This window comes from Streptomyces sp. NPDC048521, assembly GCF_043199855.1.
In the GTDB taxonomy this organism is placed as follows: Bacteria; Actinomycetota; Actinomycetes; order Streptomycetales; family Streptomycetaceae; genus Streptomyces.
On sequence record NZ_JBICWR010000003.1, the window covers coordinates 228,964 to 271,473 of the forward strand.

The 42,510-nt window shown below is 65.6% G+C and carries 38 protein-coding genes and 5 pseudogenes; 14 read left to right on the forward strand and 29 right to left on the reverse strand.

The window, feature by feature from the left end; translation table 11 throughout:
• Nucleotides 1-19: 19 nt before the first annotated feature.
• The 4 genes from ACGFRF_RS08550 to ACGFRF_RS08565 are packed head-to-tail and all read right to left on the reverse strand — an operon-like array spanning nt 20 to nt 2,218.
• The gene (locus ACGFRF_RS08550) at nt 20-310 is read right to left on the reverse strand and encodes a hypothetical protein (protein ID WP_393737870.1); all 291 of its coding nucleotides are present in this window, start codon (nt 308-310) and stop codon (nt 20-22) included.
• 31 nt (nt 311-341) lie between these two features.
• Entirely contained in the window at nt 342-536 is a 195-nt protein-coding gene (locus tag ACGFRF_RS08555; protein WP_393737871.1) for a hypothetical protein, read from the reverse strand.
• A 12-nt stretch (nt 537-548) separates the two neighbouring features.
• Complete coding sequence (locus tag ACGFRF_RS08560) at nt 549-1,871, reverse strand: FtsK/SpoIIIE domain-containing protein (RefSeq protein WP_393737872.1); 1,323 nt, start codon at nt 1,869-1,871, stop codon at nt 549-551.
• On the reverse strand, nt 1,871-2,218 hold the full coding sequence (locus tag ACGFRF_RS08565; protein WP_086697859.1) for a hypothetical protein: 348 nt from the start codon (nt 2,216-2,218) through the stop codon (nt 1,871-1,873). The genes ACGFRF_RS08560 and ACGFRF_RS08565 overlap by 1 nt, the downstream gene beginning before the upstream one ends.
• Before the next feature lie 200 nt (nt 2,219-2,418).
• Here ACGFRF_RS08565 and ACGFRF_RS08570 point away from each other — a divergent pair, with 200 nt between their 5' ends.
• Nucleotides 2,419-3,159, forward strand: a complete 741-nt coding sequence (locus tag ACGFRF_RS08570) for a GntR family transcriptional regulator (protein WP_393737873.1) — start codon at nt 2,419-2,421, stop codon at nt 3,157-3,159.
• Between the two features lie 952 nt (nt 3,160-4,111).
• Here ACGFRF_RS08570 and ACGFRF_RS08575 read toward each other — a convergent pair.
• A pseudogene (locus tag ACGFRF_RS08575) lies at nt 4,112-5,044 on the reverse strand (IS481 family transposase); the annotation flags it as partial.
• Between the two features lie 399 nt (nt 5,045-5,443).
• On the opposite strand from ACGFRF_RS08575, the gene ACGFRF_RS08580 reads away from it, so the two are divergent.
• The 4 genes from ACGFRF_RS08580 (at nt 5,444) to ACGFRF_RS08595 (ending at nt 10,132) form a co-directional block, all read left to right on the forward strand.
• On the forward strand, nt 5,444-6,850 hold the full coding sequence (locus tag ACGFRF_RS08580; protein WP_393737874.1) for an AAA family ATPase: 1,407 nt from the start codon (nt 5,444-5,446) through the stop codon (nt 6,848-6,850).
• A gap of 3 nt (nt 6,851-6,853) precedes the next feature.
• Nucleotides 6,854-7,807 (forward strand): hypothetical protein, encoded by a 954-nt coding sequence (locus ACGFRF_RS08585; RefSeq protein WP_393737875.1) that lies wholly within the window; start codon nt 6,854-6,856, stop codon nt 7,805-7,807.
• Between the two features lie 1,073 nt (nt 7,808-8,880).
• Nucleotides 8,881-9,615 carry an SLATT domain-containing protein gene (locus ACGFRF_RS08590; RefSeq protein ID WP_393737876.1) on the forward strand — a complete coding sequence of 245 codons (735 nt, stop codon included), beginning with the start codon at nt 8,881-8,883 and terminating at the stop codon, nt 9,613-9,615.
• A 187-nt stretch (nt 9,616-9,802) separates the two neighbouring features.
• Nucleotides 9,803-10,132, forward strand: coding sequence for a hypothetical protein (locus ACGFRF_RS08595; RefSeq protein ID WP_393737877.1), 330 nt, complete (start codon nt 9,803-9,805; stop codon nt 10,130-10,132).
• 119 nt (nt 10,133-10,251) lie between these two features.
• Here the strand turns inward: ACGFRF_RS08595 and ACGFRF_RS08600 are convergent, their stop codons facing one another.
• The 5 genes from ACGFRF_RS08600 to ACGFRF_RS08620 form a co-directional block, all read right to left on the reverse strand.
• Nucleotides 10,252-10,644, reverse strand: a complete 393-nt coding sequence (locus ACGFRF_RS08600) for a hypothetical protein (protein WP_393737878.1) — start codon at nt 10,642-10,644, stop codon at nt 10,252-10,254.
• Nucleotides 10,645-11,374: 730 nt separating this feature from the next.
• A complete protein-coding gene (locus ACGFRF_RS08605) occupies nt 11,375-11,785 on the reverse strand; it encodes a hypothetical protein (protein WP_393737879.1) in 411 nt (136 codons plus the stop codon).
• 482 nt (nt 11,786-12,267) lie between these two features.
• Complete coding sequence (locus ACGFRF_RS08610) at nt 12,268-12,591, reverse strand: hypothetical protein (RefSeq protein ID WP_393737880.1); 324 nt, start codon at nt 12,589-12,591, stop codon at nt 12,268-12,270.
• A gap of 4 nt (nt 12,592-12,595) precedes the next feature.
• A complete protein-coding gene (locus tag ACGFRF_RS08615; RefSeq protein ID WP_393737881.1) occupies nt 12,596-12,922 on the reverse strand; it encodes a hypothetical protein in 327 nt (108 codons plus the stop codon).
• Nucleotides 12,922-13,470, reverse strand: coding sequence for a bifunctional DNA primase/polymerase (locus ACGFRF_RS08620; RefSeq protein ID WP_393737882.1), 549 nt, complete (start codon nt 13,468-13,470; stop codon nt 12,922-12,924). The genes ACGFRF_RS08615 and ACGFRF_RS08620 overlap by 1 nt, the downstream gene beginning before the upstream one ends.
• A gap of 391 nt (nt 13,471-13,861) precedes the next feature.
• Here ACGFRF_RS08620 and ACGFRF_RS08625 point away from each other — a divergent pair, with 391 nt between their 5' ends.
• Nucleotides 13,862-15,109 (forward strand): hypothetical protein, encoded by a 1,248-nt coding sequence (locus ACGFRF_RS08625; RefSeq protein ID WP_393737883.1) that lies wholly within the window; start codon nt 13,862-13,864, stop codon nt 15,107-15,109.
• Between the two features lie 18 nt (nt 15,110-15,127).
• Here the strand turns inward: ACGFRF_RS08625 and ACGFRF_RS08630 are convergent, their stop codons facing one another.
• Entirely contained in the window at nt 15,128-16,057 is a 930-nt protein-coding gene (locus ACGFRF_RS08630) for a phosphotransferase enzyme family protein (RefSeq protein WP_393737884.1), read from the reverse strand.
• A gap of 603 nt (nt 16,058-16,660) precedes the next feature.
• Here ACGFRF_RS08630 and ACGFRF_RS08635 point away from each other — a divergent pair.
• Nucleotides 16,661-17,080, forward strand: a complete 420-nt coding sequence (locus ACGFRF_RS08635; RefSeq protein WP_393737885.1) for a hypothetical protein — start codon at nt 16,661-16,663, stop codon at nt 17,078-17,080.
• Nucleotides 17,081-17,353: 273 nt separating this feature from the next.
• On the opposite strand, the gene ACGFRF_RS08640 is transcribed toward ACGFRF_RS08635, so the two are convergent.
• The 13 genes and pseudogenes from ACGFRF_RS08640 to ACGFRF_RS08700 all read right to left on the reverse strand — a co-directional run bounded on the left by ACGFRF_RS08640 (nt 17,354) and on the right by ACGFRF_RS08700 (nt 26,268).
• A complete protein-coding gene (locus tag ACGFRF_RS08640) occupies nt 17,354-18,727 on the reverse strand; it encodes a tyrosine-type recombinase/integrase (RefSeq protein WP_393737886.1) in 1,374 nt (457 codons plus the stop codon).
• Nucleotides 18,724-18,918, reverse strand: a complete 195-nt coding sequence (locus ACGFRF_RS08645; protein ID WP_285563476.1) for an AlpA family transcriptional regulator — start codon at nt 18,916-18,918, stop codon at nt 18,724-18,726. The genes ACGFRF_RS08640 and ACGFRF_RS08645 overlap by 4 nt, the downstream gene beginning before the upstream one ends.
• Nucleotides 18,894-20,213 carry a replication initiator gene (locus tag ACGFRF_RS08650; RefSeq protein WP_393737887.1) on the reverse strand — a complete coding sequence of 440 codons (1,320 nt, stop codon included), beginning with the start codon at nt 20,211-20,213 and terminating at the stop codon, nt 18,894-18,896. The genes ACGFRF_RS08645 and ACGFRF_RS08650 overlap by 25 nt, the downstream gene beginning before the upstream one ends.
• 131 nt (nt 20,214-20,344) lie before the next feature.
• Nucleotides 20,345-20,596 (reverse strand): SpdD protein, encoded by a 252-nt coding sequence (locus ACGFRF_RS08655; RefSeq protein WP_393737888.1) that lies wholly within the window; start codon nt 20,594-20,596, stop codon nt 20,345-20,347.
• A gap of 14 nt (nt 20,597-20,610) precedes the next feature.
• Nucleotides 20,611-20,805 (reverse strand): hypothetical protein, encoded by a 195-nt coding sequence (locus ACGFRF_RS08660; RefSeq protein ID WP_058081262.1) that lies wholly within the window; start codon nt 20,803-20,805, stop codon nt 20,611-20,613.
• A 12-nt stretch (nt 20,806-20,817) separates the two neighbouring features.
• Nucleotides 20,818-21,009 carry a mobile element transfer protein gene (locus tag ACGFRF_RS08665; protein WP_058081261.1) on the reverse strand — a complete coding sequence of 64 codons (192 nt, stop codon included), beginning with the start codon at nt 21,007-21,009 and terminating at the stop codon, nt 20,818-20,820.
• Nucleotides 21,009-21,209, reverse strand: coding sequence for a hypothetical protein (locus ACGFRF_RS08670; RefSeq protein WP_393737889.1), 201 nt, complete (start codon nt 21,207-21,209; stop codon nt 21,009-21,011). The genes ACGFRF_RS08665 and ACGFRF_RS08670 overlap by 1 nt, the downstream gene beginning before the upstream one ends.
• Nucleotides 21,210-21,227: 18 nt before the next feature.
• Nucleotides 21,228-21,851 carry a DUF2637 domain-containing protein gene (locus ACGFRF_RS08675; RefSeq protein WP_393738300.1) on the reverse strand — a complete coding sequence of 208 codons (624 nt, stop codon included), beginning with the start codon at nt 21,849-21,851 and terminating at the stop codon, nt 21,228-21,230.
• Between the two features lie 288 nt (nt 21,852-22,139).
• Nucleotides 22,140-23,514: pseudogene (locus ACGFRF_RS08680) on the reverse strand (FtsK/SpoIIIE domain-containing protein); the annotation flags it as partial.
• Between the two features lie 5 nt (nt 23,515-23,519).
• Complete coding sequence (locus ACGFRF_RS08685) at nt 23,520-23,870, reverse strand: hypothetical protein (RefSeq protein WP_058081256.1); 351 nt, start codon at nt 23,868-23,870, stop codon at nt 23,520-23,522.
• Nucleotides 23,871-23,996: 126 nt separating this feature from the next.
• Nucleotides 23,997-24,725 (reverse strand): GntR family transcriptional regulator, encoded by a 729-nt coding sequence (locus ACGFRF_RS08690; RefSeq protein WP_393737890.1) that lies wholly within the window; start codon nt 24,723-24,725, stop codon nt 23,997-23,999.
• An 89-nt stretch (nt 24,726-24,814) separates the two neighbouring features.
• Complete coding sequence (locus tag ACGFRF_RS08695) at nt 24,815-25,252, reverse strand: ATP-binding protein (RefSeq protein WP_393737891.1); 438 nt, start codon at nt 25,250-25,252, stop codon at nt 24,815-24,817.
• Nucleotides 25,253-25,527: 275 nt separating this feature from the next.
• The gene (locus ACGFRF_RS08700; RefSeq protein ID WP_393737892.1) at nt 25,528-26,268 is read right to left on the reverse strand and encodes a GntR family transcriptional regulator; all 741 of its coding nucleotides are present in this window, start codon (nt 26,266-26,268) and stop codon (nt 25,528-25,530) included.
• Between the two features lie 81 nt (nt 26,269-26,349).
• Here ACGFRF_RS08700 and ACGFRF_RS08705 point away from each other — a divergent pair, with 81 nt between their 5' ends.
• Nucleotides 26,350-27,456 (forward strand): DUF1152 domain-containing protein, encoded by a 1,107-nt coding sequence (locus ACGFRF_RS08705; RefSeq protein WP_393737893.1) that lies wholly within the window; start codon nt 26,350-26,352, stop codon nt 27,454-27,456.
• A gap of 100 nt (nt 27,457-27,556) precedes the next feature.
• On the opposite strand, the pseudogene ACGFRF_RS08710 reads toward ACGFRF_RS08705, so the two are convergent.
• A pseudogene (locus ACGFRF_RS08710) lies at nt 27,557-28,105 on the reverse strand (helix-turn-helix domain-containing protein); the annotation flags it as partial.
• Between the two features lie 626 nt (nt 28,106-28,731).
• Nucleotides 28,732-28,881, reverse strand: a pseudogene (locus ACGFRF_RS08715) (IS5/IS1182 family transposase); the annotation flags it as partial.
• Between the two features lie 246 nt (nt 28,882-29,127).
• Between ACGFRF_RS08715 and ACGFRF_RS08720 the strand changes: the two are divergent.
• The 4 genes from ACGFRF_RS08720 to ACGFRF_RS08735 are packed head-to-tail and all read left to right on the forward strand — an operon-like array spanning nt 29,128 to nt 35,858.
• The gene (locus ACGFRF_RS08720) at nt 29,128-30,708 is read left to right on the forward strand and encodes a type I restriction-modification system subunit M (RefSeq protein ID WP_393737894.1); all 1,581 of its coding nucleotides are present in this window, start codon (nt 29,128-29,130) and stop codon (nt 30,706-30,708) included.
• 37 nt (nt 30,709-30,745) lie between these two features.
• Nucleotides 30,746-31,504: a hypothetical protein gene (locus ACGFRF_RS08725; protein WP_393737895.1), complete on the forward strand. Its 759-nt coding sequence runs from the start codon at nt 30,746-30,748 to the stop codon at nt 31,502-31,504.
• On the forward strand, nt 31,501-32,745 hold the full coding sequence (locus ACGFRF_RS08730) for a restriction endonuclease subunit S (RefSeq protein WP_393737896.1): 1,245 nt from the start codon (nt 31,501-31,503) through the stop codon (nt 32,743-32,745). The genes ACGFRF_RS08725 and ACGFRF_RS08730 overlap by 4 nt, the downstream gene beginning before the upstream one ends.
• Nucleotides 32,742-35,858 (forward strand): type I restriction endonuclease subunit R, encoded by a 3,117-nt coding sequence (locus tag ACGFRF_RS08735; RefSeq protein ID WP_393737897.1) that lies wholly within the window; start codon nt 32,742-32,744, stop codon nt 35,856-35,858. The genes ACGFRF_RS08730 and ACGFRF_RS08735 overlap by 4 nt, the downstream gene beginning before the upstream one ends.
• Nucleotides 35,859-36,362: 504 nt before the next feature.
• On the opposite strand, the gene ACGFRF_RS08740 is transcribed toward ACGFRF_RS08735, so the two are convergent.
• Both ACGFRF_RS08740 and ACGFRF_RS08745 read right to left on the reverse strand, forming a co-directional pair.
• Nucleotides 36,363-36,746: a DUF6083 domain-containing protein gene (locus tag ACGFRF_RS08740; protein ID WP_393737898.1), complete on the reverse strand. Its 384-nt coding sequence runs from the start codon at nt 36,744-36,746 to the stop codon at nt 36,363-36,365.
• A gap of 1,420 nt (nt 36,747-38,166) precedes the next feature.
• The gene (locus tag ACGFRF_RS08745) at nt 38,167-38,562 is read right to left on the reverse strand and encodes an ArsR/SmtB family transcription factor (protein WP_393737899.1); all 396 of its coding nucleotides are present in this window, start codon (nt 38,560-38,562) and stop codon (nt 38,167-38,169) included.
• A gap of 269 nt (nt 38,563-38,831) precedes the next feature.
• Here ACGFRF_RS08745 and ACGFRF_RS08750 point away from each other — a divergent pair.
• Nucleotides 38,832-39,859, forward strand: a pseudogene (locus ACGFRF_RS08750) (MFS transporter); the annotation flags it as partial.
• 384 nt (nt 39,860-40,243) lie between these two features.
• Here the strand turns inward: ACGFRF_RS08750 and ACGFRF_RS08755 are convergent.
• On the reverse strand, nt 40,244-41,323 hold the full coding sequence (locus ACGFRF_RS08755; protein ID WP_393737900.1) for a Ku protein: 1,080 nt from the start codon (nt 41,321-41,323) through the stop codon (nt 40,244-40,246).
• A gap of 53 nt (nt 41,324-41,376) precedes the next feature.
• Here ACGFRF_RS08755 and ligD point away from each other — a divergent pair, with 53 nt between their 5' ends.
• Nucleotides 41,377-42,264: a non-homologous end-joining DNA ligase gene (gene ligD, locus ACGFRF_RS08760; protein ID WP_393737901.1), complete on the forward strand. Its 888-nt coding sequence runs from the start codon at nt 41,377-41,379 to the stop codon at nt 42,262-42,264.
• The last annotated feature ends 246 nt before the right edge of the window (nt 42,265-42,510 follow it).

Below are 42,510 nucleotides of genomic sequence, written 5' to 3' on the forward strand. Positions count from 1 at the left end.
GAGCCCGTCGTACGGGCGATCACTGCCGGTCCTCGGGCGGGACACCGACGACACCGAACGAGACCGGGCCAAAGTCGCGGCGTGCGTCGAAGTAACCCAGGCCGATGTCCTCCGTCGGCACGCCGAGCGGAGCGGCGACGGTCTCCACCCCAGCTCGGCGGGCAGCAGGGTCAGCAGCGTCGACCAGGACGATGACGGACGCGTGACGCGGTACGGCGACGGCCGGGTGGGCGGTCAGGAAGTCAACCAGCGCCCGCAGACCGGCCAGGAAGGCGGTGCGGTCACCGGAGCGGATGACGTAGTTGGACACAGGGAGTTCCCTTCTCAGGCGAGCGGTGTGCTCAGAAGCGGAGCTGGCCGAGGAGGCCGTTCACGCCGTCGAGGAAGGCTTGAACGAGCGGCGCGGCCACGGTCCGGGAGAGCAGGAAGCCGAAGGCTCCGCAGATCAGCGCGTCTGCCCACCTCAGGTAGCGGATGCGCAGGAGGAACCAGATCAGCAGCCCGAGCAGCAGTACGGCGGACATGGACACCAACACGGCAGTCCCCTTTCACGGCGCTTCGACGTGCAGTTCGGACAGGACCGGAGTCAGGTGCGCGTACTCGGCGGCCACGGCTTCCGCCTCTGACTCCGTGATCAGGTGGGACCGGGCGCGTTCCCAGCCGTCACCGGAGGCGAGGACGGCCGTACCGGCCTGCTCCGGGGTGATGGCCTGCGCCGCCTTCAGCGCATCGGGGTTCAGATCTCCGAGCGCCATTTCCGCCGTGCCGGGATCGGCAACCCGGTGGCACACCCGGCCGCCGAGCTGTGCCCGCAGCGCCGTGACGCCGGGCCCCAGGTCGGAGCCGACGCGTTGGCCGGCGACGACGAGGAAGACCCCGAGAGCCGCTCCCAGTTGGGCCAGCCGGATCAGCGCGGTTCCGGCAGCCTGCGCTTCGTCCTTCTCGTTCCGGCTCGCGACGAGGAACAATTCCGCGATCTCGTCGACGATCACGACGACGGGTACCGGGCGTTCCTTGTCCGGCAGACCCCATATGTTCCGGACCCGAGCCGTCCGACAGATGGTCATGCGGTCGAGGGTGAGGTCCACGAGGGCCGCCAGCAGCCGAACAGCTTGCTCCCGGTTGGTCGCGAGGGCGGACAATCGCGGTTCGTAGAGCGACAGTTCCATGCCGCCCTTGCAGTCGATGCCAACCAGGGCGACGGGTTGCGGAGCGAGGCCCGCAACGAGTGCGTTGATGAGTGTGGACTTGCCTGACCGGGTGGCCCCGACGATGAGCCAGTGCGGTACGCGCCGCAGGTCAAGCACCCACCCGGCGCCGGTCTCCAGCACGCCCACGGTCACGCGGAGCAGATGACCGGGACCCCGCTGCTTCGGTACGCGAGGAGTGGCCAGCGGATCAGCCGCTGAGGCGACGACCCGTACGATTCCCGGCTTCCAGGAGGTCACGCGCACCGCGTGCACCTGCCAGCCCTCCGCCATCGCCGGCGCGGCCTTGACGAAGTCCTCCGGCACCTGTCCGGGCAACAGCCGCACGAGGAGGACGAAGCCGCTGGAGGTCGGCCGTATGAGGCCACAACGCGGTACACGCGGCTGTGGTGGAGGTGCCCCCTTGCCGACAAGCCCGGACACGACCGTCAGCGCCGGTCGACGACTCACGGCGAGCCCGCACCCGGCCATAAGGGGCCGCCAGGCGTGGATGACCCGGAAGGCCACGGCCGGGAAGCCGAGTAACAGCCACCAGGCCACGGGGTAGCGACGGCGCAGGGCCGGGCCCGCCAAGAGCAGGCCCGACACCAGCGCTGCGGCCATCACCAGAGCCCAACTCGGCCCGATCACACTGGCCGAAGTGGCGGAGGAGGCCGCAGTCATCACTGCCCGGCCCCCTTGCCCGCCGAGGCGGGAGCGCTGAGGGGTCGGATCTCCGCCGCCCGGAACGCGATGCCGTGCCGCCCCTCGTTCTCCCACGGAGTGGCGACCAGGTCCCGCACGGCCACCGGCATGCCGAGCTGCACCCCGGCCGGCTCACCGGCCACGCTCACGGTCACGACGTCGGCCGACGCACCGGCCATCAGACAGAGACCGACCTGGTAGACGGTCTTGCCGGTTTCACGGTCCACGCGGAGCTGACCGGTCTCACGGTTGGCGACCCGCGGAGCCGGGGGCACGGCGCAGATGATCCCCGTGAACTTCGCGGTGTCGATCGGAAGGCTTGCCACTGATCGGATCTCCTCATCTCTGTCACCCGAAGGCCACCCTTCAGGCTGCTAGACCACCCGTAGTACGGGTGTCGAGACAAGAGTGACCACCCGTAGTACGGGTTGTCAACCGACTCGCGATAGGAGAAGCTGTCCACGAACGTGGGCACGTCGTCTACGAGGACGAACAGCCGCAGAGACCACGGCCATGGAGGGCCCGCATGCCGCCGAAGGGCACGCAGCCGAAGTACCGGCAGATCGCCGACTACCTGCGCGATGGCATCTTGGACGGCACGTTCCCGGCCGGCCAACCACTGCCATCAGAGGAGGCATTGGCCAAGCAGTTCGGTGTGACGCGCCCCACGGTCCGCCAGGGCCTCAGCGAACTAAGGGCGTCCGGCCTCGTCGAAGCCATCATGGGCCGCGGCACCTTCGCCCGCTCTCCGCACAGCCGCCCCAGCCACACGCGCCCACGCGGCGTACGCCGGACCGCGGAGGGACGCTACGTCGAGGCAGACGGCATCACCTGGACGGACGCCGAGCCGCCGGTAGCCACCCGAACCGACGCCCCGCTCGCCCTCGCCGACCTGCTCCGCATCCCGCCAGGCGAGCCGATGTTCACGTACGACGCCCTGCAGACCGCAGACCACGGCCGCCTACGCCAACTCCACCGGACGTACATCCCGTTTTCGGTACTGATCGACACGAAGTACGAGGAAGAGGCCCCACCGCCGGCGCCTGAGCTCTACACCGCACTCACCGACCTGGGTCACGAGCTCCACTTCACGGAGTACGTCCGCACCCGCATGCCCCTGCCCGACCAGGCTCAGGCGCTACGGCTGGCCGACGGAGTCCCACTGTTGTACATCATCCGCGTGATGCACACTGAGTCAGGCAAGCCCCTCGCCCTGGAGGAGTTCCACCTCCCGGGCGACGAGTTGGAGCTGTCGTTCCGGCTGTAGCTCAGGCCTGTCGGATCCCAGCTGATGCCTGACGTTCTGGTCCCACGTGATGCTTGACGGTGGGCCTAGACAACATAGGGAGCCCCGTGGGGCTTGTTCGCTTTCACGTTACGGACCGGGACGTCGGTCGTACGGCGGATCACCCGGACCTGGCCGTCCAGGTCGACGGTGATCGTGGAGTCCGACACATGCCGGTCACGGTCTGCCCTGCGTACGGACGGCCGAGGGACACGACCTGCCGACAGACCATGACGGTGCCCACCGCGCTGACCCGCCGCTGCACACGCACGGGCTCGATGCCTGGACGCGGCGGCGGTCCCGCCGGACGCAAGCCCCGCAGCCTGCGCACTTCCTCACTGGTCAACGGGTTCGGCCGCACCCGCAGCAGCTGTCGCGAGGATGGATCGAAGAACGACAGCGTCTCGTCGTCGATGCGGATGCCCACCTGGCGGCCGCCGAGGATCTCCGCAGCCAGCACCTGGTGCCCGCCCAGGCCCACCAGTCCGCTGTTGTTCACGACCCGGTCCACCTCGAACGCCGCCCCGTCGCCGGCAGGCAGCGGGGCCGGCCCGGCCGCACGTCCGCCCCGAGCGGCCAGTCGTCCCAGATCCGCCGCCGACAAGTGAGACCGCACAGTCTTGATCCGCGTCCCCGCGATCAGCAGATGGATCACCGAGGTGTCGGCCCAGAACGTCACCGTCAGGCCTGACCGGGACGGGCCGAGCCAGAACTGCTTGCCCGCGACCTGCAGATTCCCACTCGCAGGCACCACCCGCTCGAACTCCACCGGACCACCGTGCTCCACCGCCGCCGATGGTGGGACCTCCTCAGACGGGCCGAGGGGAACAGGCATTGCCTCAGCCGGATCTGGCTCCGCAGGGGCAGTCCGCTGCTGCGGCACCAGCGCCAGCACCCCGGGAATCTTCAGGCCCAGTACGTCCCGCTCCTGTTCGGGAACCGGGGTGAACCGGTCGCCCGGGGACTGCATGTCCAGCGCCTGATGCGGACGCATCGAGTTGTACTCCTCCACCCACCCATCCAACGCCGCCTGAGCTGCCTCGATGCTCTCGAACGCACCGCAGTCTTCGAGGAGTTCGCGCCGCAGGGTCTGGTGGAACCGTTCGACTTTGCCCGTCGTGGTCGGCGACGCCGGCTGGGTGAGACGGTGCGCGATGCCGTTCTCCCGGCAGATCCGGTCGAACAGCACCTCACCGCCCTGTCCGAACCGGTCGGTGAACTGCTTGCCGTTGTCGGTGAGCACCTCCTCCGGCACCCCGAACCTCTGCAAGGCCCGAGCGAACGCCGCGCAGACCGCCCTCCCGGTCGCCCGCTCGACCACCGACGCGATCACGCAGTACCGGGAATGGTCATCCACCCCGGTCACGACCTTCGCCTCAGTCAGCTCCCCGGTGACCGGGTTGACCAGCATCACGCCGCCGACGATGTCCATCTGCCACAACTGCATCGGCCGGTCCCGCTGCCAGCGCTTGTAATCCGACCGCTTCCGGCGCCGCACCCCCGGCTCCACCAGCCCATGGCGAACCAGGATCCGGTACACGGTCATCCGCGACGGCACCGGCGCCACCGTCCCGGACTGCTCCAGCACATGAGCGATCCGCCGCGGACCCCACTTCGGATGCTTGCGCCGCAGCTCGCACACGGCCGTCTCCGCCTCGGCAGACGCCTGATGCGGACACGACGCCGGCCTACGCGACCTATCCGCCAGACCCGCCAAACCTGAGGCAGCATACCGGGACTTCCACCCGCTCACCGTCTGCCGCGACACCCCCAGCGACGCGGCGACCTCCGTCACCGTCGCACCCGCCAGCACCGCAAGCACAGCCCGGTATCTCTGCTCGACAACCGACAACTCCACCAGCGCCAATCCCGGCCTCCTGCCACACGCCGCAACGACGCGCACAGAAAAGCCGATCACGGCCACTGTCAACCATCAGCTGGGACCGAAGTGTCAAGCATCTCCCGGGACCGGACAGCTGTAGCTCAGGCCGGTTGGCTCAGACTTTCTCTACGTCATCAAGGCGGCTCGCTCCGCTCCCCGCGCGCGGCCCGGCCCCCGGCCGGGCCTGCGCTCCTGTCTCCGCCCCGCTCCAGCCCGGCCGGCGCCCGTGCCGCGCACTGACCAAGCTGCCGCCTGCCCTCTGAGACGAGGGGCGTCGTAGCCGGGCAGGCGCTCACACGACTTGGGCTTCTTGTAGCGAACGCATGGCGCAGTGTGACCAAGAATCGATATCTTGCCGTAGGCAACCGACTCGGGGAGGAAAGCGTGACGGACAGCCTCACGGAGGACGCTTCGGACCACAAGCTAGTGCGAGTTGAGGTTTCACAGCTCCTGGGACGCTTCGACCACCAGATCCCATTCTCACCCGAGAAAGATTTCGTCATCCTTCACGGGCCTAACGGGATTGGCAAGACCAAACTCCTAGAGCTGATCGATGCAACTCTTTCCATGAACCTCCAATTGATCTCCGAGATTCCGTTTCGGTCTGCCGAGTTCACTTTCAGTGACGATAGCGCGATCACAATCGAACGCTCGGGGCAAGAGGCCCTTCCGGGAATGGGGGAGGAAGAAAGTCTCAGCGAGGATCTGCGATTTCAACTTAAGCAGCCTGGCGGAAGAAAGATCCCCTGGAACGCATCAAAAGCTCTTAGGCGGGGTGAATTTACACCAGGGTTCCTCCGCTTGATGGAGAGCGAGCTACCTGTTCGGCGGATCAGCTCCACCAAGTGGAGGGATCTCAGTTACGGCGATGCCGTATCGGCTCGGGAGCTTTATCAGAGGTATAGCGAGTTGCTGCCGCGCGCCGGGCTGGTGCCGCAATTAGATGAAATGCCAGCCGAGATTTCGGAGGCGCTCTCCTCGACCACAGTACATCTCATCGAGACTCAACGCCTAATTAACCTGCAAGCCGTGAAGCCTAGCCGTTCACAGCGCGACCCGGAGAACCTCCGCCAGCCAACTGTAGTGAGGTTTTCAGAGGATTTCTCCCGTCGGCTCGGCGAGGCGATGGCTCAAAACTCGCGAGTTTCGCAGGGGCTGGATCGCTCCTTTCCTCGAAGGCTCCTCTCCGAGACCCATCTGCATCCTGAGATTACCGAAGACGCAATTCGTGCGCGTTACTCTGAGCAAAATGAGATCAGGCGCAGGCTTACGCAAATTTCAGTGCTGGATGCTTCTGGTGAACTGCCATTGCCAGATCGGGCCCTTGAAGATTGGGAGCGAAGGGTTCTTTGGACCTACCTCGATGATACCGAGGATAAGCTGAACACCTTTAAAGACTTGCTTAATCGTGTCGACCTTCTCCGGGAGATCGTCAAGTCACGCTTCCTCTACAAGGAACTAGTCCTCGATCGAGACGGGTTTCACGTCGTCACGGCTGGGGGGAAAGAAATCCCTGCAAGCAAGCTCAGTTCGGGAGAACAGCATGAGCTCGTACTTGCTTACGATCTACTGTTTAACGTAAAGCCGAACAGTCTTGTTCTAATTGACGAACCGGAAATCTCACTACATGTCGCATGGCAGAAGGAATTCTTGAACGACATCGTGCGTATCGCAGCAATCAATTCGGCGCGGTTCATGGTTGCCACCCACTCTCCCCAGATCATTCATAAATACTGGTCAGAGACCGTCGGACTCGAACCAGGTTATGCGAATGAGGAGATGTGGAGCTGAGGGATGCTGCAAAATCTCACCGGAGATGACCTGTTCTCCTACCTACTCCTCTTGGGCGCGGGGTCGAGCGACCGAAAGTACCTGCTATGTGAGGGCGATTCTGATTGTGCGGTTCTCGATCCTCATCTAATTGAGAACGCATGCGAGACGGTTCCGGGTTACGGGAAGGACTCTGTTGTTATAGCGATCAACCTGGTAGACCAGCAAGGTCTTCGCAACGTGGGTGCACTAGTCGATCGAGATTGGCGCAAGTCGCGTCATTCAATAAGTGCCCTGGCGACACAGACTGACCACTACGACATAGACGCTACAGTTTTCTTCACGGGAAATGTATGTCAGCGCTTGGTTTCGGCGTTCTGCGACCGTCAAAAGGTGCGTGATTTTCTCACTGCACGGCGGCTCACATCACCAGTGGAGGCAGCAACTAAACTTGCGCTCCCTCTCGGCATACTCCGCAAGCTCTCTTTTGACAACGGATGGGGCCTGCGTGTAGCAGGCACGCCAATTAAGGAAGTAGTCAGCGAAGAGGGTGACACTGTCGACACCGGCAGCCTGTTCGACCTGTGCCTCAAGCGCTCAAAGGCAGCGCGTATCGGACCCAGCGACAAAAATAGTGTTGCGGCAGCTCTCGAAACGGAAATATCGTCCGTTGCCGACGCTTCCGAATATTGCTGCGGTCATGATCTGAATTCTGCTTTGGCTTACCTGATGCAAGCGTACTGGGGTGGGCGAGTGAGCAAAGATACTCTGGAGCGCTCGATGCGAGGCGCTTTCTCCTGTTCCGATTTGGCCTCAACGCGTCTCCACGGAGGGATCCAATCGGTGCTCAATTCTTCTGCCGACGTATTGTTCAATTGTGACGCAGCACGAAAAGCTCAAATGGGAGTGCCATCAGCACGCGAGGCGGTGGAGGAATCAACTACCTTTGAAAGCTTGACGAGTTCGCTTGATCCCTGATCGCTGCCTACTCTTGCTATCGCGGCTTGCTCTAGCAGAAGCCACCGAGCAGCGTGGCTGATGCAGGTGGGGGTGCAGCGTGACACACGCGCGCCTGATCGGTCGGCGCACCCGCCGTCGTGGCTGACTGTCGTCGGCTGAGGTTCGTACCACAACCGTGCCAGATGCAGGGGTCAGCCACGGTCAACACCGGTGCCCCGCGGTCGAGTAGACGCTCACTCCCTAGGCCGGCGAGGACGCAGCTCAGCTCACAGATCGCCCAGCCTCTCTCCTAAAGCGGTGATTCCTTGGCACCCAGCTGCCAGCCGGCGCGGGCCATCAGTGCGCTGCCGCCCTCGTGAAGGAAGAGCAGGAAGGTCCCTGTCCGATCGGCAGAATCGATCAGTCCTACGCGCACTGGCCGTCGCGGAGGAACTGCACTGCTCGTTCCAGGCCCCAGAGGTTCGACTCCGTGCATCCGCATGCGCTACCCGAAGAACCGGCATGCCGCTCTGCGGGATGCGTACTGTCTCCCACGTTGTGGGTGGCGCCGCCATGCAGGGCGGCAAGAGCAGCCGCGGACGCCTCGTCGTCACCGGCCATGTATCGGTTGAGAACCTGCAAGGTTCTACAGCAAAGGCTCGATGACGTGCTGCAGGTCACCGAGGGGCTGCAGCGTGTCGACGAAAGTCACCTTCACGACTGTGGATGTACCGTCCTGTCACTTCTGCGTACAATCGCCCGCGGTCTCGACATGGTGAGCTACTCAGGGGTGGGAGCTACGAATGCAAGGTGACGTGGCGGCCGAAGGGGAGAGTGTCTTCGGCGCCGTTATGGCAGCGGCCGGGGTTGGACTCGGCCTGTGGGCTTCTAAGCGGGGGGCCGAGCGCGAGCAGCGCGAGACAGCAAGACGTCTGGCGGGCTCAGGACCTGGTGGCGGCCTCGCGTGGGGCGTTGAATCGTGTAGGAGGGCTTGAGATCCCATGCCTAGCTCAATGGCGTCAACCGGCCACGGAAGCACTACCGACGAGTTAATTCAGCACCGCCGGGACGTAGCCGACCTGCAGCGTCGAATCAGGAACCGCCGCTTTCAGATGGCCGGACTATACGGGGCGCCATCGCTCCTCGCGCTCTCCATCTTCGCATGGATTGCCACAAAGAACACGGTCTGGCTTAACAAGGATATGCCCGGGTCTGCCCATGGTGCATTCCTGATACCCTCGCTGATATTTGCCGCCACATCCGCTCTACAGCTCGCGATCGAGTTCACCGGAGAATTCTGGGATTGGGAAGACAAAGGCACCTCAGTATCAAAACTTAAGCTCGACCTCGAACTTGCGGAAGAGCGACGAATTCTCGAAGCGAGGCGCCTCACACCTTCAGCAGTAGAACGTCAGGCATCCTACAAGGAAAGGACCCCAGCCGAAGTAAGTCGTCTACGGAAGGAGTCTCGGCACTATCGCCGAGTACACCTTTGGATGCAATGGGCGCTCTTTTTTAGCTCGGCTGGAATCACTGCGATCACTGCTTGGTATGACCCGCCCCAGCCAGGCAAGGGAGCGCTCATCTGCTTGGGATTCACCATCACGGTAATTACAGCCGCCACTGGATACTTCAAGCCTCGCGAACGCGCCTTCAATCTGCAGCAGACGGCAGACAACATCGAACAGCATGTTACGGCGCTAGACCTCGGCATCGCCCCATACACGCAGGGCGACGCGGATAACTTGGAGCTGTTCGCGACCACCGTTGAAACCATGCGGGTCGAGCAGAGGCGACGTGAGCAGCAACTCGATCAACCACATCAAGGTCAGCAAGAGGTCATCTGAAAAACCAACCTCTGCACGCCGTGATGGGAAATTCCTCACAATTCATAAAGGGCCTGACCAGCGGCTTCCTTCGAGACTCAATAGGCCTCCGAAGCCGTTAGCCGACCGGCCGTCCCTTGATCACCCAGTGATGAATGAGGCCATGATGCGTCGGGTAGGGTTACAGCCCACTAAAGGGGAGGGAACGTTGGACCTCAGTGAGGTTGAGAAGGCCGTAGACGAGGGCAGAGGCTATGCAGCCGTCAGCGTCAAGACGCTTCGTAACGCTGTGGGGGCAGCCCGAGCGAAGGAGAACGTGGTAGCGGAGATCTCTGCTGGTCTGCGGGCAGCTGGGTTCGGTCATGCACCGTTCGAGATACCCAAGCGCCAAGATCGGGTGGTTCTGGTGTACCGCCTCGGCACTGGCAGCGGTGCTGCGCTGATGGCGATGGTAGAAGCAGCCCACGGTGATGGTGAGCAAGCCAACGGCGCCGCGTGGCTTCTTAGCACCATGCTGCCGTCGCTCGACGACCGGTAAGACTTCGTGCGACTTCTGACATCCATGGCTGACTGTGAGGATGTCGGTGGTGCCGAGGAGCGATCGAACTCCTGAAACGGAGGTCAGCGCGCTTGAGCCTCTCTACGCAGGTAGGTATTTCACCGGGTGGTGGTCCGCCTTATGCGCAGGGGGACACGCTGTCGCTCCCGTTTCAGCTGGACCAGAAGCGACGCTGCGGTTTCGTCCGTGATCGGCCACTGGTTGTCGTCCCACTCCGGCTCGAAGTAGGGCTCAAGGGCTGCTAGTTGCTGGCGCATCTCGTGCATGGCCTCTGTCAGTCGCTCGAACCCTCGGATGGCGAGTTGCGCGTTGAAGTCGTCTGCCCGTTGCCGATCGGGACCCAGTTCACCTGGGGCGACGTGCCGCGGGTAGTGCCGGGCAAAGTCTGCTGCCTTGACGGCAGCAATGGCTCGATCAAAGGCCTCACGACGTGCGGTCTGCCAGGACTGGCGACGAGTTCCCCAGGGATTGAGGAAGGCCCCGACCGCCACGCCGGCGAGCGCGAATGTTGGTGCGATCCAAGGTATGAGCCCGGCCAACTGGTCCCCCCGATAGTCCGAGTGCCGCAGGTGGAGGGTAGCCCAGGAGCCCCTAGCTGGGCCGGCTCTGGGCCGTCCGAGGTCGCTCGACAGCGGCCGATGACGACCAACGACAACCACCAGGAGCACGAGCCCACCACCCCTGAGCAGCGGAAACGCAGGTCACCGAGATCCCCGGCAAGACCCAGGGCAAGAAGAAGTGGCCCGAGTGAATCAGACTTCGCTATCTACCGGTATCCCCGCAGATCAGGGGCCTGATGTGTGACCCGGTTCCCTATGTTCGGGATGCTCGCTCGCGGGGGCGTGACCACCTGTGCCAGCGGCCTGTGAAGAGCCGCTCAATGATCATCATCAGTACCAAGCTCGCGCCCACGATGCCGCAGCCTTGAAAGAACAGGGTGCTGAATAGTGCCTTCCGAAGGGTCATAGCAACGATGAGGCAGCCCACTACAAACGCGAGTGTGCCCACGAGTTGAAGCAGAACGTAGAGCGGTGCAAGCGCGTTGCGGACACTCCCATACGACTGAGGCTGCGGTTGCCTTCCATGCACGTGTACTGTCAGATGCTGATCACGTCCAGCCTGGTACACACGCCCGTTGCCCTCGGCATGGCCATACATCTGCCGCCGAAAGCCTTTTTCGTCACGCTGGTCCGGGGTCGTCATCGTCGTCCTACCTGGCGCTCATCGCTCGCTGATGAACTGGTTCCCGCCTGCCTGGTACACCCGGCCGTGGTCACGGGCCTCGGCATTGAAGGTGTTGTTCGTCCTGTGTGCGTCGACTTCCGTAAGTCTGGACAGCAAGCCTTCGAACTCTGCCGCAGCGATCCGGTCCTCCAGGAAGAGCGTCAGCATGCGCCCCTGCCAGGCTGACTGAAGAGCCTGACGTATGGGTTGGATCTCCGTGTCAGGAGCGGCGAGCAGCGCAGAACGCGACGTCTCAAGGTCTCGTTCTAGCTCGGCAGCGGAGTCTGGGCGGAATCGGCGCCACAGATCAACGACGCCTGATCGAAGCGTCTGCCAGCCGTCTGTTGCCATGGCCGATACGACGGCCGAGCCGCCTGCGTTGGCCAAGGCGATGAGCGTCGGCTCCACGATGTTCCCTCCCCGTTTAGGCCCAGTGGACCGATCCTAGCGAGCAACTCTTGGTGGCCGTGTGGCACTTCACGCGCGTTGCTGGTCGTAACTACCGACCTCACACCCTGGGCGACTCGGACGACACCCGTGGTTAGGGCGGAGGAGCGTGCCACATGCCTGCCAGATCGTGCGGGGAATTACGGGGAAAACCGGGGGCCAGGCCAGTGGCCAAGCAGGCGCCGAGACCGCGTCACGGCAGGTCAGCCCAACAACCGGGCGTAGATCACCTTAGCTTCCCAAGCTGATGTCCTACGTCGGCCTGCCGCTTCGTCCGGGCTGCGGCGCTGGGGCGCCGGTCCCGGCCGAGCGGCAGGCCGACCAAGTGCGCCAGGGCAGCAAGTAGCCCCGCGCGACGGCGCGAGGAGCGATGTCGTGCGGGGCAGGGCCGACTGATCACAGGAGCACGCTCGGACGGCGAACAGGCGGCGTCCGAAGGGCGTTCATGCCGCCGGCGTTTCCCGCCCGCGTGGGGAGACACTCTTCTCGCTTTCCGGGACGTCCGGCTCTGCAAGCAGTCCCGCCGTGATCAGCTTCGCCAGCAGTTCGGCTGCCTCGGGGCGAACGGTCCCGAGCTGCACCAACCCGTCACCGGAGACATTCACGTCAGCCATCAGACCGGGGAAGTCGGAGTCCAGCCCGAGCAGCACGAGTTGATCAGCCAAGGTGCCGGCGCTTCGTCTTGCGCGCGCCCAGCCGCGAACGTAGGGCACTCCGGGGACCAAGTCCTCTGCTCGCTTGGCCACCACTCCTCGCCGGTCGGTCATGGTCTCAGATCCTTCCCTTGTGTTCTTCGCTTGTGGCCGGTGCACGCTCGTGCTCGTCGCCGTCACGGTCGCGGTGGAATCCGCTGGCCAATGCCAAGCGGAGGAGTTCCGCGAGGCGCTCGGCGGTGTCGGGGGATACCCGGCCCAGCTCGACGAGGCCATGCCCGAAGGCGTTCAAGTCCGCGCGCAGGTAGGGAAAGTCCTTCTCCATGCCGGCCCGTACGAGGGCGTCCCGCAATGCGGTCGTCGCGTTGCGTGCCGCGTACCATCCCTCACTGTTCAGGGGCGACCACGCTGCCGCGTCACGCCCATCGGTCGGCTCGTGTGGCATCAGTGATCGCTCTCAGGGAGGGCAGCGACCGCTGCGTACGGAGTCGGGTACTGCTCGTCGAAGCGGTCGATCCTTGCCAGCAACTCCGCGGAGGCCACCAGCGCTGTCGCGAGGGCAACCGGGCGTAGCGGATTGGCCTCCGGCCGACGCGTAGGCGGGCGAAGCCACTGGTAGCGGTCATCGAAGAGCGGGATGGCGCCGGGCACGACTACGGCGGAACCCTTGTCGAGGTACCGGTACTTCGGAGGAGCCGAGGTTTCGCGTTGGAGGTAGTGCGTGAAGGCCTCGCGGCTCTGGGAGTTGAGGAAGAAGCCGACTCGCTGGGCCTTGCGGTCGACGGCGGTCGGCCCGAACGGCATTCCACTGCGCAAGAGCCGGTCGTACATCTCCAACCCGAGACGCTGGTCCACGCTCAAGACGTCGAAGAGGCGCCCGGTCGGGAGCAGGACGGGCATCCGTGGGTCGTCGGCCCAGATCTGCTGGCACTCGACCGGGTTGTCCGCCGCTGCGGACAGCCATTCCATGCCCCGCCTGGTCATCCTGTGCACGTCATCTCACCCTCGGTCGGACTACCGTGCGGCTGCGATGCCGCCGTAGGACCAGATTCACGGCTCAGCACCTGACCAGGGCAGATGACGAGGGGTGATGGGGGGTGACGCGTCGACGCAGGTCACGTCATCCCCAGTCACCCGCATCCAGGCAGACGATCTCCGGTTACTGCCTGCAAGAGGCGATGATCAGCGCGTACATTCGGTCAGCGAAGGGGAGTTGCCACACCGGCGCATGCGCACGGGAGTGAAGGGGCGCCACGCGATGAAGCCGACCAGTGTCCGCTTACGTGAGGCCCGCGCCGGCCGAGGCTGGAGCCAGCCAAGGCTCGTGAGGGAGTTGCGACAAGTAGCCGCTCAGCGTGGGCATCAGCTCCCGTCGGACGCCAGCGTGAAGCGCCGTATTGCAAGTTGGGAGAACGGCCACAGCACCCCGGACGACTTTTATGGCCCGCTGCTCTGTGATGCCTTCGCCGCAAGTGCGGCAGAACTCGGACTGAGCCACGGAGAGCCGAAGGACGCTCCGGTACTCGACGCCGCCTATCCCGCCAGCCCGGATGACGCGATTCAGACGGTCAGCCAGTTATGGCGTGCGGATCTCAACCAGTACGACCCACTCCTCACGGCGGAGCCATCGGAGCCCGCCTGGAGTGAGGCATCCCTCCGGTGGCTGGTCGCGCCCGAGCCGGGTGTCCCCCGTCCACAATCCGAGGGAATCCGAGTCGGTCTCGGCGACGTGGCGGCCGTGAAGACCACAGCCGACATGTTCGCCCGGCTGGACGACCAGTTCGGCGGTGAGCACGCGCGGCACTCGGTCATCCAGTACCTGACCAACGACGTGACCCCCCTGCTGCGAGGCCGGTTCACCGAGCAGGTAGGCCGCGCCCTGTTCTCCACCGTGGCGGAGGCGACGCTTCTTGCCGGTTGGATGTCTTACGACGCCTGCCATCACGGACTTGCCCAGCGGTATTTCCTCCAGGCTCTCCGCCTTGCCCAGGATGCCAACGACCGTCGGCTCGCGGGCAGCATCCTGTCGGCGATGAGCCACCAGGCGACTTTCCTCGGTCGGTACACCCAGGCCGCCACTCTCGCGCGTGCTGCGCTCATGGGCATCTCACCGGTGGCCACCCCGACATTGCGTGCCCAGTTCCACGCGATGGAGGCTCGCGCCCTTGCCCGTACCGGAGATGTCGCCGCATGCCAGGCCGCCTTGAGCGCAGCCATGAAGTCGCTGGAAGGCCGAAACCGCGACGACGAACCGGAGTGGATCACCTACTTCGACGAAGCCGAACTCGCCGCCGAGGCCGCCCATTGCTTCCGCGACGTCAACAGTGCTCGGCAGGCAGTTGCCCACGCTGAGAACGCCATGAGCGGCACCCATGTGCGGAGCGACTTCTTCGCGACTATGGTCCTCGCTGATGCCCACCTCCGCGCCGGCGACGTCGAGGAGGCGTGTCGGGTAGCGCTCGATGCCCTCGACCTGGGCGAGCAGCTCAAGTCAGCGCGGTGTGTGAGTTACCTGGCCGAGTTCCGGCAGGGCCTCGCAGCGGTCGGCAGCAGTGCGGACGTGAAAGCGTTCACCGAACAGGTGCGAGAGCACAGGTTGTGGGTAGCCTCTGACGCGCTTGTCAGTGCCTGACCGCATGGCGGCGCGTGCTCAGAACGGGCCCCACCCGTCCCGACCCTCCCCCGTGCGAAGGGACCGCACCCGGCGAGCGAACTCAGCGGCAGACCGCTCGCTCGTCGTGACCTGGTGGCCAAGCCACGAGACCATCATCAGCTCACGCAGGTCGGCGAGCGTTTCGTAGCCCGGCCAGTTCATCAGGTCGAAGCCGTACCGGTGCACGAACTCGGCGTACTCCGCCTTCGTGTGCCAGCCGTACCGGTCGTAATAGATCGCCGTCTGGATCAGGTCCCACTCGCGCGGGGCGAGAGCGACGCCGTCCAGGTCGATGAGCACCGCGTGCCCGTCCCTGTGGCGGAGGATGTTCCCGATGCTGGCGTCACCGTGAATCATGCCGAAGGGGAGGACGAAATCCAGGCGGTCGTAATCCTTGGCGAGGGTTGCCGCTCGCTCGTCCAGGAACGCCCGGTCCTCCGCAGAGACGGCGTCCAGGCCGGCGAGGGACGCCGCCAGCTTGGCCAGCGGGTCGAAGTACGGCAGGCCAAGGGATTCCGGCTCCTCAAGCCAGTGCAGACGCCGCAGGAGGTCGGCCAGCTCGCCGACCGTCGCGTATTCCTCGCGGTCCTGGACGCTTTCCCAGAAAGTGACCACCAGGCCATCGACGACGAGCGGCTGCACGACCGAGGCCGGCACGCGCATCGACGGGAAGTCCTGCGACGCGAGCCACCGGGCGACACTTACAGCACGTTCCATCTCGGCGAGCGTCGACGGATCACGGGCGATGCGCACGATCACGGGTAAGGACATCAGGCGATAGACGGCGTTCGACCCCAGGCGAAGCAGTTCGGCACCACTGGCGTCGAGTCCCGCCCTCGCGCACGCCTCCCGAAGGACTGGCTCCAGGCCCTCCGCCGTGAACTCCGCGCCGCCGCCGTCCGGTCTCCCGCTGCTGCCCGAGATCATGCTTCGACCATACGGGCCGGACAGACCGCCCGACAGGCCGCCCACGTAATAGGGGCGTAATGATCTTGATCAGAGCAAGCTCTGTCACCGCCTCCGGAGCAGGTCAGAGCCCGTACGGCCCTGCACTCTCACTTGGGCTCCGGAGCCGTGTGCGCAGGTTCGAATCCTGCCGGGGGCACCCCGTATGAGGTGCCCAAAGACCCCGTCACCAGCGGAAACGCTGAGGCCGGGGTCTTCGCGTATGTGCAGGCGTGTGCGGCCCGGAGCGGGCATATGTCGGGGTCTGTGGACGAGGCGTGGACGGGATCTTGGGGCATCGTCGCAGGTGAGGTCCGGGAAAAGGCGAAGCCCGCATAACGCCAGGCGCCCACGCCCCGTACGAATCGTCACGCCGCCGGGGCTACCAACGGGCACCCACGCGGGCTGCCGGCGCCTCGCTGGGGATGCCGAGCCCTCCGAAAGGGACAGGCGGGCAAGAGCGCGACGCCTACGGAGGCCGGGGCGCCGCTCACCAGCAGAGCAAGCCAGCTCAGACCCGGTGCGAGGCCCGCTAAGTTACTGCAGCGGCAGTCGCTGCGACTGGCGGTCTACCGCGGGCGTGGGATGGCTCCTATAGAGAACACCCGGGGAGGGGATGCTGTGCGTGCATGGGGATACATAGGCGCGGCGGTAGCTGGTGTTGTGCTGCTGTGCGGCTGTGGCGGTGAATCTGATTCCGGGGCGCCGAAGAGGCCGGTCGTAGTGACGGAGGCAGAGTACGGCGAGGACTGGCCCTTCGTCGCCGGGATTGACGAGGGAACACTGTCTTGTGAGAAGGGTTCAGACATCATCTTCGAAACCAAAGACGGAGCACGATACCTCCTCAATTACAACGACCGTATTGACGGTGAGCCGCAGACTGACTCGTACCCAAGTGCCGAAGAGATTGTGGCCCCGAATCGCATCCCGTCGTGGGCCGCGCAGGGCCTAAAGGCGGAGACGGGACCGCTCATCGACCGCGCCCTGGAGTTGTGCCCGGACTGAGCTGTTCTGACGTGGGACCGTGAAGTCCTGCCGAAGTTGGATCCGCCAGTCTGAGCCCGTATCCGCACAGCCTCGACCGGGGTTGGGTGGTGGTGCAGACGGATGGGGTTGGCGGGTGCGTGCGAACCTCGCTCGTCATCCGTTCCGCCTGGTCGGTCACTAATGAAGGGGCCGCGAGAAACGATGTCCACGGGATCAGACCGTTACTGAGGGGAAGAAAAGAGGGAGGCCCCGGGCAAGATGCCCTGGGCCTCGGTGGTGATGCAGGACGTCTCACTCGTACTCGCGAAGCAGGTCCTCAATGCGACGGTTAGCGACGTCCTGCCGTCCGTCGAGGCACTTCGCGTAACGGGTCAGCAAGACCTCGACGCTGTTGCCAGCGCGCTCGGCCACCTCGGTCGGGTCTACCCCAGCGTTGAGCCACGTCGACAGCGCCGAGTGCCGGAGGTCGTACGGTCGGCTCGCGAGTGGCGAGGCCGCAACGGCCGGCGGAAGCGCGAGGAGCCGGGCCTCCTGCCACACGCGGTAGTAGGTCGAGGACGGGACAACCGAGCCCTTCTCGCTGAAGAAGAGCCGCCCGTCATCCGCCGTGCCGAACGTGGCCAGGTGCTCGCGCAGCACGGCGACGAGCTGGGGCGGGATAGGCACACGCCGAACATCCTCAGCCGGTCGATTCTTAAGCCCCCGGTCGTCGTGGGTCTCCCCCGAGTCCGTCCACTGCTTGCCGACCGAAGGACGGGTCCGGTGGAGCAGCGCAGATCCCCAGCCCTGCTCAGGGAGGACAAGGTCAGTCTCGACCAGGCCGACCGCCTCAGCGGGCCGGAGGCCACCGAAGTACATCGCCGCGAACAGGCCGACGAGCCGCCGGCCGCGAGCACGCTGGTAACCGCCGACATAGGACACCGCCGCCAGGAGGTTGCGGGCCTGCTCCGGGTTGGCGACAACGCGCGGATCGACCTGGTTCGAGACCTTGGGCTTCTGCCAGCGAACCGCCGTGATCGGATTCTCTCGCAGTTCCCCCAGGTCGACCGCGTAGTTCGCAGCGTTGACGAGAGTCCGCCGCTTCCGCCGCACGGTCTCGGCGGCTGCCGCGGTGCCGTCGAGCTTGAGCTTCAGCCCGTCGAGAACCGCGCGGGCCGTCGCCGGTTCAGCGAGGTCCGCGAGCGGCCGGGAAGCCTTCGCCACCCAGTGCAGAACGTTCCGGACGTTGTCCGGGACTTCCCGGTCGTCGGGCCCTGGCAGCACGAAGGCCCAGTTGCGTAATGCCTTGCGGATCTCCTCGTCGGACGGTCGCCCTGCGCGCTCCGTCAGCAGTTCCATGGTCACGCTGGTCAGAGATTCGTTGATGCCGTCTCGCGTATTGGGTGCAGCGTGCGGCCACTTCATCGCGAGATACCTGAGGGCGAAGTCGTACCAGGACAGTGGCGACTTCTTCTCTTCCATCGAAGCCGGAAGACCAGTCTCCGTGTCGAACTCTTCGCCGCCCCGCATGGCACCCATGAGCTTCGCTCGGTAGTGATCAGCGAGCGCCTTGGTGCGGAACGAGTCAGAGAAGACGTTGCCCGCGACGGACCAACGGACCCCGTACGAAGGCGTCTTGGTGTCCCGCTTGCGTACGCCCCAGACCTTGACGTCGAGAGACTTCACGCCGCCTCCTCCAGCTGCCGTAGCCACGAGGTGAAATCACTGCGCCAGACCCGAAGCTCACCGTTGGGGAGCTTGAATGCGGCCGGCCCCTGTCCCAGCTCGCGCCAGCGGTAGAACGTCCGGCGAGAAACGCCGCCCAGTTCGTCCAGGACTTGGCGAACAGTCATCAGTTCGTCGCGGCGGGCGTCCATGTCGGCTCTCCTTCCGTTCCGGGTGCGGGTTCGAGAGACGCCGCAAGCCAGGCTTCGGCGGCCGAAAGACCGGTTCCGGCGAAGACCCAGTGGGCGAGGACGAGTGTCGTGTCCGGGTCGGTGTCGACAGCCGGAGCGGCTTGAGCGCGGCGCCAGTCGGCGCGTGCCTCGCGGAGGGCACCGAGAGTGGTGGAGTAGCGGCGGGACTTGGTGGAGAAGTGGCCGCGGAAGCCGAGCATGTGGGCCCAGGCCCGCAGTCGGAGGTCTGCCAGCTCCGAGCGTGTGCCTAAGGCCCAGGCCGCGCGGATCATGCGCCGGGCGTGCTCAGTGATCTGCGCTTGCGCCAACTCGGCAAGGAACCGCAACGGCCGATCGAGGGTGCCCGTCGCTGTCTCGGCGCCCTTAGTGGCGTACTTGGCGACGTACGACGCCACGGCCCGCTCGGTCAGGTCCTGGCCGCCGGCGAAGGCGGCGGAGCGGATCGGGCGGACGTCGAGTTGGCGGCCGAAGACGAAGGAGTGCGGTCGGCCGTCGATTTCCGGGCCGTCGACACGGGCCGCAGTGGCGGCGGCATGGATGGCGTCTGTCAGCAGCTCGGCCGTGGCCCAGGCCGGCGGCGCAGTCTCGCCGCCTTCCGAGCCGTCGAGGCGGATGACCGCGTGGAAGTGGACCGCGCCGCGCTTCTGGTACTCGGCCACCTTCGCGAAGGAGACGCGGGCGTGGTCGCGGAAGGCGCGTTGGGTGAGACCAGCGCGCTTGGCGACCTCGCGGCGCAGGTAGATCGAGAAGCGGCGCCAGAGGGCCCCGGCGTGCGCATTCCACAGCACGGCCGCTTCGTAGTCGTAGGCATCCGGATCAAGAGGCGTGCCCAGCGCGGGGTCCTGGTCGTCGTGGCGAGTGCCGCAGCGGCAGGGACGACCGCTGGAGGGACGGTTGTGGACCGGGCCGAAGCTGGGGGCGGTGAAGGTGGCGAAGACGCGCGGGTGCGTGGCGACCCGTTCCGGGGTGCCCTTGCCACCGCGGAGCCCGGCGGTGATCAGGTGGTAGGTGTCACGGCGGTAGGTCTCGGCGCAGGCCGCGCATCGGGAGGCCCGGCGGTTGTTACAGCGGACGAGGAGCTGACCGGCCGGGAGGGTGGCAGAGGCGAGGTGGTGCAGGGTTCGGCCGATCTCGCCGGTCGCGAGGTCGATCTCGTATTCGGTGCGGTGGCCATCGAGACGTACGGGGTGGGTGCAGCCACCCAGGCCGGACAGTTGGTGGGCCAGCTCGGGCAGGGTGCCGAGAGAGGCCAGCATCGAGAGTTCCGCCAGCGGGGGCGGAGTCTGCCGGGTGATGATGGGACTTCCTTTCGGCTGTTTCGGCGGTTGGGAAGGGACGGCCCCGGGGCGGCGGATGCTTGGCGGCTTGTTGCCGCCCCGGTGGCCGGTCAGCGCTTGTTCGCGCCGGTGACGAGGGAGCGCAGGACCACGGCGGCGATGGCCACGGACACGGCCGAAACGGCGACCGCCGCGAGGAGCGCGGTGAGCACGACGCCGACGACGGCCACCGCAGTGACCGCGCCCACCCACGGGGTGAGGGAGCGGCCGGCCGAGGGCACCGGGGCGTGGCTGTGCTGGGTGCTGCTGACTGCGTTCGAGGTGGGCAGGGTCGGGATGTCGGGCAGCTTGGGGCGGAGCACGGCGTATCTCCTTGTCAGTGGTGGGTGCCGTTGACGACGTCGACGCCGGAGCGGGTGCCGGAATCGATGGCCGGGGCGAGGAAGGTGTGGGAGAGCAGGAAGCCGAAGAGCGCGATCACGACGACGAGCCAGACGCGGACGCCGAGGAATTTGACCGCGCCCCAGGCGATGAGGCCCAGGACCAGGACGAGCGGCAGCGAGACGGTCACGTGAACTCCGTTTCAGCGGATGCGGCAGCGGTGGGTACGGGCGGCGAGTTCGGCGGCGGTGCGGCTGTCGTAGTCGGCGGAGAAGCCGCAGCGCGGGGCGGTACAGGCCGCGGTGTGCTTCTCGCGGCCCCGGCCGTCGTAGTACGTGGCGACCTGAACGGGACCGATGCGGACGACGCGGCGGAAGCGCGGGTTCGCGGGCATCAGGGCAGCTCCTTGGAGTCCGGGTGGTTCTCGCCGGGGAAGTCGGCAACGTGGTCGAGGAGCCACCGCCGGATCTCCTCGCCCTCGTACTCGTCGGCGGTGAGGATCACGGGTTCGGCGATGAGCATTGCCTCGGTGAGGCGGTTCTGTCGGGTCAGCTCGGCGGCTCGGTTGAGCGCGCGGAGCGTGGACGGACGCACGGTGCGATGTCCTCCGGATCAGGTGATGTGGGCGGCGATGGCTTCGGCGAGCGGCAGCGGAACGCCGAGACGTGCACGCAGGGTTGTGGTGTCGATGGCGGACCCGGTCCGGGCCCGGTGTTCGTCGGCGACCTTGCGGGCCAGGGCGACGAGAGCGGGTGGAACGGGCGCGGGTGCTGGTGCGGGGACGCTGGCGGCAGGCAGTTCGGGAGCCGGGTCGGCCATGGGCCCCGGGCCGTCGCTGCCTGCCGGGGCCGGTTCCGGGGACGGCTCCGCTGTGTGTGAGTCATGGGCGAGCAGGGTTCCGCCGAGGAAGGCGACCGCGGGCCATCCGGCGACGAGGATGCGCAGCCAGGCCGGTACGTCGTCCAGGTGGAGGAGGCCGGCGGTTGCGACGTTGGCGCCGAGGGATGCGGTCAGGGCGACCAGGAACCAGCACCAGGCGGCTGGCTTCGGACCGCCGGAGCGGAGCCGATGCCAGGCGGCGACGAGCAGCAGGTCGACGGAGACGGGGTAGGCCCACGCCTTCCATCCGGTCTGTCCCGCGGCGGCGGCCAGGTCGTGGAGGTGCGCGAAGGACAGGGCCCCGGCGATGACGGCTTGGACCAGGACCGCGTCCGCGCGGAGAGCGGGGCGAGCCATCAGGACGACTCGTCGGGGTTGTCCGGGCCGTCGTCGGGGTTGTGGTCGGCGGGAAGACGCCGGGCGGCGGATCGGGCAGGGACACGGCCAGGCACGGGGCCACGGTGTTGACGAACGTCTCGTCAGCGCCGGACGTGTCGGCGTACAAGGCGAGTTGGCCGAGTAAGAAGACGGTTCGGACGAAGTCTTCGCAGTCGGGGCACATGGTGGGTGTTCTCCCTTCTTCCAGGCATGGCGGGGTTGGGACTCGGCACGGAACGTCGTGCCGGGCGTGGGTGGGAGCGGTGACTCGGTGACCGGCTGAGGAGAAGCCACCAGGTGCAGGCGCCTCCACAGGCGCCGCCGGGTTCTACGGGCGGAAGCCGGAGAGGGCCGGTACGTCGGGGGCGACGTGGGCCGCAGCGCGGCAGGTGGCCGCCGCGTCGGCGAGGGAGAGGTTCGGGGTGCGGATGCGGAACCAGCCACCTGAGGTGTCACCCGCGACGGCCAGACCGGGCCGCTCGGAGGGGATGGAGCATGCGGCCCAAACGGCTTCCGGGGCGATGTCCCCCAGGGCCATCTTCGCCGAGGCTTCGTCGTTGACCCGGTGGCAGACCCGGCCCGTGAGCTGGGCACGGAGCATGGTGGCGCCCTTGCCCAGTTCGGCGCCGAAGCGCTGTCCGCACACTTGCAGGTAGATGCCGGCCGCGCGGCCGAGTTGGGCGAGGCGGATGAGCTGGGTGACCATCTCGTCGCGCCGTTCCTCTTCCTTCCGTGTGGCGACGAGGAAGAGCTCCGCCACCTCGTCGACGAAGAGCACGATGGGCGCGGGGCGTTCGGCGTCCGGCAGTCCCCAGATGTCCGAGGTGATCAGTTCGTCCGGGGTGCCAGGAACGATGCCCTGCCGGGCCTTGATCAGGTCGTATCGGTCCTCCATTTCCTTCACGAGCACCGGCAGCAGCTCGGCCGCCTGGTCGGGGTCGGTGGCCAGTGCGGACAGCCGGGCGGCGAACGGGGCCAGTTCGACCCCGCGCTTGCAGTCGATGCCGACCAGGACGACCGGTTGAGTGGCCAGGCCGGCTAGCAGGTTCCGCAGGTACATGGACTTGCCCGAGAGCGTGGCGCCGAGGACGAGTTCATGGGGTACGGCTCGGTAGTCCCGGACGTACGCCGTCGCGTCCTCCCGCAGGGCCACCGGAACTCGGAGCGGTCCCAGGCCCGTACGGCCGCGGGGCATGCGCACCTTCTTGAGGACGTCGTAGCCGACGAGGCGCAGTTCGACGACCCCCGGCTTGATGTCCCGGACGTGTACGGCGTGGACGCCCCAGGCGTGCCGCAGCCGTTCGACCGAGGCCGCCACGTCCGCCGGCTCCTGTCCGGGAGCCAGGCGGAGCCTCATGCGCAGCCCGGTCGAGGTCGGGCGGATGAGGCCCCGGCGAGGCGGCACCGGTCGGACTTCCCGTCGGGTGGTGGCTCGCACGACCAGGGCCCTCCAGCGCGGAGGCTCGACCGTCAGGCCGCAGGCATCCATGGTCGAGGAGTACGAGGCCAGCAGCCGGGCCACCGACACCGGCAGCCCGACCGCGGACCAGTACGCCGCGGGGTGAGCGTGCCGGACGTAGGCCGCGCCGCCTATCGCGGCGAGTGACCCGCCCAACTCGGCCACCGTGACCAGGTCCGTCACGACGATCAGCCCGCCTGAGCCATCGGGAAGGCACCGGGGGCAACGGCGGTGGCCCGGTAGGCGATGCCGTGCCGCTGCTGTCCGTTGAAGACGCTCTGCCAGGGCCGGGCCACCAGTCCGGGCAGCGAGACCGGGGCACCGACGGTCAGGCCTTCTGTGACCCCGCTCTCGGGGATGGTGACCTGGATCAGCGACGACTCGCCCTCATCGATGTAGACGACGCCGACGGTCATCAGAGCCTCACCACTCACGGCATCCTTGGCGATCTCGCCGGTCTGCCGGTCACGGACCTTCGGCGCTGGCGCTTCGGTGAGCAGGATCGTGGCGGTCGAGGCGTCGACGCGGATCACACGCACTGAGATGTCTCCTTCTGAGTCGACCAACTTGCACCTGACAAGTTGACTTAGCAAGTCCGAAGCTAGAGATGCCAAGTTGACTTGTCAAGCTGGATTGGTGGTTGATTTGAGACGCCGTCAGGCGGCTCAATTGAGACGGTAGGTGTCTTCCAGTTCGTGCCGGTCAGCAGGGAGAAGCACGTCAGAAACTTGCAGCGCCTGCCCGGACGCGTCACAGGCGATGACAAGGACACTCAGGACGGGGATGCCTTCCGGCAGTCCCAGCAACTCGGCTTCAGTGACATCGGGTAGCCGCGCGGACACCCGCTCCGTCACATGGTCAAAGCGGACCTTCTTGCGCGCCTCCAGGTGCTCACGCACACCGGCGGTCAACGCGGCACCGCCGGCTAGATCGGTCCCCTCGACGAGGCCGACGGGGAAGTACGAGGAGACCAGCTCGACCGCTTCGCCGTCCTCTTCGGCCAGGAAACGGCGCCTGACGGCCTTGGCGTTCTTTGGTAGTCCCAGGGCCGAGGCCACGCGCGCCGGGACCGCCTCTTCGCCGACGTCGACCAGGCGCCCGGGACTCCGCGACTCGTCGCGCGTCAGCGTTTCCAGACCTCGCCGGTCCTTCTCCTCGACGACCGCGGGGCGCCCTCGCACGATCGTCCCGTATCCCTGCCGGGACTCCAGCCAGCCGTCCCGCTTCAGCAACTCCAGCGCGCGCACGACCGTGGGCCGGGACATCCCGAACGCCTGCACCAGCTGGTTCTCACTGGGAACCCGCGTGCCCGGCGCGTACGTGCCGTCCTCGATGCGACGCTGGATCGTCTGCGCGAGGCGCACGTACTTGGGTGCCTCCACTTCATACGCCATGAACGCCGCCTGTCGAGATTGGCCAAGTCAACTGGTCAACCAGACTAACGACAATTCCACTGTGGCAGTAGAAGCAGGGCGTGACCGGCTCAGGAGGGCCAGGCATCTGCCATCACGAAGGAGACGACTGTTCCCCCGAAGCGGCTGGGGCCCGAGTGCCACGACTGGGCGATGGAGTCGACCAGGATCAGCCCGCGCCCGTGTGCGTCATCGGCGTCCGGCCGGCGCAGGCGAACGCTCGCAGGGAATCCAGGGTTGTGTACCTCTACACGCAGCGAGGTGCCGTCCCGGAACCACTCCACCCGTACGCGCCATTCCTCGTCGGACCGCCCGTACAGGATCGCGTTGGTCACCAGTTCCGAGATCATCAGCGTGCAGTCGTCGACCGAACAGGCCGGGTTGTAGGGCGCGATGAACTTCCGGAACCAGCGCCGGGCCCGGGGTACGGATTCGGCGGTTGGATGTAAGGTCATCGCCCCCAGTCGCGGCGAGTCCTCGCAGGGGTAGCGGTCGATCATGTAGGTCATCCGCGCTCACTCCTTGCCGCTGCCGTCGCAGTCGAGGCAGCGCCGCTTCGATGTGGCACGGGTGCGGTCGTTGGCGGTGGCAAGGGCCACCGACGTACGCGAACTGACTCGCTTCCAGCCGCGCCCCCGGCATCCCCGGCAAGCTAAGTGCGTGCCCTGATCCGGTCGCTGACTCGTCACTCCCGTGCCCCCTTTCCAAGTGGCATTAGCCACTTTCTGGATAGTGGCATTAGCCACTTGAGGTGCGCAAGCGGTTCACGCGAACTGCCCTGCAATCAGGCGAGGGGGTAGCCCTGCTCGAACGCCCAGCGGTGCGGCGGGTAGGTCGCCTCGGAGAACTCCAGTGGCCGATCCTGGAGGTCGTAGACCACGTGGTGAACGATCAACACGGCTGAGTGGGCGTCCAGTTGCAGGTCAGATGCCTCCTCGTCGGTAGCGGTCCGAGCACACATGCGATCCTCGGCGTAACTGCCCTTCCGCCCCGTCATGTTCTCGACGTACATCAGCGTCCCTTCCTGGATCCGTTCCGGTTCCAGGAGCTTGGGCGCGCGCTGACCGACGTCCGGAGCGAACCAAGACGTGGACAGGGTGATGGGCCCGTCCTGGTTGTTGGTCACCCGTCGGCGGTGTACCGCCCGGCGGTCCTTCGTCAGCCCCAGGGCTTCGGCGACGTGATCGGGTGCGTCCATCCACCCGGCCGACGTGATCACCGCGTACTCGCCGAACGTGTAGATCTTCCCTGTCTGGCGTGCGCGGCCGTACAACTCCCGTGCACGCCGGTTCACTTCGAGGCTGCGCACATAGGTACCCGACCCTTGGCGCTTCTCGACGAGCCCTTGATGGCTCAGCGCCTCCAGTGACCGGGCGGCCGTAGGCCGGGAGACCTTCCAGTCCGCCGCCAACTGCCGTTCCGAGGGGACCTCGTCCCCCGCCCGCAGGTCTCCCCGAAGGATCTGATCGCGGATGTAGTGCGCGATCTGGAGATACTTCGGCTGAGTCTCCTCGATCTGCGGCATGTCCCCTCCTTGTCAAAGTGGCTATGGCCTTTAGCCACTATAGGGTGAGTGGCCAATATAAGAGCCCGTAATGTGGGGCACATGACGCGGTTGATCGTCGCAGCAGGAGGAGGTGGCGACGCAGTCGCCGCCGCAATGCTCCACGCCGCCCTGTACGGTGACGAGCGCCAAGCGGTGATCCTCACCTACGCCTGGGACCGCCTCTTGGTCGACCCACTCCCGGGCCCCCGAGGAGCCGACAGCTTCACCGGGCTGGAGCCCGTCACTCACTCCGTCTGGTCGGTGCCGGCCGAGGCCCGGCCGATCCCGCCGGCAGGCTCCACACTCCCCCGACTCGCGGCAGAGCTCCCGCACACCTTGGCCTTGCTCGACCCGCACCACGGCGCCGAGGGCATCACGCGGCAGCTGGAAGAACTAGTGGACCACCTGGCCCCCACGTCGATTGATCTGCTGGACGTCGGCGGAGACATTCTCGCCCGGGGCGACGAACCCACGCTCAAGAGCCCTCTGGCCGACGCACTCACGCTCGCCGCCTGCTGCCAGGTCAACGCCCCGATCCGCCTGCTGATCGCAGGACCAGGACTGGATGGCGAGGTCCCACCCGACGACCTGCGCCCCCTGCTCGGCCCCCTTGTCCACACCTTCACGTCGAAGGATGTGGAGGCGGTCGGCACCGTGCTGGAGTGGCACCCCTCAGAAGCAACCGCGATGCTCGCCGCAACAGCTCGGGGAGTCCGCGGTATCTGCGCGGTACGCGACGCCGGCCTTCCCGTATCCCTCACCGACGAGGGAGCCACGGTCCACGAAGTCGACCTGGACGACGCGGTCAGCCGCAACAGTCTGGCCCGCGCCATCATGACGACGGCCGCCCTGGACGAGGCCGAGGCGTACAGCCGGGAAATCTGCGGGTTTTCGGAGATCGACTATGAGCGCAACAAGGCAGCCTGGCTCACCGAGCAGACGCCCACGAAGCTCGACCTTGCCGACATATTGCCCCGGCTCGACGAGTTCCAGGCTGAAGCGCAAGCCCGCGGAGTCACCCACACGACCTTCCGCCGCATCACCGAGGCCCTGAACCTCAGCGGCTCCCAGCGCGAAGAGCTACGCCAACTCCTCATCAGCAGCCGGCCAGAGCAGTACGCAGCTCCCTTGTGGCGCATCCCAACTGACGTGTCGGATCCCAGCTGATGCTTGACGATCTGGTCCCAGGTGATGCTCGACGGTGGGCCTAGACAACGTAGGGAGCCCCGTGGGGCTTGTTCGCTTTCACGTTACGGACCGGGACGTCGGTCGTACGCCGGATCACCGACGCGATCACGCAGTACCGGGAATGATCGTCCACACCAGTCACGACCTTGGCCTCGGTCAACTCGCCCGTCACCGGGTCGACCAGCATCACCCCGCCGACGATGTCCATCTGCCACAGCTGCATCGGACGGTCCCGCTGCCAGCGCTTGTAATCGGACCGCTTCCGGCGCCGAACCCCCGGCTCCACCAACCCGTGACGGACCAAAATCCGATACACGGTCATCCTGGACGGCGCCGGGCTCACCGTCCCGGACCGCTCCAGCACATGGGCGATCCGCCGCGGACCCCACTTCGGATGCTTGCGCCGCAGCTCACACACCGCCGCCTCCACCTCGGCAGAGGCCTGATGCGGACACGACGCCGGCCTACGCGAACGATCAGCCAGACCCGCCAGCCCGGAGGCCTGATACCTCGACTTCCAGCCGCTCACCGTCTGCCGTGACACCCCGAGCGACGCGGCGACCTCCGTCACCGTCGCACCCGCCAGCACCGCAAGGACAGCCCGGTATCTCTGCTCGACAACCGACAACTCCACCAGCGCCAATCCCGGCCTCCCCACACACGCCGCAACGACGCGCACAGAAAAGCCGATCACGGCCACTGTCAACCATCAGCTGGGACCGAAGTGTCAAGCATCTCCCGGGACCGGACACACATCCCAACTGACGACTGAGTTACAACCTTCTCTACTGGTTCAAGCCGGCTGCGCTCCGCTCCGCCGGGCGCGCTCCCGGCTCCGCTGCGGGCGCCGCTCCTGCCTCCGGCCCGCTCCGCCCGCGCTGCGCCGACGCGCGCCCACATGCGGGTAGAGCCAGTGGCTATGAGGCGATCACCGCAGAGCGCGACCCACGGTCAGGGCAATGCCTCCGGCGGGGGATCGGCCAGCACCGGGTGGAGGGGGCGCCATTCCCGGCTGCGGGTCCGAAGGGGTGTGCGTGGGGAGCTCCCATCCCGACCACCGTCGACCCAGGCAAAGCCGAGCAGATGTAGCCCATGGCGTCCAGGTCGTTCGTGCAGTGGCGCGCTCCACCTGGACGCCATGAACCACGCCCGCTCCACGATGTGTGGGTCGACGGCGGACGGGATGGGAGCTGGGGAAGTAGAGGGTTGAGCAAAACGCCATCACGGCGCCGCACAGGCTCGCATGCCCACAGCATCAAGCGGCAGGTTCCACGGCCGCCCCCGGCAGACCGGATCGGCCCCCTCGCTCCACAGCGCGGTGACGAGCTTGGCGAACTGCCGCGGGCTCAGCCCGGAGAACGGGGCTATCCAGGACGGCTCCGGTACCGTGATCACACCAGCCACAACAAGATCATCCCAGTCGTGACCAGCAGTTACGGGACACCGTCTAGGCCGCCTGACCCTCGTCGAAGTCGAGACCGTCATGACCACACCGGACCTCCAGGCCGCGTAACCGAACCTGTCACCCATAACTGCAGGTCACCCCACCATGATCGGAACTGCAGCTGCCGTGACTGTGTCGCCGGTACCCTAGGTGCGCACTTCGAGGCAACGTGATCGCGCCGTGGCGCGGAGGAGAATAGCTGCAACATGGCACCGACCACCAAAGAAGGCCAGCGGGCAGAGCTGCACAAGACGATCTGGCGTATCGCGAACGACCTGCGCGGCAGTGTCGACGGCTGGGACTTCAAGAGCTACGTGCTGGGCATGCTCTTCTACCGCTTCATCTCCGAGAACCTAACGGCGTACATCAACCGCGGCGAACATGAAGCTGGAGATGAGTCGTTCGACTACAAGCTGCTTCCCGACGCGCAGGCCGAGTTCGCTCGTGACGAGGTGGTGGCAGAGAAAGGCTTTTACATCCTGCCGTCGGAACTGTTCGCCAATGTCCGCGAGCGCGCCGCACGGGACGAGAACCTCAACGAAACGCTCGCTCGGGTCTTCAAGAACATCGAGGGCTCGGCGCTGGGAACCGACAGCGAGGACGATCTGAAGGGGCTGTTTGACGATCTTGACGTCAACAGCAACAAGCTCGGGGGAACGGTCGCCAAGCGCAACCAGAAGCTCGTGAAGTTGCTCAATGCCATCGGCGATCTGCCGCTGGGGCGGTTTGAGGACAACTCGATCGACCTGTTCGGCGATGCCTACGAATACCTGATGCAGATGTACGCGGCCAACGCAGGTAAGTCCGGCGGCGAATACTACACGCCGCAGGAGGTCTCGGAACTGCTGGCGCGCATCACAGTCGTCGGCAAGAAGCAGGTTAACAAGGTCTATGACCCAGCGGTCGGGTCGGGCTCGCTGCTGCTGAAATTCGACAAGGTGCTCGGCAAGAACAATGTCCGCCGGGGTTTCTACGGTCAGGAGATCAACCTGACCACGTACAACCTTGCCCGGATCAATATGTTCCTACACGACGTGAACTACTCCGACTTCAACCTCGCGCACGGCGACACTCTCATCGACCCGGCGCACTGGGACGATGAACCGTTCGAGGCGATCGTCTCCAACCCGCCGTACTCGATCAGGTGGGAAGGTGACGCGAACCCGCTGCTGATCAACGATGAGCGGTTTGCGCCGGCGGGCGTGCTGGCGCCGAAGTCGAAGGCTGACCTGGCCTTCACGATGCACATACTCAGCTGGCTCGCCGTCAACGGCACGGCCGCGATCGTCGAGTTCCCTGGGGTGCTATACCGCGGGGGTGCGGAAAAGAAGATCCGTAAGTACCTGATCGACAACAACTACGTCGACACGGTCATCCAGTTGCCTGCCGACCTGTTCTTCGGAACCACGATCGCCACGTGCATTCTTGTGCTGAAGAAGTCGAAACACTCCAGCGACGTGCTCTTTATCGACGCTTCAGCCGAGTTCAAGCGTGTCGGCAGCAAGAACAAGCTGCTTGAGGAGCACCAGGCGAGGATCCTCGAGGCGTTCACCACACGCGAGCCGGAAGATCACTTCACCACGCTCGTCAGCAATGAGGACATCGCGGCGAACGAGTACAACCTCGCTGTGTCCACTTACGTGGAGTCGGAGGACATGCACGAGAAGGTCGACATCGTCGAACTAAACGCCCAGATCGCCCGTATTGTGGCGCGGCAGGCGGAGCTACGCACGTCGATCGACGCGATAGTTTCCGAGCTGGAAGCAGGGGGAAATGCGCCTATCTAAACTCCTCTCCGACGCTCCCGCTGTCACAACCATGCAAGTGGATGGTTTTCTCGACGGGCACACGCTGAAGTGGGGCAAGCACAAAAGGATCAAAGTAGGGAAGGTCCTCCGAAATTTCCATTGCCGCGCCTGTGACGCTCAGCGAACCTTCATGTCTGGAGATGAGCTGTCGTGTTTGGGGATCGGCGACAACCAAATTAGTATCGACGCCACACTACAATGTATCGAGTGTCGGTCCTCCGTGGAGATATGGTTCCTCATCGGTGGCAATGGCGACATTTCTGGTGTCGCACCGGAAGTGCGTATCGAGCGCTACACAGAGAACCTCCGTGACCGCGCTGAACGGGTTGACGGCCATCGTGGACCGTTCTCGGATCTGGTGAAGCGAGCGCAGCTCGCGTATGAAAACCAACTCGGCGCCGGATCGATCGTCTACCTTCGTAAGATCTTCGAGCTCGTCACGTTCGGAGTGGCCGAGATTGCCGATATCGAGACAAAAAAGAATAACGGACGAAATATCCCCTTCGCTGTCGTGCTAGAGAAAGTGAATGAAGTTCGCAACATTATTCCGCGACGCTTCTCAAGTGACGGCTATCAGCTATTTCGCGAGCTCAGCGACATTATCCATGGCGAGTCAAGCGAAGAAGAGGCGCTCCAGAAATACAAGCCCTGCCTCCAATTGGTCCTTGGCGTTGTCGACGAAGTAAGCCGTGATAATGAATACGCGCGAGCGATCGAAGAGCTGGGCTGGAACGTCGAGAATGTTAGTGAGATCGCAAGAGGAGGCGTCGCGTGAGCCGTATCAATGAAATGCTTCAGGAGTTGTGCCCGGACGGGGTCAACTTCAAGCATCTTGGCTCGATCGGTACCTGGTACGGAGGCGGAACGCCATCGAAAGGGAAGGCCGAGTATTGGACGGATGGCACCATTCCATGGGTGTCTCCGAAAGACATGGGGAGGCGCGTCGTCAATTCATCAATTGACATGATCGCCGAGGCGGCCTTGCGTGAATCAGCCGCGAAGTTGGTACCTCCCACTTCAGTCGCTATGGTCGTGCGTTCGAGCATTCTTAATCACACGTTTCCGACGGCTTTGGTGCCGGTTCCGGTTGCTCTCAATCAGGACATGAAGGCGGTTGTTCCGTACGCTGACGTGATGGTCGATTATCTCGCGCATGTACTGAGTTCGCGCGGGCAAGACATCCTCCGTAAGGCCAGTAAAATCGGCGGATCGGTTACATCGATCAACAGTTCTCAGCTCTTGAATTACAGAATTCCAGTGCCTCCTCTTGAAGTGCAGCGAGAGATCGTGAGAGTGCTGGATCAGTTCACTCAGCTGGAGGCCGAGCTGGAAGCCAAGCTGCAGGCCGAGCTGGAGGCACGACGCCGCCAGTACGAACACTACAGAGCACAGAGGCTTGCTGAAGCGGCTCACGGTGCCGAACGGGTTGCTCTCGGCGAGCTTGGTCGAATTGTTACTGGGCGGACACCGAAGTCATCCGATGCGCTGGCATGGGGTACCGAGATTGACTTTATTACCCCGAGCGATATCGCTAACGGAATGAAGGTGGTCTCAGCGCCTAGCCGTAAACTGTCTACTGCTGGCGCTGCCTCAATGGCGAAGGCCATGGTGCCTGCACGCTCACTTCTGGTCACGTGCATTGGCGCGGATATGGGTAAGACCGTCATCAATGAGCATGAGTGTGTAACAAACCAGCAGATCAACTCGATCATTCCAACGCGCGAGATCGTGGTGGACTACTTCTACCACTTGCTTACCTCTATGCGCGACCGGCTTCGCGCCCAGGGCGAGCGTAGCGGTGGAACGATGCCCCTGATCAACAAGACCGACTTTTCAAAGATCGAGGTGCCAGTACCGTCGCTCGCTGTGCAAGAGGCAGTGGCCTCGAAGCTGAACGACATCAATGCTCTCATCAACGACATCGGCATTTGCCTGCCCGGTGAACTGAACGCGCGTCGCAAGCAGTACGAGCAATACCGCGATCGGCTCTTGACGTTCAAGGAGGCTGCGGCATGAGGGAAGGGCAGGCGCGCAAGTACGACCCGATTGCTGTCTCGGCTGAAAGCACGGTTGTCGCTGAGTACATCCCCGATGTCTCTGGAACAACGGTGTACCAATCAGAGGCGGCACTTGAGCAGGAGATGATCCGTCTGCTGGAGGCGCAGGCGTATGAGTACCTCCCGATCACATCGGAGGCGCAGCTGGTCGCGAACCTGCGGATCCAGCTTGAGGCGCTAAACCACGTGTCTTTCTCGGATTCTGAGTGGGAGTCGTTCTTCTCCACCAAGATCGCCGGACAGAACGAGGGCATCGTGGAGAAGACGGTGCGGGTCCAGGAAGACCACGTTCAGATTCTGAAGCGTGACGATGGTACGACGAAGAACATCAATCTCATCGACAAGAAGAACGTCCACAACAATCGTCTGCAGGTCATCAACCAGTACGAGGTTGACCGGGGCGAGGGCGGTGCGAGCTTCTCGAACCGGTACGACGTGACGGTGCTAGTCAACGGTCTGCCCATGGTGCATATTGAGCTCAAGCGCCGTGGGGTGGACATCCGTGAGGCGTTCAACCAGATCAACCGGTACCAGCGCGATAGCTTCTGGGCAGGCTCTGGGTTGTTCGAGTATGTGCAGTTGTTCGTGATCAGCAACGGCACGCTGACGAAGTACTACTCCAACAGCACCCGCTCGAAGCACTTGAAGGATAACCAGAAGGCTGCCGGCGCGGGCAAGGACAAGAAGTCAAGCAACTCGTTCGAGTTCACGTCGTGGTGGGCGGACGCACGGAACAAGCCGATCGCGGAGCTGACCGCGTTCGTCAAGACGTTCTTCGCCAAGCACTCACTGCTGAACCTGCTGACGAAGTACTGCGTGCTGACAGCCGACCGTGACCTGCTAGTGATGCGGCCGTACCAGATCGTGGCGACAGAGCGGATCTTGCGGAAGATCGAGTGCTCGACGAACCGCAGGACGCTTGGCACCGTCGAGGCGGGCGGGTACGTCTGGCACACGACCGGGTCGGGCAAGACGCTGACGTCGTTCAAGGCTGCGCAGCTGGCATCGAAGCTACCCGATGTCGCGAAAGTGTTGTTCGTCGTCGACCGCAAGGACCTCGACTACCAGACGATGCGCGAGTACGACCGCTTCGAGAAAGGCGCCGCCAACTCGAACGCGTCCACGGCGATCTTGAAGAAGCAGCTGGAGGATCCGAATGCAAGCATCATCATCACGACGATCCAGAAGCTGTCGACGTTCATCAAGGCGAACCGGGGACACGAGGTGTTCTCGGGCCACTCCGTGATCATCTTCGACGAGTGTCACCGGTCGCAGTTCGGCGACATGCACACCGACATCACGCGAGCCTTCAAGCGGTACAACTTGTTCGGTTTCACCGGCACCCCGATCTTCCCGGTCAACTCCTCGAGCGGCGGGAACCCGCTGCTGAAGACCACTGAGCAGGCTTTCGGCGACAAGCTGCACACGTACACGATCATAGATGCGATCACGGACAGGAATGTCCTGCCGTTCCGAATCGACTACATCAACACGATCAAGGTCGGCAACCCAGACGATAAGCAGGTCTCGGCGATCGATCGGGAGCGCGCTCTGTTGGATGTGCGCCGACTCCGCGAGATCACGGCGTACATCCTGGAGCACTTCGATCAGAAGACGAAGCGGCAGACGAGCTATGAGCACGCGGTTGTCGCCAATGTTGTGGAATCGACCCGGACGAGGCGTCAGGTAGAGGCGCTTCGTGAGAAGAAGCGAGTCCGCGGCTTCAACGCCCTGCTCGCCACCGCCTCAATCGAGGCAGCGCGGCGCTATTACTCGCAGTTCAAGCATCAGCAGGAGGCGCTCACCCCGGATCAGCGACTGAAGGTGGGCATCATCTTCTCCTACGGCGCGAACGAGGCCACCGATGACGGGATTCTTGACGACGAGGCGTTTGACACCGACGCCCTGAGCGGAGACGCGCGCACGTTCCTGGAAGATGCGATCCGGGACTACAACGCGATGTTCGGCACCAGCTACGACACCAGCGCCGACAAGTTCCAGAACTATTACAGGGACTTGTCACAGCGAATGAAGAACCGCGAGATCGACTTGGTCATCGTGGTGAACATGTTCCTCACCGGCTTCGACGCGACCACGCTCAACACGCTGTTCGTCGACAAGCATCTGAAGATGCATGGTTTGATCCAGGCATACTCGCGCACCAATCGGATCCTCAACTCCGTCAAACGCCACGGGAATATCGTCGTCTTCCGTGACCTTGAAGAGGAGACGAACGCGGCGCTCGAGCTGTTCGGGAACAAGGATGCCAAGGGCATCGTCATTGTGCCGTCCTACAGCGAGTACTACAGCGAGTACGTGGAGAAGGTCACCGAGCTGCTACAGACCTTCCCGCTTGGCACCCCTATCATCGGGGAGCAGGCCCAGAAGGACTTCATCAACCTTTTCGGTGCCGTACTGCGGCTGCACAACATCCTGACCGAGTTTGACGACTTCGCCGGCCAGGACCTGTTGGCAGATCGCCAGCACCAGGACTACCGCAGTGTCTACCTCAACTTGTACGCCGAGTTCCGGGCGGAGACCGCCACGGAGAAGGAACGCATAAACGAGGATGTCGTATTCGAGATCGAACTGGTCAAGCAGGTCGAGATCAACGTCGACTACATCTTGATGCTCGTTGAGAAGATGCGGGCCGAGCGTGGGGACGGCGAGGACAAGGAGATTCGTGCCCAAATCTCGCGTGCGGTCGACGCTAGCCCGAGCCTGCGGAGCAAGCGCGACCTTGTTGAAGACTTCGTGAACTCGCTGTCTGTGAACGGCGCTGTCGATGAACAGTGGCAGGCGTACGTGGAGGCGAAGCGAGATGCTGAACTCGCGGCGATCATCGAGGAGCAAAAACTCAAGCCCGAGCAGACCCGGGCGTTCATCACGGACGCGTTCCGTGACGGGCAGATCCGCACGACTGGTACGGAGATTACAAAGATCCTGCCCCCCGTCTCTCGTTTCAGTCGCGATGGCGGCCACAGCGACAAGAAGAAGCGTGTGATCGAAACATTGACACAGTTCTTCGAGCGGTTCTTTGGGCTGGGCGCTGGAGGAAACGACCACCAGTAACGGCTCTTTCGTCTTTTTCGAGCAGGGGCAGCGGAGCCGCGACAAGTTCATGTCCTCTGGGCAGAACGTCGCGATCAAGGGGTAAACCGTTGGCTTCTACCTCTCCAGGCGCTGTGAAGAGAACCGTCGCCAGCCGACCGAACGGTAGACCTACGTAACACGACCGCTGACAGCTGATCTTGTCGTCAAACTCGTCCGCGGCGAGAGATCGTGGACTATCTGTGGGCGAGTTCCGACCCACCGCGCTGTGGGATAGCGCTGACCTGTGCATACGCCAGGGACCGAAGCGCCCTCCGGAGCCGTGTGCGCGGTTCGTACCCTGCCAAGAGAACCCTGTATGAGGTGCTCAAAGACCCCGTCACCAGCGGAAACGCTGAGGCCGGGGTCTTCCTGTATGTGTGGGCGCATGCGGCGCTGAGCGGCTCTGGGACACGGGCTGCGGGGTTCGTGGGCAAGGCTTTGGGACGTTTTGCCCGGGCCGTACCGGCGTTGCCGAGGTGCCCGTCAGCCGGCGTCCGGCCATTCCTCGGGGGGTGGAGGCGACTCCGCGTCGTTCTGTCGGTCCGCCCGCCGCGCGTTCTCCCCTCGCAGGGTCGTCAGCCACGGCCACAGATCCGGCAGTGACTGTGCCGGGCAGGCCAGTCGGTGCTCGATGCGACACCGCTGGAACGGATCCGGCGGACACACCCCGTAGACGGTCACCCGCCCATCGGACAGCTCGATCCACCGGTGCTCCGCCGGCACCGTGTGGGCCAGTGGAGCCATGTCCGGTTCCAACATCACCCAGTCACGCTCGAGCGTCGCCACCCGATCTCGCGGCAAGCCGCAGTACGGGCAGCGCGACTGTCCGCCGCTCAGCCGCCGCGGCGTCTGCTCCAAAGCCCCCATGGAGCTAGGGTCGACACCTTGACGGCCCGGGCGTAGAGCGCGAACCGGACGGGACGCCTGGGGAGGTCGTGTGCTGAGAAAATGGAAGGCGACCCGCCAGGTGCATCCAGTACCTGACGGCCGGGGCAACGCGGCCGATACACGACGGAGCTCTTGGCCCGCCGAGAGCCGGGGCTGACGATCTGGTGGCCAGTTCGCTGATATTCAGGCAATGGGTCTTCGACTTGCGATTCGTCATCTCTTGCCGTCCGTCGACCTACTTGGCGTAGCGGCTCAGCAAAAACCTCAACACTGCTTCCCGCGTGCTCACCACCTCAGTCGCGTCCACTCCAGGCTTGAGTCAGGTCGACAGGGCCGAGTACTGGAGGTCGTACGGCTGAGCGGCGAGCGGCGAGCGGCGAGACAACTGCGGTCGGTGGGAGCGCCTAGCTGCCAACCCCTGCCACAAGCGGTAGTTGGCCGGAAAGCCGACCACTCCGGCCCCCGCTCGCTGGCGAACAGGCGCTCGTCCTCGGCGGTTCCGAACGTGTCGAGGTCTTGCCTGAGGGTGGCGACGAACTGGGGCCGGGATCAGTACGAGCCGGAACCGTCTCGCCGGGTCCGGGCTGACATCGACGACGCGGGACGGCGGCATACACAGCGCCTCTGTCCAGCCTTCGAACAGTCGACGGCCACGGCCGAAGCGGGCTCGGATCAAGCTACTCAGGCGGTGGTCAGTGTGAGAGTTGTCAGCCGGGAAGTACAGCGACCGCCGCGGAGACAACCGACCGCCACCAGCCCCAGGCGACCGGCTGACGTGCTCGGCAGGCCTCGGTCCCCATCGTGCCCGAAGTTCGCCTCCACAGCCGATGGGCAGGCGGCCACGAGCAGGCAATTGGCCCCCGCGCGGCCCGCCGTCCGGAACTGGCGGGCCAGCGCCTCGGGAGACGCCGTCGCGGGGTAAGCGGAACCTACTCCTCCGGCTGGTGAAATGGAAGGCCTGTTTTCCGCGGCGGCCCAGCGGCTCCGCTCATGGGTGGCTCGACCGGATGTTCAGCACAGTCGTGCGGGCCCGTACGGCACCGCTCGCTGAGCCTCTTCGTACTTTCCATGAGCTCTCCAGCCGGCCCCTGATCCGCCCGATGAAGTGGTGCAGGTCACACTGCGCCGGTCCGGCCGGCCTCGTCCTGGACGCCTTGAGAGGTCGCCGATCGGCTGAAGCAAAGGACACGATGAGGTCGCCACCCCCTCGCGCGAAGCTCGACGCCTGGCGCGGGGCCACGGCTGGCATCCGGGGCGGAGGGCGGCGATATGCCCGGCTCCAGCCCGCCGTGCCGACGTTCTTCGGCGCGCCGCCCTCGACCGTCGCGAGCCCTTCATCGGTCTGAGGCCGTAGCGGTCGGTGAGCGGCGCGCATTCGCAGTGGGACGTGCGCGCCCGTTCACTCCCCGTCCGGCGGGCTCCACGCTGCGACCAGGTTCAGCAGACCGGGGAAGCGGGCGTTCAGGTCGGCGATCCGGACGTGGCTGCGGCGTTCGAGGCCGTACTGGCGCTGGCGGGTGATCCCCGCCTCGCGCAGCGCCCTGAAGTGGTGGGTCAGCGAGGACTTGGGGCGGTCCAGGCCGAACCAGCCGCAGGTGTGGTCGAACTCCTCGGACTCCAGGAGCAGTTTGCGCACGATCCGCAGCCGCAGCGGGTCGCTGAGCGCGCCCAGCACCGTCTCCAGGCGCAGCTCCTCGACGGTCGGCTCGGGCAGCGGATCGGGCAGGCCGGCGGGTTCCGGCGGCTGTGTGATGCCTGGCTTCGTGTCCGCTGCCGCGGACCGGTTCGGGGTCAACTGCGGTTCCCTCCCTCGGGCTTCCAGTACGAGTTCGATCGTACTACGTGCTAGGTTCGGCTCCACTCGTACAAGTACGACTGGACTCGTACTGACGCTCGGGGAGGACTGTCGTGGCAGAAACCGACGTAGGCACCACCGGTACAGGGCAAGGCCGGGTGAGCAGTGAGGTGCCGGTCCGCTGGGTGTGGCTCGCCGCCTGGCCCGTGACCGCCGTCTTCGTCCTGTCCAACGCGGCCACCCCGCTCTATGTGCTGTGGCAGCGCGAGATGGGGTTCAGCAAAGGCACCCTGACCGTCGTCTTCGCCTGCTACATCGCCGGGTTGCTGGGTTCCCTGCTCGTGTCCGGCGTCGCCTCCGACCGGCTCGGCCGCAAGCCCGTCCTGCTGCCCGCGCTGGGGCTCGCTCTCCTGGCCTGTCTGGTCTTCGCCACGGCGGGCGGCGTGGTCGCGCTGATCGTCGGCCGGCTGTGCACGGGGATCGCGGTCGGGGCCGTGGTCTCGGCGGGCATGGCCGCGGTGACCGACGTGGCCGGGTCCGGGCGCCGCCGTCTCGCGGCGCTGCTCGCCTCCTGCGCGATGGTGTTCGGCGCGGGGCTCGGGCCGCTGCTCGCCGGAGTGTTGTCCGAGACGCTGCCCGCGCCCACGGTCACCGTGTTCGCGGTGGAGGCGGGGCTGCTGGTCACGGCCGTCGTGGTGGTGCTGCGGATGCCCCTACGACGGCCTGCTCCGACCAGCACCAGCACCAGCACCGGTGCCGGTGCCGGTGCCGGTGCGCCGGCCAGGGCCTGGGTGCGGGTGCCGGGTGTGCCGAGCGGTGCCGGGTGGCAGCTCGCGCTGGGCGTCGCCGCCTTCGCTCCCGGCATCACCGCCACGTGTTCGTGCTGTCGCTCGGGCCCTCGCTGCTGTCAGGGCTGCTGGGCACCGGCAGCCGGATCGTCTCCGGGGCGCTGGCGTTCGCCATGTTCCTCAGCGCGACGAGCGTGCAGTTCGCGGTACGACGACTGCGCCGGCGCACGGTCCTGGTCACCGGTGCGGCCGCCACCGCGCTCGGCATGCTCGCGCTCGTCACTGCCGTACACACCGGCTCGGTCCCGGCACTGACCGCCGCCGCGCTGCTGGCCGGGGCGGGCCAGGGCATGGGCCAGCTGGGCGGTCTGTCCCTGCTGAACTCGACCGTGCCGGGGGCTCGGCTCGCCGAGGCCAACGCGGCCCTCAACGTCGGTGGCTACCTCCCCGCCGGCCTCCTCCCGGTCTGCGCCGGCTACCTCAGCGACGCAGTCGTTGTTGCCGGGGGTCTCGCTTGCCCGCGCTCGCGGGGTGCCGCTGCGCCCACCCGTGCCGCCCCAAGCGGCACGACTGCCCGTATCAGCGCACCTTGCACCGCCGCCGGGTGGGCGCCACCCCGGCGGCACGACCGCCCCAGCTGCGCATGTTCCGCCGCCGCCAGGTGGGCACCCCAAGCAACACCACTCCCCCAGCCACATACGGGTGAGCGCCCCCAGTCGCACGACTCCCCCAGCCACACAAGATCCACCCCGGCCGACGAGGCACCCCCAGCAACACCACTCCTGCCAGCCCGGCGCGCTCCGGTGAGGCGGGGAACTGTATCCGACCAGGCACGGCGCACCGGCAGCCGGGAAAGGTCACCGACACCCCCGGTGGCGTTGCCGGAACGGCCCTCAAGCCGAGCGCTTGCGCGAAGCCGTCTTCTTCGTCGCCGTCTTCTTCGCGGGTGCCTCACTCTTCGCCGTCGACTTGGCGGTCGACTTCGTCGTCGACTTGGCCGTCGTCTTCGCCGCCGCGGTCTTCTTGGTCGCCCCAGCCGTCTTCGTCGCCCCCGCCGTCCTGGACGTGGACTTCCGTGCCGTCGCCGGCTTTTTCTCGGTGGCCGCCTTCGTGGACTTCTTGCCGCCCGTCTCCTTGGGCGCCGCCCGTCGCCGCGGCAGCGGTCTGACCTCGGCTTCGCCACCCGCCGGCGCCGCGCCCCGCGACTCCCGGGCCGCGCGCACGCTGTTCTCCAGCGCGGCCATCAGGTCGAGCACCTTGCCCTCGGCCGCCGGTGCGGGTGCCTCCGGCGGCACCTCGCCGGAGGCCTTGGCCGCGATGACCTCTTCCAGTGCCTCCTGGTACTGGTCGTGCAGGTCTTCCAGGTCGACCTCGCCGAGCGTGTCCATCAAGGCGTCCGCGAGGTCGAGTTCCTTGTCGCGGATGGTGACGTCGGCGTCCGGGGCGACGCCTTCGGGGGCGCGTACCTCGTCCGGCCAGAGCAGGCCGTGCATGGCGATGGCGTCGCCGACCACCCGCAGCATGCCGAGGCGTTCCCGGCCGCGCAGCGCGTACTTGGCGACGGCGACCTTGTTGCTGCGCTTGAGGGCCTCGCGGAGAAGGGTGTACGGCTTGGCGGCGGGGGCCCCGCCGGCCGCGAGGTAGTAGGCCGCTCCCATCTGGAGCGGGTCGATCCGGTCGGCGGGTACGAAGGCGACGATCTCGATCGTGCGGGCGGTGGGAATGGGCAGGTGGGAGAGGTCCTCGTCGCTGATCGGGATGATCGTGCCGTCCGCGTCCTCGTATCCCTTGCCGATCTCCGCCTGGCTGATCTCACGGTCCTCCAGTTCGCACACCTTGCGGTAGCGGATGCGGCCGTTGTCCTCGGTGTGGATCTGACGGAAGGAGATCGCGTGGCTCTCCGTCGCGTTCACGAGCTTGATCGGGATGCTGACGAGACCGAAGGAGATGGCGCCGTTCCATATCGATCGCACGTGCCGCACCCTTCCTTTCCCGTTTTTACCGGTTTGTCTGGGATTGTCATCTTATGACGCCTATTACGGAGGTGGAGGGGCGGCGGGTCGCGCTCAGCAACCTGGAGAAGGTGCTCTATCCGGAGACCGGCTTCACCAAGGGAGAGCTGCTGCACTACTACGCGACCACCGCCGGCGCCCTGCTGCCGCATCTGCGTGACCGCGCGGTGTCCTTCCTGCGCTATCCGGACGGCCCGGAGGGGCAGCTGTTCTTCACCAAGAACGTGCCGCCCGGTACGCCCGACTGGGTCACGACCGCCGCGGTTCCGCGGTCCTCCTCGGAGGGGCCGACCCGGATGGTGGTGGTGCAGGACCTGCCGAGTCTGGTCTGGGCGGCGAACCTGGTCACCGAGTTCCACACGCACCAGTGGCTGGTGCAGAGCCCGGACGAGGCCGACCGGCTGGTCTTCGATCTCGACCCGGGTGCGCCGGCGACCATCGTCCACTGCTGCGAGGTCGCCCTGTGGCTGCGGGAGCGGCTGGCGGCGGACGGGATCGAGGCTTACCCGAAGACGGCCGGGTCGAAGGGGCTGCATCTGCTGGCGGCGGTGCGCGGAAGTTCGTCCGAACGGACGTCCGAGTACGCGAAGGCGCTGGCGGTGGAGGCGGAGCGGGCGATGCCCCGGCTGGTGGTGCACCGGATGACGAAGAGCCTGAGGCCGGGGAAGGTCTTCGTCGACTGGAGCCAGAACGCGGCCCGCAAGACGACGGCCACGCCCTACACGGTGCGCGCCCGCCGGGCTCCCCTGGTGTCCGCGCCGGTGACCTGGGAGGAGGTGGAGGACTGCCGCAGTCCCGGCCGGCTGGAGTTCCGGGCCGACGACATCGCCCCGCGGCTGCAGGATCTCGGCGACCTGATGGCACCCCTGCTGGACCCCGGCAAGGCGGTACGGCTGCCCTGACCTGCACCCGGCGGCCAGGTGTTCCGGTCCCGCGCCAGCACGTGCAGCGCCTCCACCTCCGCCGGTTTCCGCACGCCGCCGAGGCGGGCCCGACCCACCGGCTCCGCGCCCCGACCTACACCCGCACCCAGGTGTTCCCGTCCCGGGCCGTCACGTGCAGCGCCTCCACCTCCGCCGGTTTCCGCACGCCGCCGAGGCGGGCCCGACCCACCGGCTCCGCGCCCCGACCTACACCCGCACCCAGGT

Excerpts from the sequence above, each read along its gene's own strand:
- ACGFRF_RS08610 (WP_393737880.1), bottom strand. The coding sequence starts at position 12,591 with ATGACCGACCGGCGAGGAGTGGTGGCCAAGCGAGCAGAGGACTTGGTC.
- ACGFRF_RS08675 (WP_393738300.1), bottom strand. The coding sequence starts at position 21,851 with ATGGCTCGCCCCGCTCTCCGCGCGGACGCGGTCCTGGTCCAAGCCGTC.
- ACGFRF_RS08585 (WP_393737875.1), top strand. The coding sequence starts at position 6,854 with ATGCTGCAAAATCTCACCGGAGATGACCTGTTCTCCTACCTACTCCTC.
- ACGFRF_RS08570 (WP_393737873.1), top strand. The coding sequence starts at position 2,419 with ATGCCGCCGAAGGGCACGCAGCCGAAGTACCGGCAGATCGCCGACTAC.
- ACGFRF_RS08650 (WP_393737887.1), bottom strand. The coding sequence starts at position 20,213 with ATGCTGGCCTCTCTCGGCACCCTGCCCGAGCTGGCCCACCAACTGTCC.
- ACGFRF_RS08690 (WP_393737890.1), bottom strand. The coding sequence starts at position 24,725 with ATGGCGTATGAAGTGGAGGCACCCAAGTACGTGCGCCTCGCGCAGACG.
- ACGFRF_RS08645 (WP_285563476.1), bottom strand. The coding sequence starts at position 18,918 with ATGGACGCCCGCCGCGACGAACTGATGACTGTTCGCCAAGTCCTGGAC.
- ACGFRF_RS08700 (WP_393737892.1), bottom strand. The coding sequence starts at position 26,268 with ATGCCGCAGATCGAGGAGACTCAGCCGAAGTATCTCCAGATCGCGCAC.
- ACGFRF_RS08740 (WP_393737898.1), bottom strand. The coding sequence starts at position 36,746 with ATGGGGGCTTTGGAGCAGACGCCGCGGCGGCTGAGCGGCGGACAGTCG.
- ACGFRF_RS08665 (WP_058081261.1), bottom strand. The coding sequence starts at position 21,009 with ATGCCCGCGAACCCGCGCTTCCGCCGCGTCGTCCGCATCGGTCCCGTT.
- ACGFRF_RS08590 (WP_393737876.1), top strand. The coding sequence starts at position 8,881 with ATGGCCGGACTATACGGGGCGCCATCGCTCCTCGCGCTCTCCATCTTC.
- ACGFRF_RS08630 (WP_393737884.1), bottom strand. The coding sequence starts at position 16,057 with ATGATCTCGGGCAGCAGCGGGAGACCGGACGGCGGCGGCGCGGAGTTC.
- ACGFRF_RS08735 (WP_393737897.1), top strand. The coding sequence starts at position 32,742 with ATGAGGGAAGGGCAGGCGCGCAAGTACGACCCGATTGCTGTCTCGGCT.
- ACGFRF_RS08720 (WP_393737894.1), top strand. The coding sequence starts at position 29,128 with ATGGCACCGACCACCAAAGAAGGCCAGCGGGCAGAGCTGCACAAGACG.
- ACGFRF_RS08560 (WP_393737872.1), bottom strand. The coding sequence starts at position 1,871 with ATGACTGCGGCCTCCTCCGCCACTTCGGCCAGTGTGATCGGGCCGAGT.
- ACGFRF_RS08615 (WP_393737881.1), bottom strand. The coding sequence starts at position 12,922 with ATGCCACACGAGCCGACCGATGGGCGTGACGCGGCAGCGTGGTCGCCC.
- ligD (WP_393737901.1), top strand. The coding sequence starts at position 41,377 with ATGACGCCTATTACGGAGGTGGAGGGGCGGCGGGTCGCGCTCAGCAAC.
- ACGFRF_RS08695 (WP_393737891.1), bottom strand. The coding sequence starts at position 25,252 with ATGACCTACATGATCGACCGCTACCCCTGCGAGGACTCGCCGCGACTG.
- ACGFRF_RS08635 (WP_393737885.1), top strand. The coding sequence starts at position 16,661 with ATGGCTCCTATAGAGAACACCCGGGGAGGGGATGCTGTGCGTGCATGG.
- ACGFRF_RS08705 (WP_393737893.1), top strand. The coding sequence starts at position 26,350 with ATGACGCGGTTGATCGTCGCAGCAGGAGGAGGTGGCGACGCAGTCGCC.